The 55,282-nt window shown below is 60.4% G+C and carries 53 protein-coding genes and 1 other RNA gene (1 of these 54 only partly in view); 26 read left to right on the top strand and 28 right to left on the bottom strand.

Translation table 11 applies throughout. The features are described from left to right. On the bottom strand, positions 1 to 1,218 hold the 5' portion of the coding sequence (gene glpT / locus AC07VF_RS06715; RefSeq protein ID WP_282365818.1) for a glycerol-3-phosphate transporter. 132 nt of this gene lie to the left of the window's left edge; the window shows 1,218 of its 1,350 coding nt (coding positions 1-1,218); it begins with the start codon at positions 1,216 to 1,218; its stop codon lies beyond the left edge, outside the window. A gap of 217 nt (positions 1,219 to 1,435) precedes the next feature. Between glpT and AC07VF_RS06710 the strand changes: the two genes are divergently transcribed. Further along, a complete protein-coding gene (locus AC07VF_RS06710; RefSeq protein ID WP_495008387.1) occupies positions 1,436 to 2,425 on the top strand; it encodes a WaaS/CpsH family glycosyltransferase in 990 nt (329 codons plus the stop codon). Here the strand turns inward: AC07VF_RS06710 and AC07VF_RS06705 are convergent. Then, positions 2,422 to 3,564: an acyltransferase family protein gene (locus AC07VF_RS06705; protein WP_192171370.1), complete on the bottom strand. Its 1,143-nt coding sequence runs from the start codon at positions 3,562 to 3,564 to the stop codon at positions 2,422 to 2,424. The two genes, AC07VF_RS06710 and AC07VF_RS06705, sit on opposite strands and share 4 nt — an antisense overlap. Positions 3,565 to 3,629: 65 nt before the next feature. Here AC07VF_RS06705 and AC07VF_RS06700 point away from each other — a divergent pair, with 65 nt between their 5' ends. Beyond that, positions 3,630 to 4,454, top strand: coding sequence for an energy transducer TonB (locus AC07VF_RS06700; protein WP_495008388.1), 825 nt, complete (start codon positions 3,630 to 3,632; stop codon positions 4,452 to 4,454). Positions 4,455 to 4,517: 63 nt separating this feature from the next. Here the strand turns inward: AC07VF_RS06700 and AC07VF_RS06695 are convergent, their stop codons facing one another. Then, positions 4,518 to 5,495 carry an NADPH:quinone oxidoreductase family protein gene (locus tag AC07VF_RS06695; RefSeq protein WP_423571912.1) on the bottom strand — a complete coding sequence of 326 codons (978 nt, stop codon included), beginning with the start codon at positions 5,493 to 5,495 and terminating at the stop codon, positions 4,518 to 4,520. Between the two features lie 135 nt (positions 5,496 to 5,630). Here AC07VF_RS06695 and AC07VF_RS06690 point away from each other — a divergent pair, with 135 nt between their 5' ends. Beyond that, complete coding sequence (locus AC07VF_RS06690) at positions 5,631 to 6,041, top strand: flagellar basal body-associated protein FliL (RefSeq protein WP_192171367.1); 411 nt, start codon at positions 5,631 to 5,633, stop codon at positions 6,039 to 6,041. A 17-nt stretch (positions 6,042 to 6,058) separates the two neighbouring features. Here the strand turns inward: AC07VF_RS06690 and AC07VF_RS06685 are convergent, their stop codons facing one another. The 5 genes from AC07VF_RS06685 to AC07VF_RS06665 form a co-directional block, all read right to left on the bottom strand. Then, positions 6,059 to 6,508, bottom strand: a complete 450-nt coding sequence (locus AC07VF_RS06685) for an EVE domain-containing protein (protein WP_423571910.1) — start codon at positions 6,506 to 6,508, stop codon at positions 6,059 to 6,061. A gap of 392 nt (positions 6,509 to 6,900) precedes the next feature. Further along, complete coding sequence (locus AC07VF_RS06680) at positions 6,901 to 7,530, bottom strand: 5-formyltetrahydrofolate cyclo-ligase (protein WP_346628096.1); 630 nt, start codon at positions 7,528 to 7,530, stop codon at positions 6,901 to 6,903. A 101-nt stretch (positions 7,531 to 7,631) separates the two neighbouring features. Next, a non-coding RNA gene (gene ssrS, locus AC07VF_RS06675) (6S RNA) lies at positions 7,632 to 7,810 on the bottom strand. A 31-nt stretch (positions 7,811 to 7,841) separates the two neighbouring features. Continuing rightward, positions 7,842 to 8,165: a cell division protein ZapA gene (locus AC07VF_RS06670; RefSeq protein ID WP_282365809.1), complete on the bottom strand. Its 324-nt coding sequence runs from the start codon at positions 8,163 to 8,165 to the stop codon at positions 7,842 to 7,844. Continuing rightward, complete coding sequence (locus tag AC07VF_RS06665) at positions 8,162 to 8,371, bottom strand: TIGR02449 family protein (protein WP_037016503.1); 210 nt, start codon at positions 8,369 to 8,371, stop codon at positions 8,162 to 8,164. Before AC07VF_RS06665 ends, AC07VF_RS06670 begins: the two co-directional genes overlap by 4 nt. A 149-nt stretch (positions 8,372 to 8,520) precedes the next feature. Between AC07VF_RS06665 and AC07VF_RS06660 the strand changes: the two genes are divergently transcribed. The 8 genes from AC07VF_RS06660 to gcvH all read left to right on the top strand — a co-directional run bounded on the left by AC07VF_RS06660 (position 8,521) and on the right by gcvH (position 17,724). After that, on the top strand, positions 8,521 to 9,078 hold the full coding sequence (locus AC07VF_RS06660) for a YecA/YgfB family protein (RefSeq protein ID WP_192171362.1): 558 nt from the start codon (positions 8,521 to 8,523) through the stop codon (positions 9,076 to 9,078). Between the two features lie 81 nt (positions 9,079 to 9,159). Continuing rightward, entirely contained in the window at positions 9,160 to 10,494 is a 1,335-nt protein-coding gene (pepP, locus tag AC07VF_RS06655; protein ID WP_369305153.1) for a Xaa-Pro aminopeptidase, read from the top strand. Then, the gene (gene ubiH, locus AC07VF_RS06650) at positions 10,491 to 11,678 is read left to right on the top strand and encodes a 2-octaprenyl-6-methoxyphenyl hydroxylase (protein WP_282365801.1); all 1,188 of its coding nucleotides are present in this window, start codon (positions 10,491 to 10,493) and stop codon (positions 11,676 to 11,678) included. Before pepP ends, ubiH begins: the two co-directional genes overlap by 4 nt. Positions 11,679 to 11,727: 49 nt before the next feature. Continuing rightward, a complete protein-coding gene (locus AC07VF_RS06645; RefSeq protein WP_192171360.1) occupies positions 11,728 to 12,948 on the top strand; it encodes a 2-octaprenyl-3-methyl-6-methoxy-1,4-benzoquinol hydroxylase in 1,221 nt (406 codons plus the stop codon). A 268-nt stretch (positions 12,949 to 13,216) separates the two neighbouring features. Beyond that, positions 13,217 to 14,218: an extracellular solute-binding protein gene (locus AC07VF_RS06640; protein ID WP_192171359.1), complete on the top strand. Its 1,002-nt coding sequence runs from the start codon at positions 13,217 to 13,219 to the stop codon at positions 14,216 to 14,218. A gap of 202 nt (positions 14,219 to 14,420) precedes the next feature. Beyond that, complete coding sequence (locus AC07VF_RS06635) at positions 14,421 to 16,037, top strand: ABC transporter permease (RefSeq protein ID WP_495008389.1); 1,617 nt, start codon at positions 14,421 to 14,423, stop codon at positions 16,035 to 16,037. Positions 16,038 to 16,191: 154 nt separating this feature from the next. Continuing rightward, positions 16,192 to 17,274, top strand: a complete 1,083-nt coding sequence (gene gcvT / locus AC07VF_RS06630) for a glycine cleavage system aminomethyltransferase GcvT (RefSeq protein ID WP_192171357.1) — start codon at positions 16,192 to 16,194, stop codon at positions 17,272 to 17,274. A gap of 66 nt (positions 17,275 to 17,340) precedes the next feature. Then, positions 17,341 to 17,724 carry a glycine cleavage system protein GcvH gene (gene gcvH / locus AC07VF_RS06625; protein ID WP_495008390.1) on the top strand — a complete coding sequence of 128 codons (384 nt, stop codon included), beginning with the start codon at positions 17,341 to 17,343 and terminating at the stop codon, positions 17,722 to 17,724. A gap of 97 nt (positions 17,725 to 17,821) precedes the next feature. Here the strand turns inward: gcvH and AC07VF_RS06620 are convergent, their stop codons facing one another. Continuing rightward, complete coding sequence (locus AC07VF_RS06620) at positions 17,822 to 18,139, bottom strand: DUF2388 domain-containing protein (protein WP_065987516.1); 318 nt, start codon at positions 18,137 to 18,139, stop codon at positions 17,822 to 17,824. 269 nt (positions 18,140 to 18,408) lie between these two features. On the opposite strand from AC07VF_RS06620, the gene AC07VF_RS06615 reads away from it, so the two are divergent. After that, positions 18,409 to 19,179 carry a glucose 1-dehydrogenase gene (locus AC07VF_RS06615; RefSeq protein ID WP_423571903.1) on the top strand — a complete coding sequence of 257 codons (771 nt, stop codon included), beginning with the start codon at positions 18,409 to 18,411 and terminating at the stop codon, positions 19,177 to 19,179. A 14-nt stretch (positions 19,180 to 19,193) separates the two neighbouring features. Then, positions 19,194 to 20,243: an L-idonate 5-dehydrogenase gene (locus AC07VF_RS06610; RefSeq protein ID WP_495008391.1), complete on the top strand. Its 1,050-nt coding sequence runs from the start codon at positions 19,194 to 19,196 to the stop codon at positions 20,241 to 20,243. On the opposite strand, the gene tfpB is transcribed toward AC07VF_RS06610, so the two are convergent. Together tfpB and AC07VF_RS06600 are read right to left on the bottom strand one after the other, a co-directional pair. Continuing rightward, positions 20,244 to 22,028 carry a type IV pilus assembly ATPase TfpB gene (gene tfpB / locus AC07VF_RS06605; protein WP_495008392.1) on the bottom strand — a complete coding sequence of 595 codons (1,785 nt, stop codon included), beginning with the start codon at positions 22,026 to 22,028 and terminating at the stop codon, positions 20,244 to 20,246. It abuts the gene before it with no gap. Positions 22,029 to 22,140: 112 nt separating this feature from the next. Beyond that, on the bottom strand, positions 22,141 to 22,488 hold the full coding sequence (locus tag AC07VF_RS06600; RefSeq protein WP_495008393.1) for an ACT-like domain-containing protein: 348 nt from the start codon (positions 22,486 to 22,488) through the stop codon (positions 22,141 to 22,143). A gap of 148 nt (positions 22,489 to 22,636) precedes the next feature. Here AC07VF_RS06600 and AC07VF_RS06595 point away from each other — a divergent pair, with 148 nt between their 5' ends. Beyond that, the gene (locus AC07VF_RS06595) at positions 22,637 to 23,107 is read left to right on the top strand and encodes an Lrp/AsnC family transcriptional regulator (RefSeq protein ID WP_495008394.1); all 471 of its coding nucleotides are present in this window, start codon (positions 22,637 to 22,639) and stop codon (positions 23,105 to 23,107) included. A 491-nt stretch (positions 23,108 to 23,598) separates the two neighbouring features. On the opposite strand, the gene AC07VF_RS06590 is transcribed toward AC07VF_RS06595, so the two are convergent. Beyond that, complete coding sequence (locus tag AC07VF_RS06590) at positions 23,599 to 24,966, bottom strand: CYTH domain-containing protein (RefSeq protein WP_495008395.1); 1,368 nt, start codon at positions 24,964 to 24,966, stop codon at positions 23,599 to 23,601. Between the two features lie 166 nt (positions 24,967 to 25,132). Here AC07VF_RS06590 and argE point away from each other — a divergent pair, with 166 nt between their 5' ends. Continuing rightward, on the top strand, positions 25,133 to 26,281 hold the full coding sequence (gene argE / locus AC07VF_RS06585) for an acetylornithine deacetylase (RefSeq protein WP_346629482.1): 1,149 nt from the start codon (positions 25,133 to 25,135) through the stop codon (positions 26,279 to 26,281). A gap of 149 nt (positions 26,282 to 26,430) precedes the next feature. Then, positions 26,431 to 27,729: an amino-acid N-acetyltransferase gene (argA, locus tag AC07VF_RS06580; protein ID WP_192171348.1), complete on the top strand. Its 1,299-nt coding sequence runs from the start codon at positions 26,431 to 26,433 to the stop codon at positions 27,727 to 27,729. A gap of 68 nt (positions 27,730 to 27,797) precedes the next feature. On the opposite strand, the gene gshA is transcribed toward argA, so the two are convergent. The 3 genes from gshA to AC07VF_RS06565 form a co-directional block, all read right to left on the bottom strand. After that, positions 27,798 to 29,384: a glutamate--cysteine ligase gene (gshA, locus tag AC07VF_RS06575; RefSeq protein ID WP_495008396.1), complete on the bottom strand. Its 1,587-nt coding sequence runs from the start codon at positions 29,382 to 29,384 to the stop codon at positions 27,798 to 27,800. A gap of 197 nt (positions 29,385 to 29,581) precedes the next feature. Continuing rightward, complete coding sequence (locus tag AC07VF_RS06570; protein ID WP_192171346.1) at positions 29,582 to 29,965, bottom strand: PaaI family thioesterase; 384 nt, start codon at positions 29,963 to 29,965, stop codon at positions 29,582 to 29,584. Continuing rightward, positions 29,965 to 32,289, bottom strand: coding sequence for a Tex family protein (locus AC07VF_RS06565; protein ID WP_423571897.1), 2,325 nt, complete (start codon positions 32,287 to 32,289; stop codon positions 29,965 to 29,967). The genes AC07VF_RS06570 and AC07VF_RS06565 overlap by 1 nt, the downstream gene beginning before the upstream one ends. Before the next feature lie 280 nt (positions 32,290 to 32,569). On the opposite strand from AC07VF_RS06565, the gene ompR reads away from it, so the two are divergent. Beyond that, a complete protein-coding gene (ompR, locus tag AC07VF_RS06560) occupies positions 32,570 to 33,310 on the top strand; it encodes an osmolarity response regulator transcription factor OmpR (protein ID WP_065987440.1) in 741 nt (246 codons plus the stop codon). Positions 33,311 to 33,476: 166 nt separating this feature from the next. Next, complete coding sequence (locus AC07VF_RS06555) at positions 33,477 to 34,790, top strand: ATP-binding protein (protein ID WP_192171344.1); 1,314 nt, start codon at positions 33,477 to 33,479, stop codon at positions 34,788 to 34,790. A 77-nt stretch (positions 34,791 to 34,867) separates the two neighbouring features. On the opposite strand, the gene rimK is transcribed toward AC07VF_RS06555, so the two are convergent. From rimK to rimA, 3 genes are read right to left on the bottom strand one after another with little or no spacing between them, the layout of a single operon-like run. Then, positions 34,868 to 35,773, bottom strand: a complete 906-nt coding sequence (rimK, locus tag AC07VF_RS06550) for a 30S ribosomal protein S6--L-glutamate ligase (protein ID WP_065987438.1) — start codon at positions 35,771 to 35,773, stop codon at positions 34,868 to 34,870. After that, on the bottom strand, positions 35,770 to 36,252 hold the full coding sequence (gene rimB, locus AC07VF_RS06545; RefSeq protein WP_065987437.1) for a retropepsin-like aspartic endopeptidase RimB: 483 nt from the start codon (positions 36,250 to 36,252) through the stop codon (positions 35,770 to 35,772). Before rimB ends, rimK begins: the two co-directional genes overlap by 4 nt. Positions 36,253 to 36,267: 15 nt before the next feature. After that, positions 36,268 to 37,041: a S6 modification regulatory phosphodiesterase RimA gene (gene rimA / locus AC07VF_RS06540; protein ID WP_192171343.1), complete on the bottom strand. Its 774-nt coding sequence runs from the start codon at positions 37,039 to 37,041 to the stop codon at positions 36,268 to 36,270. A gap of 118 nt (positions 37,042 to 37,159) precedes the next feature. On the opposite strand from rimA, the gene AC07VF_RS06535 reads away from it, so the two are divergent. Then, a complete protein-coding gene (locus AC07VF_RS06535) occupies positions 37,160 to 37,561 on the top strand; it encodes an RNA-binding S4 domain-containing protein (protein ID WP_065987435.1) in 402 nt (133 codons plus the stop codon). Between the two features lie 65 nt (positions 37,562 to 37,626). Here the strand turns inward: AC07VF_RS06535 and AC07VF_RS06530 are convergent, their stop codons facing one another. Then, entirely contained in the window at positions 37,627 to 38,436 is an 810-nt protein-coding gene (locus AC07VF_RS06530) for a phosphatase PAP2 family protein (protein ID WP_282365757.1), read from the bottom strand. A 98-nt stretch (positions 38,437 to 38,534) separates the two neighbouring features. Between AC07VF_RS06530 and hslO the strand changes: the two genes are divergently transcribed. Both hslO and AC07VF_RS06520 read left to right on the top strand, forming a co-directional pair. Beyond that, a complete protein-coding gene (gene hslO, locus AC07VF_RS06525) occupies positions 38,535 to 39,437 on the top strand; it encodes an Hsp33 family molecular chaperone HslO (RefSeq protein ID WP_192171341.1) in 903 nt (300 codons plus the stop codon). A gap of 191 nt (positions 39,438 to 39,628) precedes the next feature. After that, positions 39,629 to 41,170, top strand: coding sequence for a phosphoenolpyruvate carboxykinase (locus AC07VF_RS06520; RefSeq protein WP_282365755.1), 1,542 nt, complete (start codon positions 39,629 to 39,631; stop codon positions 41,168 to 41,170). Between the two features lie 61 nt (positions 41,171 to 41,231). Here the strand turns inward: AC07VF_RS06520 and AC07VF_RS06515 are convergent, their stop codons facing one another. The 4 genes from AC07VF_RS06515 to AC07VF_RS06500 all read right to left on the bottom strand — a co-directional run bounded on the left by AC07VF_RS06515 (position 41,232) and on the right by AC07VF_RS06500 (position 44,266). Then, complete coding sequence (locus AC07VF_RS06515; RefSeq protein WP_282365753.1) at positions 41,232 to 41,966, bottom strand: hypothetical protein; 735 nt, start codon at positions 41,964 to 41,966, stop codon at positions 41,232 to 41,234. Between the two features lie 45 nt (positions 41,967 to 42,011). Continuing rightward, positions 42,012 to 42,161 (bottom strand): hypothetical protein, encoded by a 150-nt coding sequence (locus AC07VF_RS06510; RefSeq protein ID WP_495008397.1) that lies wholly within the window; start codon positions 42,159 to 42,161, stop codon positions 42,012 to 42,014. 40 nt (positions 42,162 to 42,201) lie between these two features. After that, positions 42,202 to 43,329, bottom strand: a complete 1,128-nt coding sequence (locus tag AC07VF_RS06505) for a hypothetical protein (protein ID WP_495008398.1) — start codon at positions 43,327 to 43,329, stop codon at positions 42,202 to 42,204. 130 nt (positions 43,330 to 43,459) lie between these two features. Continuing rightward, positions 43,460 to 44,266 carry a hypothetical protein gene (locus AC07VF_RS06500; protein WP_495008399.1) on the bottom strand — a complete coding sequence of 269 codons (807 nt, stop codon included), beginning with the start codon at positions 44,264 to 44,266 and terminating at the stop codon, positions 43,460 to 43,462. Positions 44,267 to 44,507: 241 nt separating this feature from the next. Here AC07VF_RS06500 and AC07VF_RS06495 point away from each other — a divergent pair, with 241 nt between their 5' ends. Continuing rightward, entirely contained in the window at positions 44,508 to 46,439 is a 1,932-nt protein-coding gene (locus tag AC07VF_RS06495) for a RecQ family ATP-dependent DNA helicase (RefSeq protein ID WP_495008400.1), read from the top strand. 54 nt (positions 46,440 to 46,493) lie between these two features. After that, a complete protein-coding gene (locus tag AC07VF_RS06490) occupies positions 46,494 to 46,922 on the top strand; it encodes an acyl-CoA thioesterase (protein WP_192171334.1) in 429 nt (142 codons plus the stop codon). Between the two features lie 70 nt (positions 46,923 to 46,992). Here the strand turns inward: AC07VF_RS06490 and AC07VF_RS06485 are convergent, their stop codons facing one another. From AC07VF_RS06485 to AC07VF_RS06470, 4 genes are all read right to left on the bottom strand, one after another. Continuing rightward, entirely contained in the window at positions 46,993 to 47,454 is a 462-nt protein-coding gene (locus tag AC07VF_RS06485) for a YMGG-like glycine zipper-containing protein (RefSeq protein WP_037016408.1), read from the bottom strand. A 445-nt stretch (positions 47,455 to 47,899) separates the two neighbouring features. Next, positions 47,900 to 50,230, bottom strand: coding sequence for an FdhF/YdeP family oxidoreductase (locus tag AC07VF_RS06480; RefSeq protein ID WP_282365923.1), 2,331 nt, complete (start codon positions 50,228 to 50,230; stop codon positions 47,900 to 47,902). Positions 50,231 to 50,232: 2 nt separating this feature from the next. Then, on the bottom strand, positions 50,233 to 51,072 hold the full coding sequence (gene fdhD, locus AC07VF_RS06475) for a formate dehydrogenase accessory sulfurtransferase FdhD (RefSeq protein WP_495008401.1): 840 nt from the start codon (positions 51,070 to 51,072) through the stop codon (positions 50,233 to 50,235). Positions 51,073 to 51,166: 94 nt separating this feature from the next. Then, on the bottom strand, positions 51,167 to 52,054 hold the full coding sequence (locus AC07VF_RS06470) for a LysR family transcriptional regulator (RefSeq protein WP_192171332.1): 888 nt from the start codon (positions 52,052 to 52,054) through the stop codon (positions 51,167 to 51,169). 171 nt (positions 52,055 to 52,225) lie between these two features. On the opposite strand from AC07VF_RS06470, the gene lysM reads away from it, so the two are divergent. Next, a complete protein-coding gene (gene lysM / locus AC07VF_RS06465; protein WP_192171331.1) occupies positions 52,226 to 52,672 on the top strand; it encodes a peptidoglycan-binding protein LysM in 447 nt (148 codons plus the stop codon). A 72-nt stretch (positions 52,673 to 52,744) separates the two neighbouring features. On the opposite strand, the gene yrfG is transcribed toward lysM, so the two are convergent. Beyond that, positions 52,745 to 53,407, bottom strand: coding sequence for a GMP/IMP nucleotidase (yrfG, locus tag AC07VF_RS06460; RefSeq protein WP_423571882.1), 663 nt, complete (start codon positions 53,405 to 53,407; stop codon positions 52,745 to 52,747). Positions 53,408 to 53,503: 96 nt separating this feature from the next. Between yrfG and nudE the strand changes: the two genes are divergently transcribed. Next, positions 53,504 to 54,070, top strand: coding sequence for an ADP compounds hydrolase NudE (nudE, locus tag AC07VF_RS06455; protein ID WP_122534054.1), 567 nt, complete (start codon positions 53,504 to 53,506; stop codon positions 54,068 to 54,070). Beyond that, a complete protein-coding gene (cysQ, locus tag AC07VF_RS06450; RefSeq protein WP_495008402.1) occupies positions 54,067 to 54,909 on the top strand; it encodes a 3'(2'),5'-bisphosphate nucleotidase CysQ in 843 nt (280 codons plus the stop codon). Before nudE ends, cysQ begins: the two co-directional genes overlap by 4 nt. Positions 54,910 to 55,282 lie beyond the last annotated feature (373 nt).

Here is a 55,282-nt window from a genome sequence, read left to right as displayed (position 1 = left end):
GTAGCCCATCAGGGCGCTGGCGGCGACCGAACCACCGAGATACCCGAACAGGCCAGTGAATCCCGCTGCCGTGCCGGCTGCTTTCTTCGGTGCCAGCTCAAGGGCCTGCAAGCCGACCAGCATGACCGGGCCGTAGATCAGAAAGCCGATCGAGACCAGCGCAATCATGTCGACGGTGGGGTTGCCGGGCGGATTGAGCCAGTAGACCAGCGTCGCAACGGTCACCATTGCCATGAATACGATGCCGGTCAGGCCACGGTTGCCACGGAAGATCTTGTCGGACATCCATCCGCACAGCAGCGTGCCCGGAATACCTGCCCACTCATAGAAGAAGTACGCCCAGGACGTCTTATCGACGTCGAAGTGCTTGGCTTCTTTCAAATACGTTGGCGCCCAGTCCAGCACGCCGTAACGCAGCAGGTAAACGAACACGTTGGCCAGCGCGATGTACCAGAGCATTTTGTTGCGCAGGACGTATTTGACGAAGATCTCTTTGGCGGTGAATTCCTCTTCGTGGCTCGCGTCGTAGCCCTCCGGGTAGTCGTTCTTGTATTCCTCGACCGGCGGCAAGCCCACGGACTGCGGGGTATCACGCATGGTGACGAAGGCGAACAGAGCGACAAACAGGGCAACCGCCGCAGGCACATAAAATGCGGCGTGCCAGTCGTTGGTCCAGCCGAGTCCGAGCAGGAACAGCGGGCCGATCAAGCCGCCGCCGACGTTGTGCGCCACGTTCCACACCGACACGACGCCGCCACGTTCCTTCTGCGACCACCAGTGCACCATCGTGCGTCCGCTCGGCGGCCAGCCCATGCCCTGGGCCCATCCGTTGATGAACAGCAGAATGAACATGATCGTCACGCTGGACGTCGCCCAGGGTGCGAATCCGAACACGAACATCACCAGCGCGGAAATCACCAATCCGAAGGGCAGGAAGTAACGCGGGTTGGAGCGATCCGACACCAGCCCCATGAGGAACTTCGACAGGCCGTACGCAATGGCGATCGCCGAGATCGCCAGCCCCAGTTGACCGCGGGTATATCCCTCATCGATCAGGTAGGGCATGGCCAGCGAGAAGTTCTTGCGCAGCAAATAGTAGCCGGCGTAGCCGAAGAAGATGCCGGCGAAAATCTGCCAGCGAAGGCGGCGGTAGGTGGAGTCGACACGCTCCGCAGGCAGCGGAGCCTGATGCGCGGCAGGACGGAAAAAGGCAAACATCGGGACACTCCATTTATTTTTTTGTTATGCGAATCCGAATATTACATTTTCGTTACAGAAAATAGGAAGGCTTCTCATCGGATAAAAAGGGCGTAAATGCGGGGCGGGAGGGAATTCCTTTGCGAACATCGCGTTTGTGCAGTGCTGCGCGTAGGTGGGTTTCAATGCGTGGGACAGGTAAAGTGCGCGCTCATGGGCTCACGATTGGCAAACCGACATGCAGTCACCCCCGCTTGGGATTCGGAATCAAAAGATCATCATTCTGTGCCGCGATGTCGGCGGATACCTTGGCCGGCTCAGCCACTTTCTCGGCAAGTCGAACGACGTGGTGTTCATTGACCTGACCCAAGGCGGGAAGGAGCTGTCCTGGCTTCCGGGAAAGATGCGGCGATGGCTAAAAAAGTACCTGATCATTCGGCGTGCCAACGCTACGATCCGGGCAGCAGGGGATGTCGACGCATTGCTGGTGGTGAACCCGAGTCAGCTGGATCAGGGGCTGGTCCTGCAGGCACAGTCCGCCGCGCAGCTGACCATTGCGTATCTGTCAGACGGAATCGCACGGCTGTCCATGCCGCTCGATCAACTGGCGACCTTTGACAAGGTCTACACCTTCGACAGTGCCGATGCCCGCGAGTACCAGCTGCGCAAGCTCTACAACTACATCTACGAAGAGCACGCCGATTTCAAAACGACGTCCGACTTTAAGGCGTTCGTCGTGATGGGCGGCAAGCACCGCGTTGATGTGCTTGGCCGGGTGGCTCAAGCGTTTGAACAGCTGGGCTACACCAGCACCTGCAAATTCCTGGTGCAGAGCAAACCAGTGCCCGGAGCCAGTCCATTACTGACCTTCTTCCGCCAGCGCATGGACATCGATGAAACGGCCGAATACGTCAGGCGTTCGGAAATCCTGATCGACATCGTCCGGCCTGGCCACGCGGGTTTGAGCTTCCGTTTTTTTGAGGCGCTGCTCTACCGCAAGAAAATGATCACCAACAATCCATCGGTGGCGGATTACGACTTCTACGATCCGCGCAACATCCTGATCATCGACAGCGAGCACCCCGTGATCCCTGGCGCGTTCATTAACGGGGAATACGTGGACCCGCCCGAAGAAGTCGTGCAGCGGTACAGCATGGCCAGTTGGGCGAACGAGGTGTTCAGTCCGCCCCCGGCTAGCCCGCATCGGTCACCCGTTACCGAGTCTTAAGCTTTCGGCAGGATTGCTTTGGTGCTCGGCGATGCCTTGCGCAGGAACGGGTGCTCGATGCACCAGTACGTTGCGACGCTGATGCTGCTGGTCAGCAGGATGATCAACGGTAAGTACAGCGCGTAGCTGAGCGGGTCCGGCATTGCGAAGTCGTACGCGCCCAGCAGGCTGAACACGCTGTAGATGACGATGCCGTGCAGCAGGTAAATGCTGAAGCTCGCTTCGCCCAGAATCTTCAACCCTCGAATCTCTAGCACCCCGTGCAAGCTGTTGCCGAGTACGAACAGCGCAAATGGAATGCCGAGGATCAGCATTTGCAGCGTTGAGTACGATTTGAGCTTCAAGCAGATCAGCAGTATCGCGACCGCTACCAACGTGCAGCGTACGCCCGTGAAGTCGATTTTCCACTGGCGCATCCGGTCTTCAAAGACCGCCACCGCGATGCCGACAGCAAACAGTTTGATGAACCGGTTGTGAAAATGATGGTGGTACTCGCCCCACAGGCACGCCAGCGCAATCAGCGCGACCACGACGGCCATGCCGGGGAGCTTGCGTCGAAGCAGGCAATACAGCACCGGCAGCGACAGGTAGAAGACCGCTTCATAGAGCAGCGTCCACTGCACCGAGGCGTTGATACGCACGGTGTCCGGAAAACCACTGAGGGGGCTGCCGATGAAAATCACCCATCGCCCGAGCGCCTTGATCGTGTCCATGACCGGCGCACTGATGCCTGCGGACTGGTACAGCGCGATGGCCGTAATCAGCGCGACGCTGAAGAGGTACATCGGGAAGATTCGTCGTACCCGTGACGACAGAATCTGACGCCATTTTGGCTCGCTTCGGTAGATCTTCGCGGTAAACAGGTAACCGGTGATCATGAAAAACAACGACACCGGCACCGTGCCCATGTTGTTCAGCACGCGGCTGTCCGTGGTTTCCCAAACGCCGTTGACGTGCCAGTAATAACTGACCATGAAGTGGTGAACAATGACTGCGGTTGCGAGCACGCCTCGCAGCCCGTCCAGCGACGAAACGCGATGAAGCGCGTCTCTGGAGAGGATCGGCAGTCGCCGGGTGGCGAAGCAAAATATCGCGATCGACAGCGCGTACAACGTGATCAAAAGCAGAGTGACGGTCATCAACACGGGTCCGCAGTTCGTATGGGAGTCGATACCGAATGACTCGTGTTCGGTATGTATCGGCCGTGAAATATACGGAACCGTTCGAGCGGCGTCGCGGCTTGTTTAAGCATGACTCTGAAATTTGGGACTGGTCCTACGCAGCCTTGGGAAGTCATGAGCTATTGCCGCCGGAGAACAGCACACAAAATGCGCGCCAGCCTTTTGCACCCACGCAGGAGGTAGACGGGAGAAGCGCGCAGGTGATGGCAGTGATGAGCAAGTGGGTTTTATGGCTGATGTTCGCGGTATGTATCGGCGCCCATGCAGATGAGCACAGTGTGGAGTTTGATTACCGCAAGGCGCCTGCCTGGCCGTATTCGCTTTCAAAATCGGGAATATCCGGGTGGGTCGTCTACGACCTAGTGGCGCACCATGATGGACGGGTTTCCGAGCCTGATGTGCTGGACAGCTCGCATCCTCTGTTTTCCCTCGCCGTCGTAAAGGTGGTGCCAACGTGGCGCGTAAAACCCTGGGTCGTCAGTGAGCAGCGTCCGGCAGTCATTTCGCTGCGTCAGGAGCATTACTTCGTCCACCCGCGTGAAGGAAATGCCGCCGTGCCTTGGCTGCATCGGAGTCTGCGCCACCTGTCCTGCGCGAAATTCAACAAACGCTTCGAAGACTTCCAGCAGAACTCGTCTGATCTTGAACAGGTGGAGATGAGCGTGTTCCGGCACACCTACAGCGTGCTCGCGAGGGTGGCGACTTACAGAAAGCTGTCCGACGAGGACAGGTTCGCGCTGGGGGATGCGCTGGCAGATGCAGTTCCGGAGGTCATTCAGCGCTGCCGGGCGACTCCGGAACTGCGTTACAAGGACGTGTTGCCTGATCAAGTGAGGAGGATGCTGTGAGCCGTGCAGAGAACTGCGCAAAGTTCGCTCCGTTTCTTCAGAACAGGTGGATCCCGATACGCGCTACCTGACGCTAACCACCACCTTGCCCACCGCTTTCCTCTGCGCCAGCGATTCAATCGCTTCCCCGGCCTGCTCCAGCGGGTAAATCTTCGACACCAGCGGCTTCAACTTGCCTTCGCTGAACCAGGTGAACAGTTGCTGGAAATTCGCCGCATTGTCTTGCGGCTGGCGTTGGGCAAATGAGCCCCAAAACACGCCTACAACCGAGGCACCTTTCAACAGCGCGAGATTGACCGGCAGTTCGGGAATACGACCACTGGCGAAGCCGACGACCAGCAATCGGCCGTTCCAGGCGATGCCGCGAACGGCTTGATCAAAAAGGTCACCGCCCACAGGGTCATAGATCACATCGACGCCATTGCCGTTGGTGAGGCGTTTGATTTCATCCTTCAGATTGCTTTCGCTGTAATTGATCAACTCGTCGGCGCCGGCGGTTTTGGCGACCTCCAGCTTTTCTGCGCTGCTGGCGGCGGCGATCACGCGAGCGCCCATGGCTTTGCCGATCTCAACCGCGGCGAGGCCGACGCCCCCCGATGCGCCGAGGACGAGGAGCGTTTCGCCTGCCTGCAGATTGGCGCGCTGTTTAAGGGCGTGCATGGAGGTGCCGTACGTCATGCTGAAAGCAGCAGCGGTGGTGAAGTCCATCGTTTCGGGGATGGGCAGGACGTTGTAACCGGCCACGGCGATCTGTTCGGCGAAGCTGCCCCAGCCGGTCAGCGCCATCACTCGGTCACCGACACGAACATGGCTGACCTTTTCGCCGACAGCCGTCACGACGCCCGACGCTTCACCTCCGGGCGAAAACGGAAAAGGCGGCTTGAACTGGTATTTGCCTTCGATAATCAGCGTGTCCGGGAAGTTGACCCCGGCAGCGTGCACGTCCAGAAGAATCTCGTTTTTCTTCGGCTCCGGGCTGGGGATTTCCTCCAACACCAGATCTGCAGCGGGACCGAAGGCTTTACACAGCACGGCTTTCATCGAGGGCTATTCCTTTTTCGGGGATGGCCGATAAGTACAGGTAGCGAGGTTGTGGGGTCAATGAGCATGGCCCGGCCTGATAGGCGTGCATAAGCTGAAGTAAGCTATGCGGCAAAACGGATTGAGGAGCGGACTGTGAAAGCGTGGATTGTTATGTTGATGGCATTGTCGATGCCTGTTGTAGCGCTGGCCGAAGAGGGCGGCGAGAAAGAAGATCCGAACAAGGTTTCCTACGTGGCGTTGACGCCACCTTTCGTGGGCAACTACGCGCTGGACGGTAGCCCGAAGCTGCACGTCTACAAGGCCGACGTCGCCTTGCGCGTGACCGGCGCCGAAGCGCAGAAACTGGTGAAGCAGAACGAGCCGCTGATTCGCAACCAGTTGGTGGCGTTGTTCACTCAGCAAACGGTCGACAGCATGGGCAACGTCGATGCCAAGGAAAAACTGCGTCAGGAAGCGCTGAAGCAGACCCAGCAGGTATTGACCCAGGAAACCGGCAAGCCCGTCGTTGATGACCTGCTGTTCAATAACTTTATCGCCCAGTAAATCGCGGCATTCTGAACTCAGCGCAGGCCCAGTACGGCGGCCCATTGTTCGTCCGTCACTGGCATGACGGACAAGCGGCTGCCTTTCTGCACCAGTGGCAATTGCTCAAGGGCAGCTTGCTGCTTCAGAAATCCCAGTCCCAGCACCTTCGGAAATGCCTCGACGAAAGCCACGTCAAGGGCGCTCCAGGGATTTTTCTCCTCGGTGGCTTTGGCATCGAAGTAGTGGCTTTTCTCGTCCATCGCGGTGGGATCGGGGTACGCGGACTTAACGATTTCTCCAATGCCGGCGATCCCGGGCTCGGGGCAGCTGGAATGGTAGAAAAAGAACTGATCACCCACGGCCATCGCGCGTAGAAAGTTCCGCGCCTGATAGTTGCGGACACCGTCCCAGCGTGTCTGACCGAGCTTTTTAAGCCCGCTGATCGAGAGCTCGTCGGGCTCGGATTTCATCAGCCAATAGGCCATTTACAAGGCTCCTGAACAGGTGTTGGGAAAGTTGTCCTACGTTTTGATGACAACCCGACAGTCGGCTGGCGTCAGTATTTGCGTGTTGCGTCACGTTGCCGCAGAATGCCGGCATTTTAAGGGCTGCACGATCTGGCAGCCTGTTTAACCGCTATCGATTTTAGATTCTGATTCGTTACAAAGGGGACGATGAATGCGACGCAAGCCGGATGTACTGTGGGTTTTGGCAATTTTGTTCGGCTTGGGAATCGTCACCACCGGTTACGCGCAAAGTCTGTGGGCCGCAAAGGCAGACGCGCCGGTTGAAATCACTCAGCAACAGCAGCCATTGTCCCGCCGCTAAACCGCTTTCGCAGCGCGCTTTCCTCTCAGGAGCGCGCCTTGCTGACAATTCACCCCGCCACATACCAGCGCTTATCCGTCACCGTTCCTGCCAACGGAACATCCCAACTGGCGACCGCCAGCTTCGCGACTTTCTGACACTCATGGGCCAGTCCCAGCAGCACCGGCTTGCGCCAGGTTTTACGACGCGCGCGATAAGCCAGACTGCGGTCGTAAAAGCCGCCCCCCATGCCAAGACGTCCGCCTTGCGGATCGAATCCCACGAGCGGCATCAACACCAGGTCCAGTGTCCAGATCTTGCGCTGTCGCTTGGCATTGATGCGCGGCTCCGGGATACGGAACCGGTTCGGCTTGAACTTCTCCCCTGGATGCACGCGCTGGAACACCATTTTCGTTCGCGGCCAGGCGCTCAGCACTGGCAGGTAGGTGGCCTTGCCGCGTTTTTGAGCGGCACGAAGCAGCAGGCGCGGGTCGATCTCACCGTCCATCGGAAGATAGAGAGAAACGTGCCGGGCGCGGCGAAACAGAGGGTTTTGCGCAAGTTGACGGTACACACCCTGCGCCGCCTGTCGCTGTTCTGCCGGGCTGAGCGCGCGACGATTATGGCGAAGCAGCCGACGCAACTGTGGGCGAGTGAGGCTTGAAGGATCTGGGAGGGGAGCGGCGCCGGATGAGGTCATGCTGGCGGGTCCGTAAGGCTTTGGAAGGTGATGTCGTGTAATCAGGCAGATTCACGATGCCCACCGCCAGACGGGACGCCTGGCGATGGGTAGAAGGTTCGAGACTCCCCGACGAACCGCTGTCGGTGTAGCCCTTGAACCCGAAAGTTCAAGGTGGAGATTGCAGGAGGTTTTAAGGCTTTCCGTCGAGCGGACATGCACACCAACCCCAACGTGCAACCCCCGTGGTTGTGCGTATCGGCTCAGGGACATGACCGACTGGCAAGCACTCCAGGGAGCGGTCGCAAGTATACCGAATCATGTCCGAACAATCAGCCTTGTGCTTTATCCGAATCCGTGGCAAGGACCAGGTCTACACGGTCCAGCAAATCGCGAACCTGCTCGCTATTGGCACCATTTGTCTGGGCCTTTGCGGGTGGCAGTTCCTGTTTGTGCAGAAGGTCATGGGTAATGTTCAGTGCGGCCATCACCGCAATACGGTCGGCGCCGATGACTTTGCCGCTGCTGCGGATCTCGCGCATTTTGCCGTCCAGATAACGCGCGGCGCTGACCAGATTGGTGCGCTCCTCTTGCGGGCAGATGATCGAATATTCTTTGTCGAGGATTTGCACGGTGATGCTGTTGCCATTACTCATGAGTCTTGCTCCAGGGCCTTGAGGCGCGAAATCATGGACTCGACCTTTTGCCGGGCGATTTCGTTTTTTTCAATGAGTTGAGCGCGTTCCTCGCGCCAGGATTTTTCCTGAGCTAATAGGAGTCCGTTTTGACTTTTTAGTTGCTCGACACGATTGATCAATAACTCCAGTCGAGCCATCAGCGCTTGCAGGTCGTTGTCTTCCATTGTTTTCCACTGATTACTTTCAGATGAGTGGTGCAGGCGCTGGCGTCTGGATTCGCCCCGGACATCGCCTGATAGCTTGGGCGCGTCTGCCGGTGCTACGATACAAGGCCTTCATTCTAGACATTGCGCCGCCTGGCGCCTAGTTGCCCATGCCTATTCAGAATTCCCCGTACAACGGCTTCGCCACCCTCCTTACCAGCAGTGGTCATCACGTATCGCCTGCCGAATTGCACGGCCTTTTGCTCGGTCGCAGTTGCGCCGGCGCAGGCTTTGATGCTGAGGAGTGGCTGACCGACGCTCACCTGCTGCTGGAAACAGAGCCTGACGACAAAGTGCGCCAGGCCCTGATCGGCCTGCAGGCAATGGTCAAAAGCGAACTGACCGGCGACGACATGACCGTCGTGTTGCTGTTGCCCGGCGATGATGAGCCTCTGGCTACGCGCACCGCCGCCATGGCCCAGTGGTGCCAGGGTTTCCTCAGCGGCTTTGCCCGGGTCGGTGGTCAGTCGCTCAGCGATGATGCCAGGGACGTGCTGCAAGATCTGGCTGCCATCGCTCAGGTCCACGATGCGCTCGACGAGTCCGAAGACGGCGAGAGCGACTACATGGAAGTGATGGAATACCTGCGCGTTGCGCCGTTGCTGCTGTTCACCGAGTTCAACCAGAAAACCGACGCCGAAGACGAAGCCAAGCCGTCTTTGCACTGACAGCGCGTCATCGCTGCTTCGGCCATGCCGCCCTTGCGCAGCGGTGGCCGAAGCGCACCTCCCGGAGTACCGCACTTGCCCATGATTCATATCCCGAAAGCCGAATATGCCCGCCGCCGCAAGGCGTTGATGGAGCAGATGGAGCCCAACAGCATCGCCATTCTGCCAGCGGCGGCTGTGGCCATTCGGAACCGGGACGTTGAACATGTGTACCGCCAGGACAGCGACTTTCAGTACCTGAGCGGCTTCCCCGAGCCCGAAGCGGTGATCGTGCTGATCCCCGGCCGCGAGTACGGTGAGTACGTCCTTTTCTGTCGCGAGCGCAATCCCGAGCGCGAGCTGTGGGACGGCCTGCGCGCGGGTCAGGACGGCGCGATGCGCGAGTACGGCGCCGACGATGCCTTCCCGATCACCGACATCGACGACATCCTGCCCGGGCTCATCGAGGGTCGCGATCGGGTGTATTCGTCCATGGGCAGTAATCCTGAATTCGACCGACATGTGATGGAGTGGATCAATGTCATCCGCTCCAAGGCGCATCTGGGTGCGCAGCCGCCGAAAGAATTCGTTGCGCTGGATCACCTGCTCCACGACATGCGCCTGTATAAATCGGCGGCCGAAGTGAAAGTGATGCGTGAGGCCGCGCAGATCTCGGCCCGGGCCCACGTGCGGGCGATGCAAGCCAGTCGCGCCGGGCTCTACGAGTTCAGCCTGGAAGCGGAGCTGGATTACGAATTCCGCAAGGGCGGCGCCAAGATGCCGGCCTATGGCTCCATCGTCGCGTCGGGGCGCAACGCCTGCATCCTGCATTATCAGGAGAACGATGCGCTGCTCAGAGACGGCGATCTGGTGCTGATCGATGCCGGTTGCGAGATCGACTGCTACGCCAGTGACATCACCCGTACCTTCCCGGTCAGCGGCAAATTCTCCGCCGAACAGAAAGCGATTTACGAGGTGGTGCTCAAATCCCAGGAAGCGGCGTTTGCGGCGATCAAACCCGGCAATCACTGGAATCAGGCTCACGAGGCGACGGTTCGGGTTATCACCGAAGGCCTGGTAGAACTTGGGCTGCTGCGAGGCGCGGTGGATGAACTGATTGCCGCCGAAGCGTACAAAGCTTTCTACATGCACCGTGCCGGACACTGGCTGGGCATGGACGTGCACGATGTCGGCGAATACAAGGTCGGCGGCGAGTGGCGCGTGCTGGAGGCCGGGATGGCGCTGACGGTCGAGCCCGGCATTTATGTGTCCCCGGACAATCAGACCGTTGCCAAGAAGTGGCGCGGGATTGGCGTGCGAATCGAGGATGACGTCGTGGTGACCAAAAAAGGCTGTGAAATCCTGACGGGCGACGTGCCAAAAACCGTTGCCGACATTGAGGCCCTGATGGCCGCTGCGCGAACCCAAGCCGCATGAGCCGCTTTAATCTGGCCATCGTCGGCGGCGGGCTGGTCGGCGCAAGCCTCGCTCTCGCCCTGCAAGCCGGGGCGAAGGCGCGGGGCTGGAAAATTGTCCTGATCGAGCCGTTTGCGCCTGGCGACACGTACCAGCCCAGCTATGACGCGCGCTCTTCGGCGCTGTCTTTCGGCGCGCGGCAGATCTACGAGCGCCTGGGCCTGTGGCAGCAGATCAGCCGCCGCGCCGAGCCGATTCTCAAAATTCACGTTTCCGACAAAGGCCGGTTCGGCGCTGCGCACCTGTCTTCGATGGAGGAAGGCGTTCCGGCCCTGGGCTATGTGGTTGAAAACGCCTGGCTTGGCCAATGCCTGTGGCAGGCGCTGGACAAGGACGTGATCAGTTGGCGGGTGCCGGCTGAGGTCACGCACATGCAGGCGCTGCCCGATGGCTACCAACTGACCCTGAACGACGAAACTCAGCTCACTTGCGATCTGGCGGTGCTGGCCGACGGCGGCCGCTCCAGCCTGCGCGAGCAGTTGGGCATTGCCGTGCGGAACACGCCGTACGATCAGAGCGCCCTCATTGCCAACATCACGCCGGGAGATCCACACGGTGGTGAGGCCTTCGAGCGGTTTACCGAAAATGGCCCCATGGCGTTGTTGCCGCTTCCGGACAACCGCTGCGCACTGGTCTGGACGCGCACCGGCAATGACGTTCAACGGCTGATGGCGCTGGACGACCGACGCTTTCTGGAAGAACTGCAGGGCGTCTTTGGCTACCGTTTGGGTGCGCTGAAACAAGTGGGTGCGCGGCATAGCTATCCGCTGGCGTTGATCGAGGCCGAAGAGCAGATCCGCTCCCATCTGGTGGTGCTCGGCAACGCGGCCCACAGTCTTCATCCAATTGCGGGGCAGGGCTTCAACCTGTCGCTGCGTGATGCGGCCTCCCTGGCCGAATCACTGCTCGCCAGCGAAGCACCGCTGGGCGAGCTGTCGACGCTGCAGGCCTACCGCGAGCGCCAGCGCGTTGATCAAAAACTGACCGTCGGCTTTTCGGATCAAGTCACCCGGCTGTTCAGCAGTCAGCAATCCCTCGTCACGGCAGGCCGCAACTTGGGCCTCCTGGGCCTGGATCTGCTGCCGTCCGCCAAGAGCTGGTTCGCCCGTCAGGCCATGGGCCTGGGAACGCGAAGCGATGTCTGAACACTCCATTCATTCGTGGCCTTCGCCACAACCGAGAACGATTTAAAGCATGGAAACGCGCGCAGATCTGCTGATTGTCGGGGCCGGAATGGTGGGGAGCGCGCTTGCACTGGCGCTGCGCGACAGTGGGCTGAACATCCTCGTGGTGGATGGTGGTCCTCTGACGGTCAAGCCGTTCGTGGCCGACGCGCCGTTCGAGGCGCGGGTCAGCGCGCTGTCCATCGCCAGTCAGCGCATTCTCGAGCGGCTAGGCGTCTGGGACGGCATCGTTGCGCGGCGAGTCAGCCCCTACAGCGACATGCACGTGTGGGATGGCAGCGGCACGGGCAAGGTGCATTTTTCTGCCTCCAGCGTTCACGCCGAAGTGCTTGGGCATATCGTTGAAAACCGCGTGGTGCAGGATGCGCTGGTCGAACGCTTGCATGACAGCAACATCGGTTTGCTGGCCGATGCGCGTCTGGAGCAGATGCGTCACTCCGGCGATGACTGGCTGCTGACCCTGTCCGACGGCCGCACATTGCGCGCGCCGCTGGTAGTCGCGGCCGATGGCGCCAACTCGACCGTGCGGCGCATGACGGGCACCGCGACGCGGGAATGGGACTACCTGCATCACGCCATTGTGACGAGCGTGCGCACGGCGGACTCCCACCGCAAAACCGCCTGGCAGCGCTTTACTGACGACGGCCCGCTGGCCTTTTTGCCGCTGGACCGAGAGGGTGAGCATTGGTGCTCCATCGTCTGGTCGGTGACACCGGAGCAATCCGAGCGGTTGATGAAGCTCGATGACGAACGCTTCTGCCGTGAGCTGGAGAATGCGTTCGAAGGCTGTCTCGGGCAGGTGATCTCGGCTGATTCGCGGGTTTGCGTCCCGCTGCGGCAACGCCATGCCAAGCGTTATGTGGCGCCGGGCCTTGCGCTGATCGGCGATGCCGCGCACACCATTCATCCATTGGCGGGGCAGGGCGTCAACCTGGGCTTTCTCGACGCAGCCGTGCTCGCCGAAGTGCTGCGCGGTGCGGTCGGGCGCGGAGAGCGTCTGGCCGATGAGCGTGTGTTGAGCCGTTACGAGCGTCGGCGCATGCCGCATAACCTGGCGTTGATGGCGGCGATGGAAGGCTTCGAGCGGCTGTTCCAGGCCGATGCGCTGCCGGTTCGTTTGCTGCGCAATGCCGGGCTGAAGATGGTCGATCATTCGGCAGAAGCCAAAGCATTGTTCGTGCGTCAGGCGTTGGGGCTGACCGGGGACCTCCCCGAGTTGGCGAAGCTCTGACGGCACAGCGCTTTCTGTCCGCGCGCTTCACTGTGGGACCGGCTTAGCTGGGAAAGCGCCATTTGCTACGCGGGGAATCTGATGGCGTTGAAGCCGGCCTCTTCCCGGCTGACGCCGGTCCCACTGAAACCGCGCGCGTTCAGAGGGTTCACCGCCGGCACTCCGCAACATCCGGTAACGGCTCAATCCTGACTTCGGTTGAGATGGTAGATGCGATTCACTACCATTTCGCCTCGTTTTTCCCCTCTCTCGAATCAGGAGAACCTGCATGCAGGCGAGCAAGCGTCTTTTGGCTGCCCTGGCATTAACCGTGCTCGGCAGCACCGCCCAGGCCGCAGATGAAGTGGTGGTGTATTCCTCCCGAATCGATGAGCTGATCAAACCGGTGTTCGATGCCTACACCGCCAAGACCGGTGTGAAGGTCAAGTTCATCACCGACAAGGAAGCCCCGCTGATGCAGCGCATCAAGGCCGAGGGCCAGAACGCAACGGCTGACCTGCTGCTCACCGTCGACGCAGGCAACCTCTGGCAAGCGGAACAGATGGGTATCCTGCAGCCGTTCACTTCGCCGGTCATCGACGCGAATATTCCCCCGCAATACCGCTCTTCCACTCACAGTTGGACCGGCCTGAGCCTGCGCGCGCGGACCATCGCCTACTCCACCGATCGCGTCAAACCTGAAGAACTCACCACCTACGAAGCGCTGGCCGACAAACAGTGGGAAGGACGTCTTTGCCTGCGTACCGCCAAGAAGGTCTACAACCAGTCGCTGACCGCCACGCTGATCGAAACCCACGGCGCCGAGGCGTCTGAAAAGATTCTCAGGGGCTGGGTGAACAACCTCTCGACGGACGTGTTTTCCGATGACATCGCGGTGCTGGAAGCCATCAATGCCGGCCAATGCGACGTCGGCATCGTCAATACTTACTACTACGGTCGCTTGCACAAGGACAATCCGGACCTTGCCGTGCGCTTGTTCTGGCCCAATCAGTCGGATCGCGGCGTGCACGTCAATCTTTCCGGCATTGGCCTGACCAAGTACGCGCCCCATGCCGACGCCGCCAAGGCGTTGGTGGAATGGATGACGGGCCCCGAAGCCCAGACGATATTCGCCGGCACCAACCAGGAATTCCCGGCCAACCCGAAAGTCGCACCGTCCGAAGAAGTGGCGAGCTGGGGCGCATTCAAGGCGGACACAATCCCGGTTGAAGTGGCCGGTCGGCGGCAGGCCGAGGCGATTCGCATGATGGACCGTGCTGGCTGGAACTGATCTCTCGCAAAAGAAGCCCGGATTAACGCCGGTTTTGCATTTTGGTGAAGATCCTGTGGGAGTGAGCTTGCTCACGAAGATGGCATTTCAATCGCTGGAGATCTAGCGGATGTGCCGGCCTCTTCGCGAGCAAGGTGGAGCGCCACCCCGGTCGCTCCCCCCAAGGGCTTCGGCAACCCGCAACTCTCCATGAGTAACCCCTTTGGCCCACTCCCCCCAGCGTCGCTGGTACCCCCTGGTTTTCACCATCGCCGCGCTGGTGCTGCTGCCGTTGAGCGTGCTGCTGTTCTCCTGGCAAACCGTCGACCAGCAGATCTGGTCCCACCTCTGGGAAACCCAGATGCCACGGTTGCTTGGCAATACCCTGACGCTGGTGCTCGGCGTCGGGCTGGGCGTTACGGTCTTGGGCGTGAGTCTCGCGTGGCTGACGGCGCTGTGTGAGTTCCCGGGGCGGCGCTGGCTCGACTGGGCGCTGATGCTGCCGTTTGCCATCCCGGCGTATGTGCTGGCGTTTGTCTTTGTGGGATTGCTGGATTTCGCAGGTCCGGTGCAGACGCTGTTGCGCGAGTGGTTCGGCTCCGGCCTGCGTCTGCCGCGAGTGCGCTCGACCGGTGGCGTGATCATCGTGCTGGTGCTGGTGTTTTACCCCTACGTCTATCTGTTGGCGCGCACGGCATTCCTGGCGCAGGGCAAAGGCCTGATGGAGGCCGCCCGCATTTTGGGGCAGTCGCCGTGGCAAGCGTTCTGGCGCGTGGCATTGCCCATGGCGCGGCCGGCGATCGGTGCCGGTGTCGCGTTGGCGTTGATGGAAACACTGGCGGATTTCGGCGCGGTGTCGGTGTTCAATTTCGACACCTTCACCACCGCCATCTACAAAACCTGGTACGGCTTCTTCAGCCTGTCGAGCGCGGCGCAACTGGCGAGCCTGCTGCTGTTGGCCGTCATGGTCCTGCTGTACGGCGAGCATCGCGCACGGGGGGCTAGCCGACCGAGCAACGAGCGTCCGAGGGTCAATGCGCTGTATCACCTGCGCGGCCTGAAAGCCGCCGCCGCCAGCACATGGTGTGGGCTGGTGTTCGCCTGCGCGTTTGTGGTGCCACTGCTGCAGTTGATTGTCTGGGTCTGGCAGCGCGGGCGTTTCGACCTCGACGAGCGCTACGCCGGGTTGATCCTGCACACGCTTTATCTGGGCGGCATCGCTGCGCTGGTCACGGTGTGCGTCGCGGTGATTCTCGTGTTTGCCCGGCGTCTCGCCCCCACTCGCGCCATCCGCTCGGGCGTCAGCCTCGCCAACATCGGCTACGCGCTGCCCGGCTCTGTGCTGGCGGTGTCGATCATGTTGGCGTTCAGTTATCTCGACCGGGAACTGGTCGTGCCCTTATCCACCTGGATGGGCGGTGCTGGCCGGCCGCTTTTGCTGGGCAGCCTGGGCGCGCTCGTGCTTGCGTACCTGGTGCGCTTCATTGCGGTCGCCTACGGGCCGCTCGAGAACAGCCTGTCGCGCATTCGCCCGTCATTGCCCGAAGCCGCTCGCAGTCTGGGGGTCAGTGGGCCACGATTGTTTTTCAGGATTTATCTGCCGCTGCTCATACCCGGCACGTTGAGCGCTGCGCTGCTGGTCTTCGTCGACGTCCTCAAGGAAATGCCCGCCACGCTGCTCATGCGCCCGTTTGGCTGGGACACGCTGGCCGTGCGCATCTTTGAAATGACCAGCGAAGGCGAGTGGGCGCGTGCGGCTCTGCCTGCACTGACATTGGTGCTGGTCGGGCTGCTTCCGGTCATCGGTTTGATCAGACGTTCGGCTAAGCCGATTGGTTAGGTGCGGGGTCCCAACCTTGCGGCTACAATGCGCCGCAATCGACTCGGTCTGTCAGACAATTCCACAAATTAGCAACGGCTCCAAACCCCAATTCACGGGGGATTTGCGGGATTGCCAGTGACCGCGTCTTCGCCACGCCCGGAAGGAGAAACCCATGGGACAGCGTACGCCCCTCTTTGACCTGCACCTCGCGCTCGGCGCGAAGCTGGTCGATTTTGGTGGTTGGGACATGCCCTTGCACTACGGATCGCAGGTCGAGGAGCACCATCAGGTGCGCCGGGATTGCGGGATTTTCGACGTGTCGCACATGCATGTGCTCGATGTATCCGGCAGCCAGGCCAAGCCTTGGCTGCAACATCTGCTGGCCAACGACGTCGGCAGGTTGCAACAGACCGGGCAGGCGCTTTACAGCGCGATGCTCGACACCCACGGCGGTATCGTCGACGACATGATCGTCTACCTGACCGACGAGGGTTATCGACTGGTGGTCAACGCCGCCACCGGCGACAAGGATCTGGCCTGGATGAACGCCAACCTTGCCGGCTACGACGTGCGCGTCAGGCATCGCTCGGAGCTGGCCATGCTCGCCATTCAGGGGCCAAACGCCCGGCAGAAGATCGGCGAACTGGTCAATCAGGAACGCACCGCGCTCATCCACACCCTCAGACCCTTCGAAGGCCAGCAGGAAGGCGGCTGGTTCATTGCCCGCACAGGTTATACCGGTGAAGACGGCCTGGAGATCATCCTGCCCGCCACCGAAGCCTGCAGTTTTTTCAACGACATGGTCGGTGCCGGCATCTCGCCTATCGGTCTGGGCGCCCGCGATACGCTGCGGCTGGAAGCGGGCATGAATCTGTACGGTCAGGAAATCGACGAGCAGGTTTCGCCGCTGGTCTCCAACATGGCCTGGACGGTCGCGTGGACGCCTGAAGACCGAACGTTCATCGGGCGTGCAGCACTCGAAGCAGAGCGCGCGCGAGGCATCTCCTCAAGACTTGTAGGGCTGGTCCTCGAAGAGCGGGGCGTTTTACGCGCTCATCAGGTCGTCCGAATAGCGGAAGTTGGCGAAGGAGAGATCACCAGTGGTAGTTTCTCTCCTACGCTAAGCAAGTCGATCGCGCTGGCGCGAGTGCCGATGGCCACCGCTGACCGTGCCGAGGTGGAAATCCGGGGCAAGTGGTACCCGGTCCGAGTGGTTCGACCCGCATTCGTGCGTCACGGCAAGGCCCTGATATAACCCTGATTTGAAAGCCATCCCTGGCGGGTTTTTCCGCTGACCTGATGAAGTAGAGAGGATAAGAACATGAGCACTATTCCCGCCGGACTGCGTTTTGCCGAGAGCCACGAGTGGGCGAAGCAAGAGGGTGATCTGATCGTTGTCGGTATTTCCGATCATGCGCAGGAAGCGCTGGGTGACGTGGTGTTCGTCGAGCTGCCTGAGGTGGGTAAGGTTTTCGCTGCCCCAGGTGATCAGGCCGGTGTCGTCGAGTCGGTAAAGGCTGCGTCTGACATCTACTCGCCCGTGGCGGGCGAAGTCGTCGAGGTCAACGAGGCACTGGCTGATGGCCCAGAGGCATTGAACGAGGCGCCATACGCGTCGTGGATTTTCAAGGTCAAGCCAGCCAATACCGCGGACCTGGGCAAGCTGCTTGATGCAGCCGGCTACAAGGCACTGATCGGCGAATAAGCCCATCGGTCAGGCACAAAAAAGCCGCTCAAGTGAGCGGCTTTTTAGTGGGAGCGAAATCGGCGTTATGCCGCCAACCCGTCTCGACAGGTCTGACTTATTGCTCGGCAACCAGATTCTTCGCCAGGATGGCGTTCGCCAGGTCCATGTCCGATGCCTTGAGGGCCGGGTTGTCCTTGCGCACCTGATCCATGGCGGCTTCCAGGTATGGGCCACGGATTTCGCCGTTGCTGGCGACGAAGCTGCCAGCGTCATCTTGTGCAGCGACGATCAGCTTGTGGTGACGGAAGGTGAGGTAGGTCGAACCGGTTGTGGCACCAGACGAAAGCACGTCCCGCAGAAAACCGTCGGCCATTGCTGAACCGACCGGCAGGGAAAGCAAGGCTAACGTGGCTACAGCAAGTTTAAGACGCATGACGGGTACTCCGATGTTGGTTTGTTCTGAAACGATTTGATACGCCATCTCGCGTTCTAGTTCCCCATGCGCAGGGCTTCATAGCGCAACGACCTGCCAAGTCGCCTCGTCCGGGCGTTGATCAACGTTCGGAGGTCATGGCTGATGACGGTGGGAAGCTGATCGGGCAGAGTACGGTGACTGCAATCTGCGCGGCTTCTGTGGTTGATCGGAACAACAGCTGGCGCAGCCCATCGAGATTCAAGCCGCAAAAACAATAGGAGGGCGTCATGGCTGTTCTGGAAAGTTTTCGTCTCGACGGCAGGGTGGCGCTGATCACCGGCTCCAGCGCAGGCATCGGTCTGGCGATTGCCCGGGGCCTGGCCGAAGCAGGCGCCACGGTCGTGCTCAACGGCCGCAACGCCGAGACGCTGCAATCGGCCGCCCAAGCCCTGATCGCGGAGGGGCATGCAGTTCACACGCAGAGTTTTGATGTGACGGACAGCAAGGCGGTGGCCGTTGCGGTTCAGGAAATCGAAGAACGCGTCGGGCCGCTGGAAATCCTGGTCAACAACGCCGGCATCCAACGGCGCGGGCCGCTGGCGGAGTTCGCCGAGGCGGACTGGCACGAGTTGATGCGTACCAACCTGGACAGCGCCTTCTTCGTGGGTCAGGCCGTCGCGCGCTGCATGATCCCCCGTGGGCGTGGGCGCATCATCAACATTTGTTCGGTGCAGAGCGAGCTGGGCCGGCCGGGTATTGCGCCGTATACCGCGAGCAAGGGCGCGCTGAAGATGCTGACCAAAGGCATGGCGATCGACTGGGGCCCGTTCGGTCTCAACATCAACGGGATCGGGCCGGGCTACTTCAAGACCGAGCTCAACGCTGCGCTGGTGGCCAACACCGAATTCAGCGACTGGCTGGTGCAACGCACGCCGAGCCGTCGTTGGGGCGAAGTGTCGGAGCTGGCGGGCGCGGCGGTGTTTCTCGCCTCGGACGCGGCCAGCTTCGTCAACGGCCACATCCTTTACGTCGACGGTGCCATCACGGCATCGCTGTAATCCGGAGAATGACCATGCAAGCGATCGTCTGCCATGCCGCGAAAGACCTGCGTGTCGAGCCCGGTACCGAAGCGTTGTCGTTGTCTGCCGGCCAGTTGCGCGTTCGCGTTGCTCGCGGCGGTATCTGCGGCTCGGATCTTCACTACTACCAGCACGGCGGATTCGGTGCCGTTCGGCTGAAAGAGCAGATGGTCCTCGGCCATGAAATTTCGGCAGTCATCGAGGAAGTCGGCGACGCCCAGAGCGCTTTCAGCGTCGGGCAACGGATTTCCGTGTCGCCGTCACGGCCGTGCGGAGACTGCAAATACTGTCACGAAGGCCTGCTCAACCATTGCCTGAACATGCGTTTTTACGGCAGCGCGATGCCGTTTCCGCACATTCAGGGCGCCTTCCGGGAGCACTTAGTGATCGAATCGAACCAGGCCCATGTGCTGGCGCCGACCACGACGCTGGCTGTAGGCGCCATGGCCGAGCCCCTGTCGGTCGGGCTTCACGCGATCCAGCGCGCCGGCGGCGTGTTCGGCAAGCGCGTCCTGGTGACCGGCTGCGGCCCGATAGGCAACTTGCTGATCGGTAGCCTGCGCGCGGCGGGTGCGTTGCAGATTATTGCCGCAGATCTGAGCGACAGCGCGTTGGCCTGCGCGCGCCGCATGGGTGCCAGCGAAACCCACAATCTGCGCGACGAGCCCGAAGCACTGGCGCGCTATACCGCCGACAAAGGTTATTTCGACGTGATGTTCGAGGCCTCCGGCAGTGCGCAAGCCCTGCGCGATGGCCTGACCTGCATGCGACCGCGTGGGGTTGTGGTGACAGTCGGGCTCGGTGGCGATGTGGCAATTCCGCTGAACCTGGTGGTGGGCAAGGAAATCGACCTGCGCGGTACCTTTCGCTTCCATCCCGAATTCGCCCAGGCGGTTGACTTGCTCAATCGCAAGGTGATCGACGTGACCCCGGTGATCTCCCACACCCTCGCGTTTCAGGACGCGGTCCAGGCGTTCGAGCTGGCCGGGGACAAGCAGCAAGCGATGAAAGTCGTACTGGATTTCGGGGTGCCGGACCAGTAACTAACGCTGCTCGCTCTGCGGTGTCACGCGTAGCACCTCTTCAACCGTCGTCAGCCCCGCCGCGACCTTTTGCGCGCCGGACAACCGCAGGCTGCGCATGCCGTCCTTGAAGCCCTGGCGACGCAACGCCGTCAGGTCCAGGTCCGCCGTGATCAGCGACTTCACGGCGTCGGACATCAGCATGATCTCGTACACCCCCGCACGCCCGCGATAACCCGTGTCACGGCATTCCGCGCAACCCACTGCCCGGTGCGCGCCGCTTGGCACGGGCGCCTGCCAAGGCCGCGTCAGGGTTTGCCAGTCGACCTCATCCATTTCGATCGGCGCCTTGCAGTGCGGGCACAGCGTCCGTACCAGACGTTGCGCCATCACGCCGAGGATCGTCGCCTTGAGCAGATAATGCGGGACGCCCAGCTCCAGCAGACGGCTGATGGCGCTGGGCGCGTCGTTGGTGTGCAGCGTCGACAGCACCAAGTGACCGGTCAACGCCGCCTGAATCGCCATTTCTGCGGTTTCCAGGTCGCGAATCTCGCCGATCATGATGATGTCCGGGTCTTGCCGCATCAGCGCGCGGACGCCGCTGGCAAAGGTCAGATCGATGTTGTGCTGCACCTGCATCTGGTTGAACGCCGGCTCCACCATCTCGATGGGGTCCTCGATGGTGCAGAGGTTCACTTCCGAAGTCGCCAGCATCTTGAGCGTCGTGTACAGCGTGGTGGTCTTGCCGGAACCGGTCGGGCCGGTCACCAGAATGATGCCGTTGGGCTGGCGGGTCATGCCCTCCCAGCGACGCAGGTCATCGCCGGAGAATCCGAGCTGGTCGAAGTCCTTGAGCAGCACCTCCGGGTCAAAAATCCGCATGACCATTTTTTCGCCGAAGGCCGTGGGCAGCGTCGACAGCCGCAGCTCCACTTCGCCACCGTCAGGCGTCTTGGTCTTCACCCGGCCGTCCTGCGGCTTGCGCTTCTCGGCCACGTTCATCCGGCCAAGGCTTTTCAGGCGGCTGGTGACAGCCATCGCCACCTGGGGCGGGAATTGATAAACGTTGTGCAGCACGCCATCAATGCGGAAACGGACGGTACCGGCTTCACGGCGGGGCTCGATGTGAATATCGCTCGCCCGCTGCTGGTACGCGTACTGGAACAGCCAGTCGACGATATTGACGATGTGCGCGTCGTTGGCGTCCGGCTCCTGATCGCTGGCGCCGAGCTTGAGCAACTGTTCGAAGTTGCCCATGTTGCTGATTTTCTGATCGCTGGCGCTTGCGCCGCTGACCGATTTCGCCAGCCGATAAAACTCGACGGCCAGTTTCTGCACGTCGACAGGATTGGCGACGACGCGCTTGATCGGCATCTTCAGTACGTGGGTCAGGTCGGCTTCCCACGCACTCACGTAAGGCTGCGCGCTGGCGATGGTCACCGCATCGCGATCAACGTCCACCGCGAGAATTTTGTGGCGCTGGGCAAAGGCGTAGGACATCAACGGGGTCACGGCGGCGACGTTGATCTTCAGAGGGTCGATGCGCAGGTACGGCTGGCCGGCTTGCTCAGCCAGCCAGGCGGTCAGGGTTTCGAGGTCGAGTTTCTTGCCGGGCCGCTTGTGGTTGTCGAACTGCTGGGTGGCGATGAGTTCGAGCGGGTGGGCGTGGAGATTCTGCGCGGCTCGGCGCAGCGTGAGCGCATATTCGGCGTTGTCCTGATCGAGGTATCCCTGGGCGACGAGGTCACGCAGTACTTCGTTCAGATCCAGCCAGCGGTCCTGAGATGATGCGGCGAGGACGGACATGCGGGCTCCTTGGTACGAGACGGCTTACTTCGGTGTTGAGCAAGAGTAGTCCCAAGCGTGCCAGTTGTTGCGCCCTGCCGGTAGCGAAGCGTTGCCAATATTTTCGGAGCACTCAACTGGCGGCGAGTGAGACGGCCTCGGTTACGACGTGCAAATCGCCCATGGGTTCAAGTTCGACCGAGCAAACGCTGACGAGGTTGCGCATTTTTTCACCAATCACCTGAGCGCGGTGCCACGTCATGCCACCCACCTCAACGCTCACCATCAGCATGCCTTCCCGCTGCAGCACACTGACCTGTTGGGGAATCAGGTACTGCATCGCGAACAGGTTGAGCAGCCGGCAGGGTACGTCAGCTTCCGCTTCGGCAAGGATTTGGTATCGCGACAGGCAGTGAGCGTTGCTGACCGACCAGACGTCGTGGCGAAACGGAGCAGGGCTGACGGTTTCGAAATGTGGCATGGGATACCTCCTGACAATCTCGTCGTTACAATGGCGTTGAATGGCAGAAAGTTTTACACGCTGAAAAAGAAATTACTGGTCGAAGACGGGCTGTATTAGTCTCATCGAGACTTGTCTATGTTCAGCAATCTTATTTCGGGAATTGATGATGCGGATTGAGCTGGATGCCTATGATCGGAAGATTCTGGCGCTCCTGCAGGAGGATGCGTCGCTGTCCAGCGCGCAGATCGCCGAGCAGGTGGGCCTGTCGCAGTCGCCTTGCTGGCGGCGCATTCAGAGGCTCAAGGATGAAGGCGTGATTCGGCGGCAGGTGACACTGCTGGATCGCAAGAAAATCGGCCTGAACACGCAGATTTTTGCCGAGGTAAAACTCAACGCCCACGGTCGGTCCAATTTCACCGAATTCACCGAAGCGATCCGTGGCTTTCCCGAAGTGCTGGAGTGTTATGTGCTGATGGGGTCGGTAGACTTTTTGCTGCGCATCGTCACGCCGGACATCGAAGCGTACGAGCGATTCTTCTTCGAAAAGCTCTCGCCGGTGCCCGGGATTCAGGAAGTGAATTCGACAGTGGCGCTGTCGGAAATCAAATCAACGACGAGCTTGCCGATCAACAGATAGGGTGCCAATCCCGCGCTGCGTGCATTTAGTGGGACCGGCTTCAGCCGGGAATGCGTCGGTAGGCACACGGCAAAATTGAGAGTGATGCCACTGGACGCTTCCCGGCTGAAGCCGGTCCTACTGACACACGCATGCCTTTCGTAGGACTGGCTTTAGCCGGGAAGGCGTCGGTAGGCACACTGCGAAATTGAGGGTGCTATTACTGACCTCTTACCGGCTGAAGCCGGTCCTACTGACACACGCGCGCCTTTCGTAGGACTGGCTTTAGCCGGGAAGGCGTCGGTAGGCACACTGCGAAATTGAGGGTGCTATTACTGACCTCTTACCGGCTGAAGCCGGTCCTACTGACACACGCGCGCCTTTCGTAGGACTGGCTTTAGCCGGGAAAGCGTCGGTAGGCACACTGCGAAATTGAGGGTGCTATTACTGACCTCTTCCCGGCTGAAGCCGGTCCTACCAAAACAGCGTCAGCCGGTCCTACTGCCAGCGTCTTACAACTTCAACAATGTCTTCCACGCCCGGCTTTGCAGGACGGTGATGGTTTGCTGGACGCGGGCATCGAGGATTTCATCGGTGATGTCCAGATGCGCCAGTTGTTCGAGCTTGTTCAGCTCGCCGTACAAGCGATCCAGCTCAGGCAGGTCGAGGGCCTGGCGGGCGTAATGCATCCACACTTGAATGCGCTCGATGCGTGGCAACTGCTCCGCCAGGTCTTCCGGCTGCTGCTGGTAGCGCGGCAGGTTCAGCGCGGTCGCCTCGTCACCGAGGAAACGCGGTACCCAACTGCTGAGCATTGCGTGGCCCTGACGATTGCCACGGTTGTTGCGCTCGACCGTCCAGCTGCGCGCCATCAACCAGCGCGACGTGGTCAGCGAGAACAGGCCCCAACGGGTGTCTTGCAGCTCTTCGATGAACTGCTCATGGGCAGCGGCGCGTACATCGCCATCTTCCTGGCCGGCGAGCACCAGCGTGCGCCAGTCCTCCAGCAAGGCGTCCAGCGCGGCACGCAGGTCATGGGTCGTGGCACGCGGAGCGGCTTGACCGAGGCTGCCGGCCAGCGCGCGCAGTTCAGCGAGGACTTCGACCCACTCCTGCAACAGGCTCCAGTGACCGTTGAAACGGTATTGCTCGGCCAGACGCTGACTGCTGCCTAGCAGGAACCAGGCGATGGCGCTGAACGCGTCGTCTACCGAGAGTTCGCCATGCAGCTCGGGCGTTGGCAATTTGATGGAGTAGCTGCTGGCGTCGAACAGACGATAGCCACGTTCGGCCTTGCTGATATCGCAGGGCATCAGCGGCAGTTTCTCGGCCAGCTCTGCGGCCAGTTCCAGCAGCGCGGCAGGGTCGCCCTCGCGCAATTCCAGTTCCAGCTCGCAGATTTCTTCCTGCTGCTTGCCGGCGACCACCTTGCCCAGGTCCAGCGCTGCCTCGATCACCACCTTGGACTTGCCACGGCCCCAGGCGATTTCCGCTTTTTCGCGGACGAAATCAGTGGTGAACACCGGTTTGATGGTTTTCTTGTCCAGATCCGCCAGTTGCTCGGGCCAGCATTCGCCGTCGAGCTTCTTCAGGTCCAGCTTGGCTTTGGGCACATCCCAGTTGTATTCGTTACGCTCGGACAGGCCTGCGACACTCTGGCCGCGAGTCTTGAGGGTCTGAATGATGGCGTCGCCGTCGCGGCGCAGGCGCAGCGCAACTTTGGCATGGGCCAGCTCACGCTCGGGGGTGTCGAAGTACTGATTGAACAGCTCCAACCGCTCCCAGCCACCCTTGTTGCGTTTCTTCAGCAACGGGTGCTCGCGCAGGGCTATGAGGGTTTCGCGGCTGACGCGGAGTTTGATTTCGGTTTCTTTCTGCATGGCCGGAGAATCCAAACGCTCTATCGCTGATAACAGGGGTCGCAGCCGGAATCGACACAGCTGCGTGGGCCGTGCAGTGTACAGGACATCAACCGTGACAGTTTATTCATGCGGGGCAATCGACCTATGATGGTCCGCGTGTCGCACCCCATCACCGGAGTCGCCTATGCCGTTGCCGTCCATGAAAGACCAGTTCGCTGCCCTGATCGCCGCGCCGTCTGTGAGCTGTACGCAGCCTGCGCTCGACCAGTCCAATCGCGCCGTCATTGATCTGCTGGCAAGCTGGTTGGGCGACCTGGGCTTTGCCTGCGACATCCAGCAGGTGAGCCCCGGCAAGTTCAATCTGCTAGCCACTTTCGGCACCGGCCCCGGGGGATTGGTGCTGGCGGGCCACAGCGATACGGTCCCTTACGACGATGCATTGTGGAAAACCGATCCACTGAAGCTGACCGAAGTTGACGGCAACTGGGTAGGACTGGGCAGCTGCGACATGAAGGGCTTCTTCGCCTTGGCCATCGAAGCGCTGCAGCCACTGCTCGATCAGCCGTTCAAGCAGCCGCTGATCATCCTTGCGACCTGCGACGAAGAAAGCTCAATGGCCGGAGCCAAGGCATTGGCTGCGGCGGGCGGTGTGCTGGGACGCGCAGCAGTTATTGGCGAGCCGACCCGTCTCAAGCCGGTCCGCCTGCACAAAGGCGTGATGATGGAGCGCATCGAGATTCTCGGTCGCAGCGGTCACTCCTCGGACCCGAGCCTGGGGCGCAGCGCCCTTGAAGCCATGTACGACGCCATCGGCGAGCTGAAAGGCCTGCGCCGACAGTGGCAGGAGCAATACCGCAATCCGCAGTTCAGCGTACCGCAACCGACCCTGAACTTCGGCTGCATCCATGGCGGCGACAACCCGAACCGGATCTGCGGGCAGTGCTCGCTGGAGTTTGACCTGCGCCCGCTGCCGGGCATGGACCCTGAAGTGCTGCGTGCCGCGATTCGGCAGAAACTGCAGCCCGTCGCCGAGCTGCATCAGGTGCAGATCGACTATGCGCCGCTGTTTTCGGAAGTGTCCCCCTTTGAACAAAGCGCCGATGCGGAACTGGTGCGAATCGCAGAGCGTCTGACCGGTCATACGGCCGAAGCGGTGGCATTTGGCACCGAAGCGCCTTATCTTCAGCGCCTTGGTTGCGAAACCATCGTGATGGGGCCAGGGGACATTGCCTGTGCGCACCAGCCCGGTGAATATCTTGAAATGTCACGTTTGCAGCCTACAGTGCGTCTGTTACGTCAATTGATCGAACATTACTGCCTGGCTACCCCTTGAGTGCGCCCACGTGCTGCTGGAGTCAGGCCCTGTCTTAGAACGACCCGAAAAGGAGAGTACGCGTGTTGCGATGCCTGTTCCGACGATAAAGCTCATGCCGTCTTGAGTGTTTCTACCCTTCGTCCATCCACTACAGGCTCTTTTCGGATATGCCCGATTACGTCAATTGGCTCCGCCACGCGTCTCCCTACATCAATGCCCACCGGGATTGCACCTTCGTCGTCATGCTTCCGGGCGATGGCGTCGAGCACCCGAACTTCGGCAACATCGTCCACGACCTTGTGTTGCTGCACAGCCTTGGCGTGCGCCTCGTACTGGTTTACGGCTCCCGCCCGCAGATCGAAAGCCGCCTGCAAGCGCGCGGCCTGACGCCGCATTTCCATCACGACATGCGCGTGACCGATTTCGCCACGCTCGAATGCGTGATCGACGCCGTTGGCGCCCTGCGCATTGCCATCGAAGCGCGTCTGTCGATGGACATGGCTGCTTCACCGATGCAGGGCTCGCGGTTGCGCGTGACGGGCGGCAACTTTGTCACGGCGCGTCCGATCGGCGTCCTTGAAGGCGTCGATTTCCAGCACACCGGCGAAGTACGCCGCATCGACCGCAAGGGCATCAGCCGGCTGCTCGACGAACGCTCTATCGTGCTGCTGTCGCCGTTGGGGTATTCGCCCACTGGCGAGATCTTCAACCTGGCCTGCGAAGACGTTGCGACGCGCGCGGCCATTGATCTGGGTGCGGAAAAGCTGCTGCTGTTCGGCGCCGAGTCAGGCTTGCTGGACGAACAGGGCCGATTGGTCCGTGAGTTGCGTCCGCAACAGGTTCCCGCGCACCTGCAGCGCTTGGGCAGCAACTACCAGGCGGAGCTTTTGGATGCGGCGGCTCAGGCCTGTCGCGGCGGTGTGGCGCGCAGTCACATTGTCAGCTACGCCGAAGACGGCGCGCTGCTCTCCGAGCTGTTTACACGCACGGGCGGCGGCACACTGGTGGCGCAGGAGCAATTCGAACTGGTGCGCGAAGCGTCGATCGGCGACGTTGGCGGGCTGATGGACCTCATCACGCCGCTGGAAGAGCAGGGGATTCTCGTGCGTCGTTCGCGGGAAGTGCTGGAGCGTGAAATCGAGCAGTTCAGCGTGGTCGAGCGCGAGGGCCTGATCATCGCCTGCGCAGCGCTGTATCCGATTGCCGATTCCGAAGCGGGTGAGCTGGCGTGTCTGGCGGTGAATCCCGAGTACCGCCATGGCGGGCGCGGCGACGAGTTGCTCGAACGCATTGAAGAACGCGCCCGGGCGCTGGGGCTGAAAACCCTGTTCGTCCTTACGACGCGTACTGCGCACTGGTTCCAGGAGCGCGGTTTCGAGGCCAGCAGCGTTGACCGCCTGCCGAGCGCCCGTGCGTCGCTGTACAACTATCAGCGTAATTCGAAGATTTTCGAAAAGGCGATTTAAGCGAAGTGCGCAAGGGTCTGCCGCTTTCGCGAGCAGACCCTTGCTACAACATCTTGAACAGCATAGCGTCAGTTGCTGATCGCCAGAATGCTCGCCTGATACGCACCCACAAACGTATCGAAATCCACTTTCTCTTCGGTCTGTTCAAGCTCCGCTTGCTGAGCCAGGGACTCGCGCGCCTTGCTTTCGAAGTGCGTCTGGTCCTCGGCACTCAGCGGATTGCTGCGGAAATGATCAGCGTGAACCTGTGACTGGCGCAGCGAGAAGGCCGTGAAGCCTTCCTTGTGCTCGTTCATGGCCGCCAGCACTTGTGCCGAAGGCGTCAGAGAGGCGTCCGCCACTTTCGCGCGCTGAACGTCCAGCGATTTGACGTGCTCATCCGTGCCCTGGCTGGCGTCGAGCAGTTCGCAGATCGGCCTGATCGTGTCCAGCATCTCGTTGGCCCAGACTTTCAGGTCGATCGTCGTGTCGTTGCGGTTCAGTTGCAGGCCGGGACGACGACCTTCCTTGACCACGGTCAGGAAGTTCGTGCTGGCGTTGCCGCATTCATTGCTCGCCAGCTGCGGGCTGTCGTGCAGCGCACAATACAGAATGAACGCATCAATGAAGCGCGATTGCTGAAGGTCGATGCCCACCGGCAGGAACGGGTTGATGTCCAGGCAGCGGACTTCCACGTACTGCACGCCGCGCGCGACCAGCGCCTGAATCGGGCGCTCACCGGAGTAGGTGACGCGTTTCGGGCGGATCGTCGAGTAATACTCGTTCTCGATCTGCAGCACGTTGGTGTTCAGCTGAATCCACTCACCATCCTTGTGCGTGCCGATTTCGACGTAAGGCGCGTAGGGCGTTGCCACCGCACGACGCAGGCTGTCGGTGTAGGTCAGCAGATCGTTGTAGCAAGGCGTCAGGTCCGCCTGGGCATTGCTCTGATAACCCAGATCGCTCATCCGTAGGCTGGTGGCGTAAGGCAGGTACAGCGTTTCGGCGTCGAACTGCTCAAGTTGATGCGAACGGCCGCGCAGGAAGCTGGCGTCCAGCGCCGGCGAAGCGCCGAACAGGTACATCAGCAGCCAGCTGTAACGGCGGAAGTTGCGAATCAGGCCGATGTAGCTCTCGGATTGGAAATCACGGTCATCGCCTTCGAATTTCGCGTCCTGCTTGAGCACGGGCCAGATGGCTTCAGGCAGCGAGAAGTTGTAATGAATGCCGGCGATGCACTGCATGGTCTTGCCGTAACGCAAGGCAAGGCCCTGACGGTAGACGTACTTGAGCTTGCCGATGTTGGAGGTGCCGTAATAGGCAATCGGAATATCCGCTTCGGCCGGCAGCGGGCACGGCATCGAAGGGCTCCAGATGTATTCGCTGCCCAGTTTGCTGTAGGCGAAGCGATGAATCTTATCCAGGCTTTCCAGCGTGTCAGCCGGGTTGGCCAGAGCCGGAGTGATGAACTCCAGCAGCGACTCGGAGTAATCGGTGGTGATTTGCTCGTTGGTCAGCGCCGCGCCCAGTGCTTCCGGATGCGGGGTTTGCGCCAGACGGCCTTCGCCCGTAACGCGCAGGCATTCACGCTCGATGCCGTGCAAGCACTTCTCCAGAAGGGAGAGGTTGGAGTGCTCGCCAAGCAGAGTCAGGCGGCGGTTGAGAAGTTCGCTCAAGTTGGAATCCTTCACGCGTCAGTCGGCCCTATATGGGGGCGATATGGCGGTCTACAAGGGTGAAGAAAGGAACTGGCGTTTTCGCCTCGTCGATGGCCCTAACGCCGATGCCCGTCGCTGATCGTTCCTACAAGGAAATCAGAAAATTTCGACACTGCTGAACAGTGCCGAAATTAACTCATAACGCTATCGGACAGCTAGACGATCGCGAACGTGCCCTGCGCTTTGGCAACCAGCTTGTCGTTCTGGCGAACGTCGGCTTCGACCACCAGCGTTCGGCGTCCTGCATGCAGCACCGTGCTGGTGCAGATGACTTCGCCCTCGGCCACGGCGCGCATGTAATTGATTTTGCATTCCACGGTAACGCTTTGCTTGTCGAAGCCGTGGGCGCTGGAGCAGGCCAGGCCCATGGTGATGTCGACCAGGCTGAACAGCGCGCCGCCATGCATGACGTTGCCGCGATTGCGCAGGTGTGGCTCCAGCGGCAACGCCACCACGGCAACGCCTTCGTCCAGTTTCACTACCCGGCAGCCGAGCGTCTTGAAATAGGCGCTCTGAGTCAGTTCGTCAGGGATATCCATCAGCGCTTCTTCAGTTGCTTGGCGTTGGCGAACAGCGACGCCATCGGGTTATTGCTCGGCGCCGGGGTCGAGGCTTCCTTGCGAGGGGTATTGCTTTGCTGCTGACGCGGCGCTGCTCCCGGACGGGCACCGCGAGCGCCGTCGACTTTCTCGCCCGGCGTGTCGCTCATGCGCATCGACAGACCGACGCGCTTGCGCGGGATGTCCACTTCCATCACCTTGACCTTCACCACGTCGCCGGCTTTGACCGCCTCGCGAGGGTCCTTGATGAACTTCTCCGACAGCGCGGAGATGTGCACCAAACCGTCCTGATGCACGCCGATGTCAACGAACGCGCCGAAATTGGTGACGTTTGTGACCACGCCTTCCAGGATCATGCCCGGCTGAAGATCTTTCAAGTCTTCAACGCCGTCCTGGAACTCAGCGGTCTTGAACCCCGGACGTGGATCGCGGCCCGGTTTTTCCAGCTCTTGAAGGATGTCGGTGACGGTCGGCAGGCCGAAGGTTTCGTCGGTGAATGTCTTCGGGTCGAGACGCTTCAGGAAGGCAGCGTCGCCGATCAGCGAACGGATGTCGCGATCGGTCTGGGCGGCGATGCGCTGCACCAACGGATACGCCTCAGGGTGAACGGCTGACGAATCCAGCGGGTTGTCACCGTTCATAACCCGCAGAAAGCCTGCGGCCTGTTCGAAGGTCTTCTCGCCCAGACGCGGGACTTTCTTCAATGCCGCACGGGTCTTGAACGCGCCGTTCTGGTCGCGATGGGCAACGATGTTCTGCGCCAGGGTGGTGTTCAAGCCGGAAATCCGCGCCAGCAGGGCGACGGATGCGGTGTTCACGTCCACACCCACGGCGTTCACACAGTCTTCCACCACCGCGTCGAGACCGCGGGCCAGCTTGAGCTGCGACACGTCATGCTGGTATTGGCCGACGCCGATGGACTTCGGGTCGATTTTCACCAGTTCGGCGAGGGGGTCCTGCAAGCGGCGTGCGATGGACACGGCGCCACGGATCGAAACGTCGAGGTCCGGGAATTCCTTGGCAGCGAGTTCCGACGCCGAGTACACCGAAGCGCCCGCTTCAGAGACCATGACTTTGGTCATCTTCAAGCCTGGATACTTTTTGATCAGATCGCCGGCCAGTTTGTCAGTTTCGCGGCTGGCGGTACCGTTGCCGATCGCGATCAGGTCAACCGAATGCTTGGCGCACAGGGCCGCGAGCACGGCGATGGTCTGATCCCACTGGTTTTTCGGTACATGGGGGTAGACCGTGGCGTAGTCCAGCAGCTTGCCGGTGCTGTCGACCACGGCGACCTTGCAACCCGTGCGCAGGCCCGGATCGAGGCCCAGCGTGGCGCGCGGCCCCGCCGGTGCGGCCAGCAACAGGTCGTGCAGGTTGTGAGCGAATACGTTGATCGCTTCGGTTTCGGCACCTTCGCGCAGCTCACCGAGCAGGTCGGTTTCGAGACTGGAGTACAGCTTGACCTTCCAGGTCCAGCGCACGACTTCCGCCAGCCACTTGTCCGCAGGACGGTTCTGATTCTGCAGGCCGAAGCGCTCGCTGATCATCATTTCGCACGGGTGCAGGGTGCCGGGCAGCTCTTCGCCGACTTTCAGCGCCGAGCTCAGCACGCCCTCGTTGCGACCCCGGAAGATCGCCAGCGCACGGTGCGACGGCATGCTCTTGAGCGGCTCGTCGTGTTCGAAGTAATCGCGGAACTTGGCGCCTTCTTCCTCTTTACCCGGTACCACACGGGCACTGATCACGGCTTCGTGCTTGAGGAAACTGCGCAGCTTCTCCAGCAGCGTCGCGTCTTCGGCGAAGCGCTCCATCAGAATGTATTTGGCGCCTTCGAGCACGGCCTTGACGTCGGCGAAGCCTTTTTCGGCATCGACGAAGCGCGAAGCTTCGGTTTCCGGGGTCAGGGTTGGATCATTGAAGATGCCGTCGGCCAGCTCACCCAGGCCGGCTTCCAGTGCGATCTGGCCTTTGGTGCGGCGCTTCTGCTTGTACGGCAGGTACAAGTCTTCAAGGCGGGTCTTGGTGTCGGCGAGCTTGATCTCGCGCGCCAGTTCAGGGGTCAGCTTGCCTTGCTCTTCGATGCTGGCAAGGATGCTGATGCGGCGCTCGTCGAGTTCGCGCAGGTAGCGCAGGCGCTCTTCCAGATGACGCAGTTGCGTGTCATCGAGGCTGCCAGTGACTTCCTTGCGGTAACGAGCGATGAAAGGCACCGTTGAGCCTTCATCCAGTAGCGCGACGGCCGCTTCGACCTGTTGCGGGCGGACGCCGAGTTCCTCGGCGATGCGGCTGTTGATACTGTCCATAAAACCACCTGGCAAATGTGTGTGCATTAAATCAGCGGCTGGCGAACCGCCTTGAACGAGCGTTGCCTGACCTTGAAGGCGGCGCATTATACCCAGTGAGCCCTGAATAGGGGATCGGCCCGTCGATACGCCGGTTTCAGCCCGCGCAGCCGCGGCGAATCGCCCTCAAGTGACTGAGCGAGAGCACCCATGTGGATTCAGGAAAAATCTGCTAACAATGCACACGGTGCGCATAACTGCAGCTACGCCATAATGCGCGCCGAGATCAAAGGAGCTTCCAATGAGCAGCACTGCACAAACGGCTGAAGGCGAGAAAATCCTCATCGTTGACGATGACCCGGGCTTGAGCAGCCTGCTAGAGCGCTTTTTCAACAGCAAGGGCTACCGCGCCCGGGCTGTGCCCAACGTGGAGCAAATGGATCGGCTGCTGGCGCGCGAAGTGTTCCACCTCGTGGTGCTGGACCTGATGCTGCCGGGCGAAGACGGCCTGTCCGCCTGCCGCCGTCTGCGCGCCGCGAACAATCAAGTCCCCATCATCATGCTGACCGCCAAGGGCGACGAGCTCAGCCGTATCAAGGGCCTCGAGCTCGGCGCCGATGATTACCTCGCAAAACCTTTCAATCCTGACGAACTGATGGCCCGCGTCCGCGCGGTGCTGCGTCGTCAATCCGCACCCGTACCCGGCGCACCCGCCACGGAAGACGAAACCGTCACTTTCGGCGACTACGCTCTGTCGCTCGCCACCCGCGAGCTCAAGCGGGGCGACGAAGTACACATGCTCACCACCGGTGAATTCGCCGTGCTGAAGGCACTCGTCATGCATGCGCGTGAGCCGCTGACGCGGGACAAACTGATGAATCTGGCCCGTGGCCGCGAGTGGGACGCGCTGGAGCGCTCCATCGACGTCCAGATCTCCCGCCTGCGTCGTCTGATTGAAGTGGACGCTGCCAAGCCGCGTTACATTCAGACGGTCTGGGGAGTGGGTTATGTTTTCGTGCCAGATGGTGCCAACAAGCAGTAGCAGCAAGTTCGACGGTAACCTGCCGGGCCTGTCTCACGCCCGCCTACGTTAGCCAGTCACCTCGATGTTCGCGAAAGCGGCCATTGGCGTGGCTGGTTTTTGCTGTGTCATGTGTTCCGCAAATTCGCGAGCCCGGCTCGCTTCCGCAAAGTGTGTAGCTGCTGTTATGAAGACACCGCTCTGGTTCCCGCAAAGTTTTTTCTCCCGCACGCTGTGGTTGGTGCTCATTGTCGTGCTGTTTTCGAAGGCGCTGACCCTCGTCTATTTGCTGATGAACGAGGATGTTCTGGTCGATCGCCAATACAGCCACGGCGTTGCACTCACTTTGCGGGCTTACTGGGCGGCCGACGAGAGCGACCGGCAGACCATCGCCGACGCCGCCGGGCTGATCCGCGTGGTGGGTGGCGGCGTACCGGAAGGCGAGCAGCACTGGCCGTATTCCGAAATCTACCAACGGCAGATGCAGGATGAACTGGGCGCGGACACCGAAGTGCGTCTGCGTGTCCACGCGCCTCCTGCGCTGTGGGTGAGGGCGCCGAGTCTCGGCGATGGCTGGCTGAAAGTGCCGCTGTACCCGCATCCGTTGCGCGGGCAGAAAATCTGGAGCGTGTTGGGCTGGTTTCTGGCGATCGGCTTGCTCTCGACGGCTTCGGCGTGGATCTTCGTCAGCCAGCTCAATCAGCCGCTCAAGCGCCTGGTTTTTGCCGCACGCCAGCTGGGGCAGGGCCGCAGTGTGCGGTTGCCGGTGGGCGACACGCCCAGCGAGATGACCGAGGTTTACCGGGCGTTCAATCAGATGGCCGAAGACGTGGAGCAGGCCGGGCAGGAGCGCGAGCTGATGCTGGCCGGGGTGTCCCACGATTTGCGAACGCCGCTGACGCGTTTGCGCCTGTCACTGGAATTGATGCCGACCAACAACGAATTCATGGAAGGCATGGTTCGCGACATTGAGGACATGGATGCCATCCTCGACCAATTCCTGGCATTTATTCGGGACGGGCGCGATGAAGAGGTCGAAGAAGTCGATCTGGTCGAGCTGGTCCACGAAGTGGTGGCGCCGTACAACAACCCGGTCGAGCAGGTCCGGCTGTGCCTGGAGTCCATTCCGCCGTTCCCGCTGCGACGGGTTTCCATGAAGCGGCTGCTCAACAACCTTATTGGCAACGCGATGCACCATGCCGGTGACGGCGTTGAAGTGGCGGCCTATGTTTCCGGCGACAGCGGTGCGCCCTACGTGGTGCTGAGCGTGCTGGATCGGGGTATGGGGATTGATCCGTCGGAGCTGGAGGGCATTTTCAATCCCTTCATCCGTGGTGACCGCGCCCGAAGTGGCAAGGGGACGGGGCTTGGCCTGGCGATCGTCAAGCGCATTGCAGCGATGCACGGCGGCAATGTCGAGTTGCGTAATCGTTCGGGAGGCGGGCTGGAGGCCAGGGTTCGGTTGCCGTTGGGGCTGTTGCTGCCGCGGGATGCCGATTGACTCGTTACTGATTCCGACTGGAGACCTTGGGCGGCGTGCTCGCGACCAAAGTCTCCGTGCAGAAACGGGCTTAAGCGTTAGCCCTTGCCCTTGGTGCGGGTCATGTGCGGCCCGCCGTTTTTCTCGATGTACTCGATGATTATCCCCGCGACATCCTTGCCGGTGGTGGTTTCAATGCCTTCAAGACCTGGCGACGAGTTCACTTCCATCACCAATGGCCCGTGATTGGAGCGCAGGATGTCGACACCCGCGACACTCAGGCCCATGACCTTGGCGGCCCGAATGGCCGTCATGCGTTCTTCGGGGGTGATCTTGATCAGGCTGGCGGTGCCGCCTCGATGCAGGTTGGAGCGGAATTCCCCGGGCTTCGCCTGACGCTTCATCGACGCAATGACCTTGTCACCCACCACGAAGCAGCGGATGTCCGCGCCACCGGCTTCCTTGATGTACTCCTGCACCATGATGTCCTGCTTCAGACCCATAAAGGCCTCGATCACGGACTCGGCCGCCGTTGCGGTTTCGCACAGCACCACGCCGATGCCTTGCGTGCCCTCGAGCACCTTGATCACCAGCGGCGCGCCGTTGACCATCTGGATCAGGTCAGGGATGTCATCCGGTGAGTGAGCAAAGCCGGTGACGGGCAAGCCAATGCCGCGTCGCGACAACAGCTGCAGCGAGCGCAACTTGTCACGGGACCGCGCGATAGCGACGGATTCGTTGAGCGGGAACACGCCCATCATTTCAAACTGACGCAGCACGGCGCAGCCGTAGAAGGTCACGGAAGCGCCGATGCGCGGTATCACCGCATCAAAGCCTTCCAGGGGTTTTCCTCGGTAGTGAATCTGCGGCTTATGACTGGCGATGTTCATATAGGCGCGCAGGGTATCGACCACCACGACCTCGTGGCCGCGCTGAATGCCAGCTTCGACCAGACGACGAGTTGAATACAGACGCGGGTTTCGCGAAAGCACAGCGATCTTCATGCAGCACCTGTGGCAGAGAGATTTGAAGCCGGGAAGACCGGCTTGTCCTGAATATAAGTAACACCCGGATTGACCACCAACTGGCCGTCAATCAGGGCTTTGGAACCGAGCAGCAACCGGTAGCGCATGGCCTTGCGGCAGGCCAGCGTGAACTCAACCGGCCAGACCCTATCCCCCAGCGCCAGTGTCGTGCGAATGACGTAGCGAACCTGAGCGTGGCCGTTGGAGCTTTTGATGGTTTTCATCGCCACCAGTTGAGCCTCGCAGCGACGATGACGCAGCTGCACCACCGTCCCCAGATGCGCATTGAAGCGCACCCATTTTTCGCCGTCCCGTTCGAACGGCTCGATTTCAGTCGCGTGCAGGCTGGAGGTGCTGGCCCCGGTGTCGATTTTCGCGCGCAGCCCGGCAACGCCCAGATGGGGCAGCGCCACCCATTCGCGGAGGCCGATGACGGTCAGATGATCAAATGTTTTCAAAGCGTTTCCGTTCGTTTACACGTTTTGCCAGGCACCGGCGTCGATGTGCGCCAGCGCCTGGAATGCAGGCTTGGCGAACCAGTAGCCCTGCATGAGGTAAATGCCGCAGTCGGCGAGGAAGTCTCGTTCGCCTGCATGTTCGATGCCTTCGGCGATCACTGTAACGTTCAGGTCCGTACACATTGTGACAATGCCGCGCACGATGGCCTGCCGTGCGGGATCCAGATGGACGTTGCGCACCAGCGCCATGTCGAGCTTGATCAGGTCAGGCTGAAAGTCGGCAAGCAGGGTCAGTCCCGAATGCCCGGCACCGAAGTCGTCGATAGCGGTTTTGAAGCCAAACTGGCGGTACTCGCGAAGGATGTTAGTGAGATGGCTGTTGTCACACACATGCTCGGTTTCGACGGTCTCGAAGATCAGCCGGTCCAGCGGAAAATTGTGGGCGCGAGCCGCTTCAAGGGTGCTGCGAATGCACAGTTCAGGGCGATACACCGCGTTGGGCAGGAAGTTGATCGACAAGTATTCGTCCACTCCCAGCCGGGCGGCAGTTGAAATCGCGCGTGTTCGGCACAATTGATCGAAACGGTAACGGTTGGTGTGGTCCACCCGATTCAGTACAGACAGGGCACCTTCGCCGTTGACGCCCCGTACCAACGCCTCGTGAGCGAACACCGAGCGGTTGCGGACGTCCACGATTGGCTGATAGGCGAATTCAAATTCGAAATCCAGCGCGGCGCTTTCTCTGCAGCCCTGGCACCCACCGGTCAATGACGTAGGGAAGTCTGTCACGTCGTTCTCCTGAAGCCGGTGCTTTAGTCTTGGGGGGCAGTGTAAACGAGGGTGGCGGTTACTGCGTCCCCGGCGTGACGTAGTACGGTTCTGACCATTACGCGATTGAGGAATTCAGATGACACAGAAGTCAGACGAGGACGACAAAGTCCGTCTGGACAAATGGCTTTGGGCGGCGCGCTTTTTCAAGACGCGTGCGCTGGCAAAAGCCGCGATTGAAAGCGGCAAGGTTCATTGCCGGGGCGAACGTTGCAAGCCGGGAAAAGAGCCGCGCGTAGGTGACGAGTTCCAGATCAGAGCGGGCTTCGATGAGCGGACCGTGGTGGTTCAGGCGTTGTCGATTGTCCGCCGTGGCGCCCCGGAGGCTCAGCTGCTGTACAGCGAAACGCCGGAGAGCCTCGCCAAACGCGAACAAGCCGCCGAGATGCGCAAGGCCGGAAGCCTGGGCGTGACGACCGACGGCAGGCCGACCAAAAAGCAGCGTCGGCAATTGTTTCATTTTCGTTCGGGTGACGACTGACGATCTCGCCGCTTTCCGGGATCGTGGGTTAATCGACCCCGGGCTGCTCGGTAGCAACGGGCAGCTTACAAATGAGAGCCCTGCTTCATGATGCTCAGGCATTTGATCAGCGGCAGGCGGCCCAACACATTGAAGACCGGCGCGGTCAGTCGAAACACGAAGGCGGTAGCAGTGGCCGCGAACGGGGTGTAGCAACTCCAGCCCAGCGCGAGCAACGCGATCATCACGCCGCCGATGTAGTCGTCCTGACCCCAATGCGCGCCGGCGACCAGGCGCGGCATCATGAACAGGAACGCCAGCGCCCAGATGACGACACGTTGGCCGACGGTGCGGCTGTAGACGCTCATGAACATCGCCCAGATCAGCAGCACCGAAGCGTGGTCACCCGGGAAGCTCTGGCTGGAACGGTCCTTGAGCTGCCACTTGTCTTCAAGCCCCGGGAATATGTCGCTGAGCTTGATGGCATCAGGGATCATCATCGAGGCGCTGTCGTGTTGCAGCGCGCTGTGGTCGATGATTTTGGAAAACACCGTGCGGATGATCAGCAGCAGGATCAGCGTCAGCACGAAGCCGATCAGCGCGGCACGGGTTTGCAGGGATTTGAACACCCAGTCGCCCTTTATAAGCAGCGTCAGAAGAATCAGGCCGACGACGATATCGAAGGGTCGCATGCTGGCAACCGTCCAGGTCCATAACCACGCCTTGTTTTGCTCAAGCGGGCGGTTCAGTACGTGAAACAGGCCTTCATCGAAATGCGTGAATGCCGCGTGGCCCGTGGGCCAGATCCACAGCAGCAGCAATGCCAGCGCCACCAGATTGCACAGCAAGAATTTTTTGACGTTCCACTTGGGTTGGAACAACGCGGGATAGTCCATAAAATGCCCCCATCGGCATGACAGTGCACCAAGCGGTGCTAAACCGCGCTTTATAGGCGCTTGTCATCATTTTGTCATCCATTCAGATACCTTCTCCTATGCCAGACTTTCCGGATACCGATTACACCCAGCGCTTCATTTTCGACGAGAGCGACGTTCGCGGCGAGCTCGTGGCCCTTGAGCGCAGCTACGCCGAGGTACTTGCCAAACACCCGTATCCCGAGCCAGTCGCTCAGCTACTCGGCGAAATGCTCGCCGCCGCTGCGTTGTTGGTGGGCACGCTGAAGTTCGACGGTCTGCTGGTTCTGCAGGCGCGGTCGCTTGGGCCGGTGTCCCTGCTGATGGTCGAGTGCTCCAGCGAGCGTGAGTTGCGCGGCATTGCGCGCTACGACGAAAGCCTGGTCAAGCCGGACGCCACGCTGCTCGACCTGATGCCCAACGGCGACTTGACCATGACCATAGACCCGCGTCAGGGCAAACGCTACCAGGGCATCGTGGGCCTGGACGGCGTCGACTTGTCGGCGTGTCTGTCCGAGTATTTTGTGATGTCAGAGCAACTGCCTACGCGCTTCTGGATCAAGGCCGACGGCAAGCGCGCACGTGGGCTGCTGCTGCAACAGTTACCGGCCGAGAAGCTTAAAGATCAGGATGAGCGCGAAGCCAGCTGGCAGCACGTCAATGTGCTGGTCGACACCCTGACCGCCGAAGAATTGCTCAGCCTGACCAACGAAACCGTGTTGAAACGGCTGTTCCACGAAGACGTCGTGCGCATGTTCGACGTCCAGCCTCTGGTGTTCCGTTGCAGCTGCTCGCGCGAACGTTCTGGCAATGCGTTGGTCAGTCTTGGTCTAGAAGATGCACAGCAGTTGGTGATCGAGCATCACGGTGCGGTGGAGATCGACTGCCAGTTCTGCAATCAGCGCTATCTGTTCGATGCAACCGATGTAGCGCAGCTGTTTGCAGGGGGTGGGGTAGATACCCCTTCCGATACCCGCCATTAATGTAGTGCGGGTCCTGCGCTGAAAGCTTTCCGCCCGGCCCGCTTGACTCTTCTTCATGTAGTTCTGACAGGAGGGCCCTACCTTTTTTGGGCTTTTCTGGCATAATCCGGCCACTTTTTAGCTGTAGTAGTGTTGGTTTTTCTACTACAAAACGTTTGGAGCACTCGGCCATTGAGCCGACGGGGAATCTCATGACGCAAGCCAATAACGCCGTTCACACCGATCTCAGTGTCGACGATCTGGTTAAAGAAGCCCTCAAACGCGAAGAAGGCGTGCTGTCCGATACTGGCGCACTCGTCGTGGAAACAGGCCACCGCACAGGCCGCTCGCCTGTCGACCGCTTCATCGTAGACGAACCCTCTACTCAGGCTGCGATCGCCTGGGGCCCGATCAACCGCAAGTTCCCGGCCGACAAGTTCGACGCCCTGTGGGCGCGTGTCGAGGCGTTCAACAACGCCCAGGAACACTTCGTTTCCCACGTGCACGTAGGCGCAGCCGAAGACCACTACCTGGCGGTCAAGATGACCACCCAGACGGCCTGGCAGAACCTGTTCGGTCGTTGTCTGTTCATCAATCCGGCCCAGTACAACCCGGCCGGTCGTGAAGAATGGCAAGTGCTCAACGTGGCCAACTTCGAGTGCGTGCCCGAGCGTGACGGCACCAACTCCGACGGTTGCGTCATCATCAACTTCGCCCAGAAGAAGGTCCTCATTGCCGGTATGCGCTACGCCGGTGAAATGAAGAAAGCCATGTTCTCGGTGCAGAACTTCCTGTTGCCGGCCTCCGACGTGCTGCCAATGCACTGCGCGGCCAACATCGGTGAAGACGGCGACGTGACGCTGTTCTTCGGTCTGTCCGGCACCGGTAAAACCACGCTGTCCGCCGACGAGACCCGTTACCTGATCGGTGACGACGAACACGGCTGGGGCGAAGGCGTTGTCTTCAATATCGAAGGCGGTTGCTATGCCAAGTGCATCGACCTGTCCGAGAAGAACGAGCCGGTGATCTGGAAGGCCATCAAGCACGGCGCCGTCCTGGAAAACGTGGTGCTGGACGCAGCCGGCCATGCCGACTATGCCGACAGCAGCCTGACTCAGAACAGCCGCGCCGCTTACCCGCTCGAGCACGTTGAAAAGCGCTCCGAGAAGAACCTGGGCGGCGAGCCAAACGCGGTGATCTTCCTGACCTGCGACCTGACCGGCGTGCTGCCACCCGTGTCGATCCTCAGCGAAGAACAAGCGGCCTACCACTTCCTGTCGGGTTACACCGCACTGGTCGGCTCCACTGAAATGGGTTCGGGCGCTGGCATCAAGTCGACGTTCTCTACCTGCTTCGGCGCACCGTTCTTCCCGCGTCCTGCTGGCGAATACGCAGAGCTGCTGATCAAGCGTATCCGCGGTTTCGGCTCCAAGGTCTATCTGGTCAACACCGGCTGGACCGGCGGCGGCTACGGTGTCGGCAAGCGCTTCAACATTCCGACCACCCGTGGCGTCATCGCGGCCATCCAGAGCGGCGCGTTGATCGGTGCAGAAACCGAGCACCTCGACACTGTTAACTTGGATGTCCCGACTTCCGTGCCGGGCGTCGAAACCGGCCTGCTCAACCCGCGCAACACCTGGGCTGACAAAGCGGCGTACGACGAAGCAGCCAAAGCACTGGCCGGCCTGTTCATCGAGAACTTCAAGAAGTTCGACGTGAGCGACGCGATCAAGGCAGCGGGCCCGAAGCTGTAAGATCGGCGCCCGCTAAAAAGAAACCGCCCTTCGGGGCGGTTTTTTTATGCCTGCGCGATAGCTAGCCGTCCGCCTTCGTCGTCGCTGGAAAGTCCTGGGTAATGTCGAAGCTGCCCTTCGCCACCACGCTCTTCGCGTTACACAGCCTGGCGTCGAACCCCGGGTGGCGCTCGCCATGCTCGGCGGCGTACGCAGCGGCTTCCCGGGTGCATTCGTCGGTGGGCTGCTCAGGGGAAAGCGCGGCATTGAATTGAAACGTACCGATCAACCGATAGCGGTCGAGCAGTTTGTTGGGGGAGGTGAGTTTCTCGATTTTGCTGAAGACGAGCTGGACGTTGCTGTTGTTGCCACCCTTGTCCGTATCGAAATACTGATAGTACGAACCGGTGTCGTAGGACGCGCTGTTTTCATCGTGGGCAACTTCGACGCGGCCTCCTTGAAACATGATCGCCTTCTTTTCCTGATCGGGGTTATCGAAGGAGAACCCGAGAATCGGCCCGATGCTCACCTCATTGCGGTCGCCCTCGGCTTCCTGATCCGCGCTCAGCGTCAGCCAGTTGGAACCGGGCAGTTTGCCGGGCAAGAAGCCCACGGCTACTTGATCGCCTCTTGCTTCGTAGTGAAGGTTCAGCGCTCCGCTTACCTCGACACTCATGACCTTTTGCAGGGGCGATGCACTCGCGGTTGCCGCGTTGGTCGTCTTGGCATCGTCGCCGCAGCCCGAAAGAAGAGCGGCTGCAGCGGCGAGAAACAGCGGAAACAGGCTGGTATGTGTTCGCGGGGCTGCTTGAGGCATGGTGTTCCGTCCGTAATCGCTGCGGGTTTCTTTGACCTTAGCTCCCTATGACCGCATAAAACGCTTGCGGGTCAATGCAGCGATGACAAAAAGCGGGACGAAGAAGCCGCCCTTGTGGGCGGCTTCCGCAAGAATTCTGTTTTTCACCAGCGTATCGCTCAGCAGGAGGCCATTGGTGATGGACGGGAAAGCCACGCAATGCGCTAGTCGCCCTTGTCATGAATTGCAGGTTTTGTCAGCAGATGTCCTTGTAGGCGCTATGCCCTTTTGCGAGGCTTGCCGCCAAGCCTTCCGCGGGCTTAAACGGCGTGCCTGCGGCCATGCTGAAGCCAGTTGCTTTATTCGCGTAACTGACATGACGTTCAGCTTTATAGTCTTCAAACAAAACGGTGTACGAGTTTTTGCGCAGTTTGATGAACTCGGCCTCGTGCATCACGATACTTTGATGCAGCTTGCCAATCTCGATAGCCGACAAGTTGAGTTTTCGCTGGAGCTTAGTTCCCCATCGGGTCAGGCACACTTCGGCGTAATGTCGCACCAGCTTGCCAGGCTCTGTCAGGTCGCCTGGCCCACTTGCGCCCGTGAGCGACGCGTTACCCACCAGCGTAGCGTGACGTCCGGCCATGGGATATATGCTGACTTTGGTCTTGGGGTCTGTTTTCGGAATGATGCAAGAGAACCCTTTGGAGCGTTCATCGCGGGCATAGAACCCTACATATTCTTTAACGTTGCTACCGAGAGAAACTTTTTCAGGCTGATAATTCAGTGGGCCGGGCACTGGGTCGACCGCAAAGATATTGACCGGGATTTGACGTGTGACCGGATTGGCCATCAGCGCATTGGCGAGCATGTGGCAACTGACGCCGCCCCGACTCCACCCCACCAGATTGATTTGTTTTGGAATCAAGCCGCCTTTTCTCAGGTTCTTGATCAGTTGTTGCTGGAGTTCCTGCGGGCTGATGCGATTACCGTAGTCGTATTGCCGCCAGAACCAGGAGCCATGCGCCTGAGCGTCGGGGATAGGCACGTCGGCTTTTTTGAGACGCAGGTAGTCAGCTTCTGAAAGTTTGGTTCTTTGCCAATCGAATTTGCCATGAACGATGTTGACGGCATGCTGCACATTCTCATGCCAGCCTTTGCCGAATGCGGTGCCAGACCAGCCAAACCCTTTGGATTCGGTGAACAGTTCATCGGCCTGCATGTTGCCGCTACCCGGCCCGTCGATGACAATCCACTCGGCGAACTCGTGACCGTCGATGTTGTTCGCCAATGTAGCGACCAACTCACCGTTCCAGTAGTTCTTGTTCAAGTTGTCGTATTTGGTAGAGCCGGTACCGCAAAAGAAAATTGTAAATGTTGTCATGTTTCTAGCCTCGTTGGTTGATAGGTCTGACGAGGTTAGAAGACGGTTTGAGAACATGTCGGCTGCTGTTGTTACTGCGTGTTAGTTAATAAGCACTGATGGGTTTCTCGGCACGTCAGTTGATCACCTATCAGGCGGAATATTCCCGGGCCGCCGTGCAGTATTGCTCTTGCGCCAGTTTGTTTTTGTCGCTCTTGTCTTTGGCGACGCGTTTGCTCCAATCGCTGCACATGTCTTTGAAGTAGGGTACGGCGGCGCGGCGGCATTCACGGTGTTCGACACTGTCGGCCAGGAAGTTCATGCAGACACTGTTGGTTTCAATGTGGTTGTTGGAAATGCGATAGCGGGCTTCGTAGCGGTTGCGGCCGTCAATTTCACGGATGAACACGCCTGCTACTTCGTAGCGTCGCGCGGGCTCCGTTTTGGGTTTGGCGGCGGCAGCCTTGTAGTTCGCCATGTAACGATCTGAAACCATGCCTTGGGGTCGAGTGACTTGGGAGTCGTTGGCCTGAGCTTCACCGAAGCGGCAATTGATGACGTCCCGGTCGATGACATTGCCGTCTTTCAGGCAGGCGTCGAGCGGCCGCGCCGTGGCGGGCTGGGAAACTTCGACCTTGGGGGCGATATAAACCACTTGTTCGACGTTGCGCACCTGAGCGACGGGCTCTGGGTCAGGCTCGCTGACCACCTCAGCGATGGGTGGCGCAGGGATGACCGTTGCTGCCGGCTTGGGCGTGCGAAACATCTGCGCGATCAGAAAGAGGATGGCTATCAGCAGTGCCAGGCAGATCAAAAGGCTGCTCAACGGCCAATCGCTTTTGCCCGATGCAACACTGCTTCGGGTGGGATGAGAACCGAGCACGACGTCGAACTGACCGGGTGCCAGCCGCTGCATGGTGAGCCCGTCATCCTCGGGCTGCGGCGTGGTGGGTTGCATTGCCTCTCCTTGGCGAATCTTCTGACGTAGACGGGATTACCGCCGAACGGGCTGTCTGATGTGCAGCGATGGGTTGCGTCGCGCGAGATTAATCGTCGGAATGCCGTTTTGCCAGCACCGCGTACGGTACTTGTATCCGGGATGTATCCTGTCCGATATTTCTGTAATGGTTTAGGTGTATTGCGCCCGGACCCACCGCGCTATGGTTCACGCCCTTGCGACGGTCAAAGGAGTGGCACACATGCATCAAACCCTTGAGCAGGTTTTCGGTTATCGGCAGTTTCGCGCCGGACAAGAGGCCGCCATCAGTGCGGTGTTGGCAGGACGCTCCGCTGCGGCGATATTTCCCACAGGTTCCGGTAAATCCCTCTGCTATCAGCTGCCTGCGTTGCTGCTGCCGCATCTGACCTTGGTGGTGTCACCGCTGCTGGCGCTGGTCCAGGACCAATTGGCTTTCCTTCAGCGGCACGGCATTGCGGCAGCGAGCATCGACTCCGCGCAAAGCCGCGATGACGTCGCCGAGGTCATGGCCAGGGCCCGCTCCGGTGAGTTGAAAATCCTGATGATTTCCGTCGAGCGCCTGAAGAACGAGCGCTTCCGACACTTCATCACACAGGTGCCGATCTCCCTTCTGGTCGTGGACGAAGCGCACTGCATTTCCGAGTGGGGCCACAACTTCCGGCCCGATTACCTGAAACTCCCTGACTACCAGCGCGAGTTCAACATCCCCCAGGCGCTGCTCCTGACAGCGACCGCGACGCCCCAAGTCATCAATGACATGCAAAGCAAGTTCGGCATCGCGCCGGACGATGTGGTGACGACCGGCTTCTACCGACCCAACCTCACGCTGCGGGTTGAGCCGGTTGCGGGCCGGGACAAGCGCCGGCGTCTGGTTGAGTGGCTTGGCGAACGGGCCGGGCAGCCGAGCATTGTTTACGTCACGCTGCAGAAGACTGCCGAGTTCGTCGCGGCTCATCTGTCTCAGAATGGCATCCCGGCGTACGCCTACCACGCCGGTCTGCCCCACGACAAGCGCGAGTCGATTCAGCGCCAGTTCATGGATGGGCGCCTGAACTGCATCGTTGCCACGATCGCGTTCGGGATGGGGATCGACAAGAGTGACATCCGCAACGTCGTGCATTTCGATCTGCCCAAATCCATCGAGAACTACAGCCAGGAAATCGGCCGTGCGGGGCGCGACGGGGCGACTTCGGAGTGTCTGGTCTTGGCCAATCGCGATAGCCTGAACGTGCTGGAAAACTTTGTGTACGGCGACACGCCGGAGCAGGAGGGCATCCGGCTGGTGCTGGACGATCTGCAAGGCGCGCGCAACGACAGTCAGTGGGAGTTTCTGCTGGCGCCTTTGTCGGACCTCAGCAACATCCGCCAACTGCCCCTCAAAACGCTGCTGGTGCAGCTGGAACTGCGCGGGATCATTGCGCCGCGTTATTCGTATTTCGCGGAGTATCGCTTTAAGTACCTGATCGAGCCGCAGGTGCTGGTGCAACGCTTTCAGGGCGAACGACGTGAGTTCGTGCAGGCGCTGATCGAAACTTCAAGCCGGGCGCGCACCTGGGCAACCGTGAATTTCGACGCGATGTACCAGCAGTATCAGGCCGAGCGCGGGCGAGTGGTGACGGCGCTGGATTTCTTTCAGGAAAAGGGCTGGATCGAACTCGAAAGCAAGCAGATGACGGAGGTCTACAGCCTGATCGCCGCCGACTTCGACGCGCAGGCGCTGAGCGAGGAGTTGCATGACTATTTCGTCGATCACGAAAAGACCGAAGTCGCGCGCATCCACGCGATGCTCGAACTGTTTGCCAGCGAGCAGTGCCTCAGCCATCGTCTGGCCCGATACTTCGGCGACGACCTTGCGCCCGAGCAGTGCGGCCATTGTTCGGTGTGCGAGGGCCATGTGGCTGTGCTCCCCGAGCCGCCAGCCCTGACGCCGTTGACCGAGCAGAACTTCGCGGACCTGTGCAGCGAGTTCGTCGGCAAGCACCTTGAGGTCCGAGGGCATGAGCCGGGTGCGGAGTGCCTGACGCGGTTTCTCTGCGGGATCAGCGTGCCGATGTTTACCCGGCTCAAGGCCCGCAATATCGGCGGGTTTGCGGCGCTGGAGGCGTATCCGTATGCCGAGGTGCGGGAATGGATTCAGGGCCAGATTCAATAGTCTTTACCGACCTCATGAACGAAGAAGCACAACAGACAAACCGGAGGGAGCCACATGAACGACACCCCGCAGCGCGCCGACTACCGCCACTTCCAGCCGATCGTGACGCGCTGGCACGACAATGATGTGTACGGCCATATCAACAACGTCACGTATTACAGCTTTTTCGACAGCGCGGTGAATACCTACCTGATCGAGCAGGGCGGGCTGGATATTCATGACGGCGAAGCGGTGGGATTTGTGGTGAGTTCGTCGTGCGATTACTTTGCGTCGATTGCCTATCCGGAGTTGATCGAGGTCGGACTGCGGGTTGGCAAGCTGGGCAACAGCTCGGTGCAATATGAGCTGGCGGTGTTCAAGGCGGGGGAAGACGAAGCGCGGGCGGCAGGCCGCTTCGTGCATGTGTTCGTGGATCGGGCGTCCAATCAGCCGGTGCCGATCCCGACGGGGTTGCGGCAGGCGCTTGAGCGATTGGTGGTTTGAAAATGAAACCGGCCGCGTCAAGGGCGGCCGGTGTTCATCGGGTCAGGTGCGCGAGTCGGACTCGACGGCGTTAGTCACGATGATGCTTGCGATGACCGTACGCGTGGCCGCGACCGTGTTTGTAGTCGCGGCGATCGCCACGGTAGCCACGGCCTCGGTCGTCGTCACGGCGGCTTTCGTCGCCCATGTAGTTGCCGAGTGCGCCGCCCGCGCCGCCGCCCGCCGCTGCGCCGATCAGACTGCCCGTGCTGCCGCCGACACTGCGGCCAATCACGTTGCCGCCCGCGGCACCCAGGCCGCCGCCGATTGCGGCTTCGGTACGGTTTCTGCGGTTGGCGCCCACTGCGCCACCGGCCGCGCCGCCAAGGCCGGCACCGATTGCCGAACCTGTGCTGCCGCCGACCTGTTGGCCAACGACGGAGCCGAGTACCCCACCCAATGCGCCGCCCACGCCGGCCGTCACGTTATCGCCTGCTGAGGCAAAACCGCTGACCAGTGAGAACGACAACAACAGAATCGAGGAATACTTCATGTAGGAATGCTCGTAGGGATGACGCCGCGATCCTGCAAGTATGAAGAAAATGTCACAATCGAATTCCGACGAGTAACACGACCTGTATACAAAACGCTAACTTATTGTTTTGGCTTGGGAACCTAAGTCAGGTTGATGAGTCATACGCTACTGGACAAAGGCCCGAATCTCGCGATTCGGGCCTTTTTTTGTGGCTGCTGCGCAGGTGAGCTTGATCGCGACGTGACCAGTACATCCGGTGAACATCCAGCGGCTGAAAGGTCCCCTTCGCGAGCAAGCTCGCTCCCACAAGGACGTGAGTCAGCGAGCTATCTCGATCAGTGCGATGAACCTGTGGGAGTGAGCTTGCTCACGAAGGGGCCGGAACACTCAGCCAATTCTCTGGAGACTGAAAGCAGGTCTATGCGGGCCATCTCGCCCACATAGACATGCTTTGCTACGCAGATTAAATAATCCGCGCGGTCTCCACATGCCGTTCCAGCTTGATCGCGACGAACTTGGACGTTGGCGTGCTGCTGCCGTCGCCGACGCTTTCCAGCGGTACCAGCGGGTTCACTTCCGGGTAATACGCAGCGGCCTGGCCGGCCGGGATGTCGAACGGCAGGAGGGTGAAGCCCTTCACGCGACGCGTGATGTCATCGCCCCAGATCGACACGATGTCGACTTTCTGGCCCGGTACGAAGCCCAGACGAATGATGTCGGCCTCATTCACGAACATCACGTCACGCTGACCTTTCACACCGCGATAACGGTCGTCCAGGCCATAGATGGTGGTGTTGTACTGATCGTGCGAACGCATCGACTGCATGATCAGGTCCGGCACGATGCCTGTCCCGCGCACGCTTTCATGCACCAGATCGCTCGGCAATACGTTCGGCTTGAAGTTGGCCCGCGCACTTGGCGTGTTCCAGCGACGGGAGCCTGCGGCGTTGCCCAGATAGAAACCGCCCGGGTTCTTGATCTTCTCGTTGAAGTTCTGGAACGACGGAATGGTGTCGGCGATCAGGTCGCGAATGCGGCTGTAGTCCGCCACCAGCCACAGCCAGTCCACCGGCTGCTTGCCCAGCGTTGCGTTGGCGATGCCCGCCAGAATCGCAGGCTCGGAACGCATCTGCGGCGACAGCGGCTTCAGCTGGCCGTTGGACGCATGGACCATGCTGAACGAGTCTTCAACGGTCACTGCTTGCGGGCCTTCGGCCTGGATGTCGATGTCGGTACGGCCGAAGCACGGCAGGATCAGCGCTTCCTTGCCGTGAGCGAGGTGACTGCGGTTGAGCTTGGTGCTGATCTGTACGGTCAGGTCGCAGTTGCTCAGGGCTTCGAAGGTGCGCGGGCTGTCCGGAGTGGCCTGGGCGAAGTTGCCACCCAGCCCGATGAAGACTTTCGCACGGCCTTCCAGCATCGCGTGAATCGCTTCGACGACGTTATGGCCGTTTTCACGCGGCACCTTGAACTGGAAACGTTTCTCCAGCGCATCGAGGAAGAACGCCGGCGGACGCTCGTTGATGCCCATGGTGCGGTCGCCCTGCACGTTACTGTGACCGCGCACCGGACACAGGCCAGCGCCGGGCCGGCCGATGTTGCCGCGCAGCAGCATCAGGTTGGAGACTTCCTGGATGGTCGGCACCGAATGGCGATGCTGAGTGATGCCCATCGCCCAGCACATGATCACGTTCTTGCCTTTGGCGTACATGCGCGCGGCGAGTTCGATGTCGGTCAATGGCAGACCCGATTGCTCGACGATGAATTCCCACGAGGTATCGTCGATGGCCGCCAGGTATTCCAGTACGCCGTTGGTGTGCTCATTGAGGAACGTGTGATCGAACACCGATGGCTCATTCTTCGCCTGGGCTTCACGTTCCCACTGCAGCAGGAACTTGGCCATGCCGCGCAGCAGGGCCATGTCGCCGCCCAATGCCGGACGGAAATACGCCGTGTTGGTCGGCTCGGAGCCGTTGCTGAGCATTTCCAGCGGGTGCTGCGGGTGCTGGAAACGCTCAAGTCCACGCTCTTTCAGCGGGTTGACGCACACCACCTGGGCGCCACGTTTGACCGCTTCACGCAGCGGCTCCAGCATGCGCGGGTGGTTGGTGCCCGGGTTCTGGCCGAGGACGAAAATCGCGTCCGCGTGCTCGAAGTCCTCGAAGGTCACCGTGCCTTTGCCGACGCCCACGCTTTGCGACAACGCAACGCCGCTGGCTTCGTGGCACATGTTCGAGCAGTCAGGGAAGTTGTTGGTGCCATAGGCACGGACGAACAGTTGATACAGATACGCCGCTTCGTTGCTGGCACGGCCCGAAGTGTAGAACTCGGCCATGTTCGGGCTTGGCAGGTTGTTCAGGTGCTTGGCGATCAGGGCGAAGGCGTCGTCCCAGGCGATCGGCTTATAGCGATCGGTCTGAGCGTCGTAGACCATTGGCTCGGTCAGACGGCCCTGATATTCCAGCCAGTAATCACTTTGCTCAAGCAGCGCGCTGACGCTGTAGCGGGCGAAGAAAGACGGGTCGACGCGGCGCTTGGTCGCTTCCCAGTTCACGGCCTTGGCGCCGTTCTCGCAGAACTTGACCATGCCGCTTTCCGGCGAATCGCCCCACGCGCAACCCGGGCAGTCGAAGCCGCCGTTCTGGTTGGTCTTGAGCATCGTGCGAATGTTCTTCAGGGCGTTGTCGCTGGTCAGCCAGAAGTGGGCGACGCTGATCAATGCGCCCCATCCGCCGGCCGGGCCTTTGTAGGGCTTGTAGCGGGGGGTCGATACCTTGTCGGCTTCTTTATGCATGCTCACGCTTGATTCTCCAACGCAGGACTGTAAACCCGCGGCGCACTGTGTTTAGGCAGATGAATGAGGTTGAGGTTGTGGCGGCGAGCCCATTGCAGCGCCAGGCCGGTCGGCGATGACAGGCTGACAAGGGTCTGAATGCCGGCACGTAATACTTTTTGAATCAGTTCGAGACTGCAGCGGCTAGTGACGATAACCAGCCCGCCCGTGGTCGGGATGTTCTGGCGAATCAGTGCGCCGATCAGCTTGTCCAAAGCGTTATGTCGGCCGATGTCTTCACGACCTAAAAGAATTTCGCCGCGAGCGTCCATGAACATCGCTGCATGGACGGCGCCGCAGTGTTCACCCAGTGGCTGAAACTCACCCATGCGCGCGCGCAGGCCTTTCAGCCATTCGGCGGGGGGAAGAGGGGCGCCGGGCAGCACGTTGAGCTCGGGCAAGGCCTGCTCGACGGCTTCAACGCCGCACAGGCCGCAGCCGCTGGTGCCGGCCATTTGCCGACGCTGGGTTTTCAGGTTCCAGAAGGCGCGGCTGGCGATTTCAACTTCTGCGGTCTGCGCAGAGCCACAACCACCGAGCTTGATGTCGTAGATCTCGTCCGGTGATTCGATGAGCCCGCTGCCGATGCTGAAGCCGACGATGAAGTCTTCCAGATCGCTGGGCGTGACCAGCATGACCGCCTGGCTGATGCCGTTGTAGGCGATCGCCAACGCGACTTCCTCGGCCAGCACATTGGGCTCGCTGACGTCGTGTTCGAGGTTCGAATAGCTGTAGGACTGGCTTGCGGCGGGCGCGGGCAGTTGTTGTGCGGGCGCCGTGATATCCATGTGCTTGGCGTGCATTGGGAGTAACCGGCAGAATGATTAGGCTTAAGCCTAGGCCTCCGGTCGGATTACGTCTAATCGCTAGTACTGATGCACCGATAGATGACGTCGATCAACTCTCTTGCATCATCGTGTGATAGAGCGCCAGACAGGCTTCAGCCAATGCCGAGCGCGGCGCTGAGCGACGCATGATCAAGCCTAGTCGAGCCAGAGTCTGTGCGTCTTCGATGGGTTGCAAACGCAGATGCTCGGTGAGGGATTCCAGCCCGCCGTCCAACGGCATGATCGCGCAGCAGAAGCCGCCATGAACCGCTTGCAGCAGCTGATGGACCGCATCGGTCTGAATGATCGGCTGCGGATGGAGGCCGCGGCTGTGGAAGTTGTGATCGATGGACTGCCGAAAGTGCATGCCGCTGGTGAGCAGGCCCAAGGGCAGTTTGGTCAGGCTTTCCCAGCTCGACGTCTCTTCGGCAAAGCTGAAATAGCGCTGGTCATACATCACACCCATCCGCGTCTCGGCCAGTTGCAATGAGTCGAAACGCTCGGAGTCCAGTCGGTCCAGATACGAAACCCCGAGGTCCAGACGGTTGCTGGCGAGTTGATCGAGAATCTGCTCGGAGCTCAGGGATGAAAGCTCGAAGCGCATGTTCGGGTGCAGGGAATGCAGGCGTTGCAGCAAAGGCAGCGGATCGAAGTTCGAGAGTGGCACCACGCCCAGTCGCAACGTGCCGACCAGATGCCCGCGACAGGCGGCGGCTTCAGCCTGCAAGCCGTCATACGCTGCCAGCACCGTGCGCGCCCATGCCAGAACGCGTTCGCCCGGCGCGGTGAATCCTTCGAAGCGTTGGCCGCGATTGACCAGCGGCAGATCCAGCTCTTCTTCAAGGCTGCGCAGACGCATCGACAGTGTCGGTTGCGTGATATGGCAGCGCGCAGCGGCCTGCCCGAAGTGACGGGTTTCGTCGAGGGCGATCAGAAATTTCAGCTGCTTGATGTCCATCGTCTCTCCTTGAGGCACAGGCCGGCCCGGCGAAGTCTATCGCGACCGACCGTCAAATGGCTTGAAACCTTGAGACGCGGCCACAGGTCCGAGTTTTGTCGGGCAATGTCAGCGGAACAGATGTTGCGCGGGAAACCACAACGACACTACGACGACACCAAGGAGAAACCCATGAGTCTGTTCAGTTTTGTGAAGGAAGCCGGTGAGAAGCTTATCGACCTGCTCACCCCAGGAAACGCCAACGCCAGCGATGAGCTGAAAAAGCACATCGAGTCTGTCGGGTTGGGCAATCCCAACGTTCATGCGACGGTCGAAGGCGACAAGATTACGTTGACGGGCGAAGTCGCCAGTCAGGAAGAGAAAGAGAAGATCGTACTGGCGGCCGGTAACATCGCCGGTGTTGGCAGCGTTGATGATCAGCTGACCATCGCCGCCGGCGCACCTGCTGTGGTTGCTGCGACGTTCGTCACTGTTCAGAAGGGCGATACCCTCAGCGCCATCTCGCTGCGCGTGTATCACGATGCCAACAAGTACCAGAAAATCTTCGACGCCAACAAGCCGATGCTGAAGGACGTAAACAAAATCTACCCAGGTCAGGTTCTGCGTATTCCTGAGTAAGCGGTAAGTTGTACTGGCCGTACGGAAACCAGCGTTAGCGCTGACCGTACGGCATCCCTTGCTGCATGATTCTTACAAGCCCTGTATCAACGCCCGATAATCCTCAACAGCCTCGAACTCTTCGGTGTCTTTCGGGCCTTTGCGGCTGTCCGGCTCACGCACTGCCAGCAAATGGCCAATGCCGTATCGCCCGGCGCTGCGCAAGATCGGCAAGGTGTCGTCGATGAACAGACTGCGCGCCGGATCGAACTTGATATCGTCCTGCAGCGCGTCCCAGAACTGCGGGTTTTCCTTGGGATAACCGTAGTCATGGGAGCTGATCAAACGCTCGAAGTAGGGCGCCAGTTCCAGTCTTTCCATCTTCAGTGACAGCGAGTCGCGGTGAGCGTTGGTGATCATGATCACCCGTTTGCCAGCCTGCTTGAGGGCGGCCAGAAACGTCTCGGCGTCGGGGCGCAAGGCGATGAGGTGAGCGATCTCGACTTTCAGGTCCTTCACCGACAGGTTCAGCTCCGTGCTCCAGAAATCGGTGCAGTACCAGTTGAGGGTGCCGGCGTTTTTTTCGAAGAGCGGCATCAGCTCCAGTTGCGCCATGGCCAGACTGACCCCGTGCACTTCGGCATAGCGCTTGGGCAGATGCTCCAGCCAGAAGTGATTGTCGAAATGCAGGTCGAGCAGCGTGCCGTCCATATCCAGCAGAACGGTGTCGATATCGCGCCAGGGCAAAGAAGGCATACAAGTCTCTCGGCGTTGAAGGGGTCGCGTGGGTTTGCGGCGAAGACATCCGCAAAAGCCACGGTATAGTAACCCGTCTACGCCAAGGAGCTCGTCATGCAGCAGAAACCTACCGTCCTCTCTCGCGAAATCGTCGCGAGCAGCCGTCTGTTCCGCGTTGAAGAAGTGCAGCTGCGCTTTTCCAACGGCGTCGAGCGTACCTACGAGCGGCTGGTCGGCAGCGGCAGTGGCTACGGCGCGGTGATGATCGTGGCCATGCTCGATGCCGACCACGCCGTGCTGATCGAGGAATACTGCGGCGGCACGGATCAGTACGAGCTGTCACTGCCCAAAGGCTTGATCGAACCGGGCGAGGACGTGCTGGCCGCCGCCAATCGCGAGCTCAAGGAAGAGGCCGGTTATGGCGCGCGCACCTTGGTGCACCTGACCGAGCTGTCGCTTTCGCCCGGCTACATGAGCCAGAAAATCCAGGTCGTGCTGGCCACCGATTTGTATGAGGAAACACTGCCCGGCGACGAGCCTGAGCCGATGCGCGTGGACAAGGTCAATCTGCGCGAGCTTTCCAGTCTGGTTCAGAATCCGCAGTTCACTGAAGGGCGCGCGCTGGCGGCGCTGTACCTCGCCCGGGATCTGCTGGCCGAGCGTGGGGACTTCCTGCCATGAACCCGACATTCGCACAATTGCCGCACCCGCTGCTTGCGCCCGTCATAGAGCTTTGCCGGCGGGCCGGCGAAGTCATTTTGCCGTTCTGGCGCTCCGGCGTGGAAGTCGAGGTCAAGTCGGATGACTCGCCTGTCACGGCTGCTGACTTGGCCGCCCATGAGCTGTTGGTGGCGGGCCTCAAGGCGCTGGATCCGAGTATTCATATCCTGTCCGAAGAGGACGCCAACATCCCGTTGAGCGAACGCAGCCAGTGGCAACGCTGGTGGCTGGTGGACCCGCTGGACGGTACCAAGGAATTCATTGCCGGCAGCGAAGAGTTCACCGTCAACGTGGCACTGATCGAGAACGGTCGTGTGGTGTTTGGCGTGGTGTCGATGCCGACCAATAACCGCTGCTATTTCGGTGGCGCCGGGCTGGGTGCGTGGCGCAGTGACGATTCGCAGCATCTGGCGCGGATCAGCGTGCGCAATGAGCCGGGCGCGGGAGAAGCGTTCACCGTGGTCGCCAGCCGTCGTCACTCCAGCCCCGAGCAACAGAAGTTGCTGGCCGGTTTGTCGGAAGTGGTAGGTGAGCTAGAGCTTACGAATATCGGCAGCTCGCTGAAGTTTTGCCTGCTGGCCGAAGGGGCCGCCGATTGCTACCCGCGTCTGGCGCCGACGTCTCAGTGGGATACCGCTGCTGCACAAGGTGTGGTGGAAGGGGCGGGCGGCGTAGTGCTGAACCTGGACGGCACGACCTTCGAGTACCCGGCGCGGGAGACGCTGCTGAATTCGTATTTCCTGGCGTTACCGGCGGAAGCGGCATGGCGCGGCGCGTTGCTGGCGTTGGCGAGGGCTTGAGCGCACATCGGCTCTGAGGACGCCGTAGAGGATCAATTGTGGGAGCGAGCTTGCTCGCGAATAGGTCGGTACATCCACGCCATTTTCAGCGGCTGGAATGCCGCTTTCGTGAGCAAGCTCACTCCCACAGGGGCTGTGTCTGCTGCGAGAAAGCGCGGTGTCAGAAGGCGCTGCAGATGTCTCTGCTGAATACGGATTGTGGGAGCGAGCTTGCTCGCGAATAGGTCGGTACATCCACGCCATTTTCAGCGGCTGTAATGCCGCTTTCGTGAGCAAGCTCACTCCCACAGGGGTGTGTCTGCTGCGAGAAAGCGCGGTGTCAGAAGGCGCTGCAGATGTCTCTGCTGAATACGGATTGTGGGAGCGAGCTTGC

It is taken from the genome of Pseudomonas sp. GW821-FHT02H06, from assembly GCF_059421525.1.
The sequence above is the reverse complement of the archived record's forward strand: the minus strand, read 5'-3'. Positions and strand labels throughout refer to the sequence as shown.

Excerpts from the sequence above, each read along its gene's own strand:
- AC07VF_RS06710 (WP_495008387.1), top strand. The coding sequence starts at position 1,436 with ATGCAGTCACCCCCGCTTGGGATTCGGAATCAAAAGATCATCATTCTG.
- AC07VF_RS06705 (WP_192171370.1), bottom strand. The coding sequence starts at position 3,564 with ATGACCGTCACTCTGCTTTTGATCACGTTGTACGCGCTGTCGATCGCG.
- AC07VF_RS06695 (WP_423571912.1), bottom strand. The coding sequence starts at position 5,495 with ATGAAAGCCGTGCTGTGTAAAGCCTTCGGTCCCGCTGCAGATCTGGTG.
- AC07VF_RS06685 (WP_423571910.1), bottom strand. The coding sequence starts at position 6,508 with ATGGCCTATTGGCTGATGAAATCCGAGCCCGACGAGCTCTCGATCAGC.
- AC07VF_RS06680 (WP_346628096.1), bottom strand. The coding sequence starts at position 7,530 with ATGACCTCATCCGGCGCCGCTCCCCTCCCAGATCCTTCAAGCCTCACT.
- AC07VF_RS06670 (WP_282365809.1), bottom strand. The coding sequence starts at position 8,165 with ATGAGTAATGGCAACAGCATCACCGTGCAAATCCTCGACAAAGAATAT.
- AC07VF_RS06665 (WP_037016503.1), bottom strand. The coding sequence starts at position 8,371 with ATGGAAGACAACGACCTGCAAGCGCTGATGGCTCGACTGGAGTTATTG.
- AC07VF_RS06660 (WP_192171362.1), top strand. The coding sequence starts at position 8,521 with ATGCCTATTCAGAATTCCCCGTACAACGGCTTCGCCACCCTCCTTACC.
- pepP (WP_369305153.1), top strand. The coding sequence starts at position 9,160 with ATGATTCATATCCCGAAAGCCGAATATGCCCGCCGCCGCAAGGCGTTG.
- ubiH (WP_282365801.1), top strand. The coding sequence starts at position 10,491 with ATGAGCCGCTTTAATCTGGCCATCGTCGGCGGCGGGCTGGTCGGCGCA.
- AC07VF_RS06645 (WP_192171360.1), top strand. The coding sequence starts at position 11,728 with ATGGAAACGCGCGCAGATCTGCTGATTGTCGGGGCCGGAATGGTGGGG.
- AC07VF_RS06640 (WP_192171359.1), top strand. The coding sequence starts at position 13,217 with ATGCAGGCGAGCAAGCGTCTTTTGGCTGCCCTGGCATTAACCGTGCTC.
- gcvT (WP_192171357.1), top strand. The coding sequence starts at position 16,192 with ATGGGACAGCGTACGCCCCTCTTTGACCTGCACCTCGCGCTCGGCGCG.
- gcvH (WP_495008390.1), top strand. The coding sequence starts at position 17,341 with ATGAGCACTATTCCCGCCGGACTGCGTTTTGCCGAGAGCCACGAGTGG.
- AC07VF_RS06620 (WP_065987516.1), bottom strand. The coding sequence starts at position 18,139 with ATGCGTCTTAAACTTGCTGTAGCCACGTTAGCCTTGCTTTCCCTGCCG.
- AC07VF_RS06615 (WP_423571903.1), top strand. The coding sequence starts at position 18,409 with ATGGCTGTTCTGGAAAGTTTTCGTCTCGACGGCAGGGTGGCGCTGATC.
- AC07VF_RS06610 (WP_495008391.1), top strand. The coding sequence starts at position 19,194 with ATGCAAGCGATCGTCTGCCATGCCGCGAAAGACCTGCGTGTCGAGCCC.
- tfpB (WP_495008392.1), bottom strand. The coding sequence starts at position 22,028 with ATGTCCGTCCTCGCCGCATCATCTCAGGACCGCTGGCTGGATCTGAAC.
- AC07VF_RS06600 (WP_495008393.1), bottom strand. The coding sequence starts at position 22,488 with ATGCCACATTTCGAAACCGTCAGCCCTGCTCCGTTTCGCCACGACGTC.
- AC07VF_RS06595 (WP_495008394.1), top strand. The coding sequence starts at position 22,637 with ATGCGGATTGAGCTGGATGCCTATGATCGGAAGATTCTGGCGCTCCTG.
- AC07VF_RS06590 (WP_495008395.1), bottom strand. The coding sequence starts at position 24,966 with ATGCAGAAAGAAACCGAAATCAAACTCCGCGTCAGCCGCGAAACCCTC.
- argE (WP_346629482.1), top strand. The coding sequence starts at position 25,133 with ATGCCGTTGCCGTCCATGAAAGACCAGTTCGCTGCCCTGATCGCCGCG.
- argA (WP_192171348.1), top strand. The coding sequence starts at position 26,431 with ATGCCCGATTACGTCAATTGGCTCCGCCACGCGTCTCCCTACATCAAT.
- AC07VF_RS06570 (WP_192171346.1), bottom strand. The coding sequence starts at position 29,965 with ATGGATATCCCTGACGAACTGACTCAGAGCGCCTATTTCAAGACGCTC.
- AC07VF_RS06565 (WP_423571897.1), bottom strand. The coding sequence starts at position 32,289 with ATGGACAGTATCAACAGCCGCATCGCCGAGGAACTCGGCGTCCGCCCG.
- ompR (WP_065987440.1), top strand. The coding sequence starts at position 32,570 with ATGAGCAGCACTGCACAAACGGCTGAAGGCGAGAAAATCCTCATCGTT.
- AC07VF_RS06555 (WP_192171344.1), top strand. The coding sequence starts at position 33,477 with ATGAAGACACCGCTCTGGTTCCCGCAAAGTTTTTTCTCCCGCACGCTG.
- rimK (WP_065987438.1), bottom strand. The coding sequence starts at position 35,773 with ATGAAGATCGCTGTGCTTTCGCGAAACCCGCGTCTGTATTCAACTCGT.
- AC07VF_RS06535 (WP_065987435.1), top strand. The coding sequence starts at position 37,160 with ATGACACAGAAGTCAGACGAGGACGACAAAGTCCGTCTGGACAAATGG.
- AC07VF_RS06530 (WP_282365757.1), bottom strand. The coding sequence starts at position 38,436 with ATGGACTATCCCGCGTTGTTCCAACCCAAGTGGAACGTCAAAAAATTC.
- hslO (WP_192171341.1), top strand. The coding sequence starts at position 38,535 with ATGCCAGACTTTCCGGATACCGATTACACCCAGCGCTTCATTTTCGAC.
- AC07VF_RS06520 (WP_282365755.1), top strand. The coding sequence starts at position 39,629 with ATGACGCAAGCCAATAACGCCGTTCACACCGATCTCAGTGTCGACGAT.
- AC07VF_RS06515 (WP_282365753.1), bottom strand. The coding sequence starts at position 41,966 with ATGCCTCAAGCAGCCCCGCGAACACATACCAGCCTGTTTCCGCTGTTT.
- AC07VF_RS06505 (WP_495008398.1), bottom strand. The coding sequence starts at position 43,329 with ATGACAACATTTACAATTTTCTTTTGCGGTACCGGCTCTACCAAATAC.
- AC07VF_RS06500 (WP_495008399.1), bottom strand. The coding sequence starts at position 44,266 with ATGCAACCCACCACGCCGCAGCCCGAGGATGACGGGCTCACCATGCAG.
- AC07VF_RS06495 (WP_495008400.1), top strand. The coding sequence starts at position 44,508 with ATGCATCAAACCCTTGAGCAGGTTTTCGGTTATCGGCAGTTTCGCGCC.
- AC07VF_RS06490 (WP_192171334.1), top strand. The coding sequence starts at position 46,494 with ATGAACGACACCCCGCAGCGCGCCGACTACCGCCACTTCCAGCCGATC.
- AC07VF_RS06485 (WP_037016408.1), bottom strand. The coding sequence starts at position 47,454 with ATGAAGTATTCCTCGATTCTGTTGTTGTCGTTCTCACTGGTCAGCGGT.
- AC07VF_RS06480 (WP_282365923.1), bottom strand. The coding sequence starts at position 50,230 with ATGCATAAAGAAGCCGACAAGGTATCGACCCCCCGCTACAAGCCCTAC.
- fdhD (WP_495008401.1), bottom strand. The coding sequence starts at position 51,072 with ATGCACGCCAAGCACATGGATATCACGGCGCCCGCACAACAACTGCCC.
- AC07VF_RS06470 (WP_192171332.1), bottom strand. The coding sequence starts at position 52,054 with ATGGACATCAAGCAGCTGAAATTTCTGATCGCCCTCGACGAAACCCGT.
- lysM (WP_192171331.1), top strand. The coding sequence starts at position 52,226 with ATGAGTCTGTTCAGTTTTGTGAAGGAAGCCGGTGAGAAGCTTATCGAC.
- yrfG (WP_423571882.1), bottom strand. The coding sequence starts at position 53,407 with ATGCCTTCTTTGCCCTGGCGCGATATCGACACCGTTCTGCTGGATATG.
- nudE (WP_122534054.1), top strand. The coding sequence starts at position 53,504 with ATGCAGCAGAAACCTACCGTCCTCTCTCGCGAAATCGTCGCGAGCAGC.
- cysQ (WP_495008402.1), top strand. The coding sequence starts at position 54,067 with ATGAACCCGACATTCGCACAATTGCCGCACCCGCTGCTTGCGCCCGTC.